At 40.1% G+C, this 49,617-nt stretch carries 47 protein-coding genes, 1 other RNA gene and 5 pseudogenes (1 of these 53 cut by a window edge); 19 read left to right on the top strand and 34 right to left on the bottom strand.

The window, feature by feature from the left end; all coding sequences use genetic code 11:
• Both ACKWB9_RS13040 and ACKWB9_RS13035 read left to right on the top strand, forming a co-directional pair.
• Window positions 1-105, top strand: a pseudogene (locus ACKWB9_RS13040) (IS982 family transposase); the annotation flags it as partial.
• A gap of 303 nt (window positions 106-408) precedes the next feature.
• Window positions 409-966: a hypothetical protein gene (locus tag ACKWB9_RS13035; protein WP_414003460.1), complete on the top strand. Its 558-nt coding sequence runs from the start codon at window positions 409-411 to the stop codon at window positions 964-966.
• A 71-nt stretch (window positions 967-1,037) separates the two neighbouring features.
• Here ACKWB9_RS13035 and ACKWB9_RS13030 read toward each other — a convergent pair.
• The 3 genes and pseudogenes from ACKWB9_RS13030 to ACKWB9_RS13020 all read right to left on the bottom strand — a co-directional run.
• Window positions 1,038-1,244 (bottom strand): annotated as a pseudogene (locus ACKWB9_RS13030) (IS982 family transposase); the annotation flags it as partial.
• A gap of 48 nt (window positions 1,245-1,292) precedes the next feature.
• Window positions 1,293-1,922, bottom strand: a pseudogene (locus ACKWB9_RS13025) (IS3 family transposase); the annotation flags it as partial.
• Between the two features lie 17 nt (window positions 1,923-1,939).
• A complete protein-coding gene (locus ACKWB9_RS13020) occupies window positions 1,940-2,215 on the bottom strand; it encodes a transposase (RefSeq protein WP_414003459.1) in 276 nt (91 codons plus the stop codon).
• Between the two features lie 64 nt (window positions 2,216-2,279).
• On the opposite strand from ACKWB9_RS13020, the pseudogene ACKWB9_RS13015 reads away from it, so the two are divergent.
• Window positions 2,280-2,600 (top strand): annotated as a pseudogene (locus tag ACKWB9_RS13015) (integrase core domain-containing protein); the annotation flags it as partial.
• 144 nt (window positions 2,601-2,744) lie between these two features.
• Here the strand turns inward: ACKWB9_RS13015 and ACKWB9_RS13010 are convergent.
• The 8 genes and pseudogenes from ACKWB9_RS13010 to clpB all read right to left on the bottom strand — a co-directional run bounded on the left by ACKWB9_RS13010 (window position 2,745) and on the right by clpB (window position 9,053).
• Complete coding sequence (locus tag ACKWB9_RS13010) at window positions 2,745-2,915, bottom strand: DUF2158 domain-containing protein (RefSeq protein ID WP_414003458.1); 171 nt, start codon at window positions 2,913-2,915, stop codon at window positions 2,745-2,747.
• Between the two features lie 15 nt (window positions 2,916-2,930).
• Window positions 2,931-3,173 (bottom strand): hypothetical protein, encoded by a 243-nt coding sequence (locus ACKWB9_RS13005; protein WP_414003457.1) that lies wholly within the window; start codon window positions 3,171-3,173, stop codon window positions 2,931-2,933.
• Between the two features lie 51 nt (window positions 3,174-3,224).
• Window positions 3,225-3,854, bottom strand: a complete 630-nt coding sequence (locus tag ACKWB9_RS13000) for a hypothetical protein (protein WP_414003456.1) — start codon at window positions 3,852-3,854, stop codon at window positions 3,225-3,227.
• Between the two features lie 20 nt (window positions 3,855-3,874).
• Window positions 3,875-4,228 (bottom strand): type II toxin-antitoxin system HicB family antitoxin, encoded by a 354-nt coding sequence (locus tag ACKWB9_RS12995; RefSeq protein WP_414003455.1) that lies wholly within the window; start codon window positions 4,226-4,228, stop codon window positions 3,875-3,877.
• The gene (locus ACKWB9_RS12990; RefSeq protein ID WP_414003454.1) at window positions 4,213-4,470 is read right to left on the bottom strand and encodes a type II toxin-antitoxin system HicA family toxin; all 258 of its coding nucleotides are present in this window, start codon (window positions 4,468-4,470) and stop codon (window positions 4,213-4,215) included. Before ACKWB9_RS12990 ends, ACKWB9_RS12995 begins: the two co-directional genes overlap by 16 nt.
• Before the next feature lie 169 nt (window positions 4,471-4,639).
• A pseudogene (locus ACKWB9_RS12985) lies at window positions 4,640-5,588 on the bottom strand (IS3 family transposase).
• A gap of 156 nt (window positions 5,589-5,744) precedes the next feature.
• A complete protein-coding gene (locus tag ACKWB9_RS12980) occupies window positions 5,745-6,341 on the bottom strand; it encodes a TetR family transcriptional regulator C-terminal domain-containing protein (RefSeq protein ID WP_414003453.1) in 597 nt (198 codons plus the stop codon).
• Between the two features lie 111 nt (window positions 6,342-6,452).
• Complete coding sequence (clpB, locus tag ACKWB9_RS12975) at window positions 6,453-9,053, bottom strand: ATP-dependent chaperone ClpB (RefSeq protein WP_414003452.1); 2,601 nt, start codon at window positions 9,051-9,053, stop codon at window positions 6,453-6,455.
• Window positions 9,054-9,214: 161 nt separating this feature from the next.
• On the opposite strand from clpB, the gene ytxJ reads away from it, so the two are divergent.
• Window positions 9,215-9,610 carry a bacillithiol system redox-active protein YtxJ gene (ytxJ, locus tag ACKWB9_RS12970; RefSeq protein WP_414003451.1) on the top strand — a complete coding sequence of 132 codons (396 nt, stop codon included), beginning with the start codon at window positions 9,215-9,217 and terminating at the stop codon, window positions 9,608-9,610.
• Window positions 9,611-9,663: 53 nt separating this feature from the next.
• Here the strand turns inward: ytxJ and ACKWB9_RS12965 are convergent, their stop codons facing one another.
• The gene (locus ACKWB9_RS12965; RefSeq protein ID WP_414003450.1) at window positions 9,664-10,848 is read right to left on the bottom strand and encodes a hypothetical protein; all 1,185 of its coding nucleotides are present in this window, start codon (window positions 10,846-10,848) and stop codon (window positions 9,664-9,666) included.
• 261 nt (window positions 10,849-11,109) lie between these two features.
• On the opposite strand from ACKWB9_RS12965, the gene glyA reads away from it, so the two are divergent.
• A complete protein-coding gene (gene glyA, locus ACKWB9_RS12960; protein WP_414003449.1) occupies window positions 11,110-12,399 on the top strand; it encodes a serine hydroxymethyltransferase in 1,290 nt (429 codons plus the stop codon).
• Here glyA and ACKWB9_RS12955 read toward each other — a convergent pair.
• The 8 genes from ACKWB9_RS12955 to ACKWB9_RS12920 all read right to left on the bottom strand — a co-directional run bounded on the left by ACKWB9_RS12955 (window position 12,396) and on the right by ACKWB9_RS12920 (window position 20,860).
• Window positions 12,396-13,058 (bottom strand): hypothetical protein, encoded by a 663-nt coding sequence (locus tag ACKWB9_RS12955; protein WP_414003448.1) that lies wholly within the window; start codon window positions 13,056-13,058, stop codon window positions 12,396-12,398. The genes glyA and ACKWB9_RS12955 overlap by 4 nt on opposite strands.
• Window positions 13,059-13,434: 376 nt before the next feature.
• On the bottom strand, window positions 13,435-14,103 hold the full coding sequence (locus ACKWB9_RS12950) for a response regulator (RefSeq protein WP_414003447.1): 669 nt from the start codon (window positions 14,101-14,103) through the stop codon (window positions 13,435-13,437).
• A gap of 193 nt (window positions 14,104-14,296) precedes the next feature.
• Complete coding sequence (locus ACKWB9_RS12945; RefSeq protein ID WP_414003446.1) at window positions 14,297-16,375, bottom strand: tetratricopeptide repeat-containing sensor histidine kinase; 2,079 nt, start codon at window positions 16,373-16,375, stop codon at window positions 14,297-14,299.
• 107 nt (window positions 16,376-16,482) lie between these two features.
• Window positions 16,483-16,653 (bottom strand): hypothetical protein, encoded by a 171-nt coding sequence (locus tag ACKWB9_RS12940; RefSeq protein WP_414003445.1) that lies wholly within the window; start codon window positions 16,651-16,653, stop codon window positions 16,483-16,485.
• A 135-nt stretch (window positions 16,654-16,788) separates the two neighbouring features.
• The gene (locus ACKWB9_RS12935) at window positions 16,789-17,520 is read right to left on the bottom strand and encodes a LytR/AlgR family response regulator transcription factor (protein ID WP_414003444.1); all 732 of its coding nucleotides are present in this window, start codon (window positions 17,518-17,520) and stop codon (window positions 16,789-16,791) included.
• Window positions 17,521-17,829: 309 nt separating this feature from the next.
• Window positions 17,830-19,395, bottom strand: a complete 1,566-nt coding sequence (locus ACKWB9_RS12930; RefSeq protein ID WP_414003443.1) for a hypothetical protein — start codon at window positions 19,393-19,395, stop codon at window positions 17,830-17,832.
• 23 nt (window positions 19,396-19,418) lie between these two features.
• Entirely contained in the window at window positions 19,419-19,808 is a 390-nt protein-coding gene (locus ACKWB9_RS12925; RefSeq protein WP_414003442.1) for an acyl-CoA thioesterase, read from the bottom strand.
• A 2-nt stretch (window positions 19,809-19,810) separates the two neighbouring features.
• Window positions 19,811-20,860, bottom strand: a complete 1,050-nt coding sequence (locus ACKWB9_RS12920) for a glutaminyl-peptide cyclotransferase (protein WP_414003441.1) — start codon at window positions 20,858-20,860, stop codon at window positions 19,811-19,813.
• A gap of 137 nt (window positions 20,861-20,997) precedes the next feature.
• Here ACKWB9_RS12920 and ffs point away from each other — a divergent pair.
• An RNA gene (gene ffs / locus ACKWB9_RS12915) (signal recognition particle sRNA small type) lies at window positions 20,998-21,096 on the top strand.
• 111 nt (window positions 21,097-21,207) lie between these two features.
• Window positions 21,208-22,017: an SDR family oxidoreductase gene (locus ACKWB9_RS12910; RefSeq protein ID WP_414003440.1), complete on the top strand. Its 810-nt coding sequence runs from the start codon at window positions 21,208-21,210 to the stop codon at window positions 22,015-22,017.
• Between the two features lie 32 nt (window positions 22,018-22,049).
• Here ACKWB9_RS12910 and ACKWB9_RS12905 read toward each other — a convergent pair whose 3' ends face one another.
• Window positions 22,050-23,438 carry a TlpA family protein disulfide reductase gene (locus ACKWB9_RS12905; protein WP_414003439.1) on the bottom strand — a complete coding sequence of 463 codons (1,389 nt, stop codon included), beginning with the start codon at window positions 23,436-23,438 and terminating at the stop codon, window positions 22,050-22,052.
• 178 nt (window positions 23,439-23,616) lie between these two features.
• Here ACKWB9_RS12905 and ACKWB9_RS12900 point away from each other — a divergent pair, with 178 nt between their 5' ends.
• The 3 genes from ACKWB9_RS12900 to ACKWB9_RS12890 all read left to right on the top strand — a co-directional run bounded on the left by ACKWB9_RS12900 (window position 23,617) and on the right by ACKWB9_RS12890 (window position 27,322).
• A complete protein-coding gene (locus tag ACKWB9_RS12900) occupies window positions 23,617-25,245 on the top strand; it encodes an ABC-F family ATP-binding cassette domain-containing protein (RefSeq protein WP_414003438.1) in 1,629 nt (542 codons plus the stop codon).
• A gap of 26 nt (window positions 25,246-25,271) precedes the next feature.
• Window positions 25,272-26,396 (top strand): hypothetical protein, encoded by a 1,125-nt coding sequence (locus tag ACKWB9_RS12895; protein WP_414003437.1) that lies wholly within the window; start codon window positions 25,272-25,274, stop codon window positions 26,394-26,396.
• Window positions 26,397-26,749: 353 nt separating this feature from the next.
• Entirely contained in the window at window positions 26,750-27,322 is a 573-nt protein-coding gene (locus tag ACKWB9_RS12890; RefSeq protein WP_414003436.1) for a fasciclin domain-containing protein, read from the top strand.
• Between the two features lie 50 nt (window positions 27,323-27,372).
• Here ACKWB9_RS12890 and pheT read toward each other — a convergent pair whose 3' ends face one another.
• From pheT to ACKWB9_RS12875, 3 genes are all read right to left on the bottom strand, one after another.
• Window positions 27,373-29,802, bottom strand: coding sequence for a phenylalanine--tRNA ligase subunit beta (pheT, locus tag ACKWB9_RS12885; RefSeq protein ID WP_414003435.1), 2,430 nt, complete (start codon window positions 29,800-29,802; stop codon window positions 27,373-27,375).
• A gap of 246 nt (window positions 29,803-30,048) precedes the next feature.
• A complete protein-coding gene (gene leuB, locus ACKWB9_RS12880; protein ID WP_414003434.1) occupies window positions 30,049-31,164 on the bottom strand; it encodes a 3-isopropylmalate dehydrogenase in 1,116 nt (371 codons plus the stop codon).
• Window positions 31,165-31,166: 2 nt separating this feature from the next.
• Window positions 31,167-32,339, bottom strand: a complete 1,173-nt coding sequence (locus ACKWB9_RS12875) for a 2-isopropylmalate synthase (protein WP_414003433.1) — start codon at window positions 32,337-32,339, stop codon at window positions 31,167-31,169.
• Window positions 32,340-32,484: 145 nt separating this feature from the next.
• On the opposite strand from ACKWB9_RS12875, the gene ACKWB9_RS12870 reads away from it, so the two are divergent.
• Together ACKWB9_RS12870 and ACKWB9_RS12865 are read left to right on the top strand one after the other, a co-directional pair.
• Window positions 32,485-34,029, top strand: coding sequence for a hypothetical protein (locus tag ACKWB9_RS12870; protein ID WP_414003432.1), 1,545 nt, complete (start codon window positions 32,485-32,487; stop codon window positions 34,027-34,029).
• Window positions 34,030-34,043: 14 nt separating this feature from the next.
• Window positions 34,044-34,925 carry a DMT family transporter gene (locus ACKWB9_RS12865; RefSeq protein ID WP_414003431.1) on the top strand — a complete coding sequence of 294 codons (882 nt, stop codon included), beginning with the start codon at window positions 34,044-34,046 and terminating at the stop codon, window positions 34,923-34,925.
• Between the two features lie 82 nt (window positions 34,926-35,007).
• Here the strand turns inward: ACKWB9_RS12865 and ACKWB9_RS12860 are convergent, their stop codons facing one another.
• From ACKWB9_RS12860 to panB, 3 genes are read right to left on the bottom strand one after another with little or no spacing between them, the layout of a single operon-like run.
• The gene (locus tag ACKWB9_RS12860) at window positions 35,008-35,715 is read right to left on the bottom strand and encodes an RluA family pseudouridine synthase (protein ID WP_414003430.1); all 708 of its coding nucleotides are present in this window, start codon (window positions 35,713-35,715) and stop codon (window positions 35,008-35,010) included.
• Window positions 35,716-35,724: 9 nt separating this feature from the next.
• Window positions 35,725-36,222, bottom strand: coding sequence for a signal peptidase II (lspA, locus tag ACKWB9_RS12855; protein ID WP_414003429.1), 498 nt, complete (start codon window positions 36,220-36,222; stop codon window positions 35,725-35,727).
• Window positions 36,223-36,228: 6 nt separating this feature from the next.
• On the bottom strand, window positions 36,229-37,047 hold the full coding sequence (gene panB, locus ACKWB9_RS12850; RefSeq protein ID WP_414003428.1) for a 3-methyl-2-oxobutanoate hydroxymethyltransferase: 819 nt from the start codon (window positions 37,045-37,047) through the stop codon (window positions 36,229-36,231).
• 127 nt (window positions 37,048-37,174) lie between these two features.
• Here panB and ACKWB9_RS12845 point away from each other — a divergent pair, with 127 nt between their 5' ends.
• Together ACKWB9_RS12845 and ACKWB9_RS12840 are read left to right on the top strand one after the other, a co-directional pair.
• The gene (locus ACKWB9_RS12845; protein ID WP_414003427.1) at window positions 37,175-37,636 is read left to right on the top strand and encodes a nuclear transport factor 2 family protein; all 462 of its coding nucleotides are present in this window, start codon (window positions 37,175-37,177) and stop codon (window positions 37,634-37,636) included.
• Window positions 37,637-37,716: 80 nt separating this feature from the next.
• Window positions 37,717-38,241: a hypothetical protein gene (locus tag ACKWB9_RS12840; protein WP_414003426.1), complete on the top strand. Its 525-nt coding sequence runs from the start codon at window positions 37,717-37,719 to the stop codon at window positions 38,239-38,241.
• A 70-nt stretch (window positions 38,242-38,311) separates the two neighbouring features.
• Here ACKWB9_RS12840 and ACKWB9_RS12835 read toward each other — a convergent pair whose 3' ends face one another.
• On the bottom strand, window positions 38,312-39,088 hold the full coding sequence (locus ACKWB9_RS12835; RefSeq protein WP_414003425.1) for a TIGR03915 family putative DNA repair protein: 777 nt from the start codon (window positions 39,086-39,088) through the stop codon (window positions 38,312-38,314).
• A gap of 186 nt (window positions 39,089-39,274) precedes the next feature.
• On the opposite strand from ACKWB9_RS12835, the gene ACKWB9_RS12830 reads away from it, so the two are divergent.
• A complete protein-coding gene (locus tag ACKWB9_RS12830; RefSeq protein ID WP_414003424.1) occupies window positions 39,275-40,039 on the top strand; it encodes an XRE family transcriptional regulator in 765 nt (254 codons plus the stop codon).
• 2 nt (window positions 40,040-40,041) lie between these two features.
• Here the strand turns inward: ACKWB9_RS12830 and ACKWB9_RS12825 are convergent, their stop codons facing one another.
• Window positions 40,042-40,473, bottom strand: coding sequence for a GNAT family N-acetyltransferase (locus ACKWB9_RS12825; protein ID WP_414003423.1), 432 nt, complete (start codon window positions 40,471-40,473; stop codon window positions 40,042-40,044).
• A gap of 95 nt (window positions 40,474-40,568) precedes the next feature.
• Window positions 40,569-41,165 carry an acyl carrier protein phosphodiesterase gene (locus tag ACKWB9_RS12820; protein ID WP_414003422.1) on the bottom strand — a complete coding sequence of 199 codons (597 nt, stop codon included), beginning with the start codon at window positions 41,163-41,165 and terminating at the stop codon, window positions 40,569-40,571.
• 93 nt (window positions 41,166-41,258) lie between these two features.
• Between ACKWB9_RS12820 and glmM the strand changes: the two genes are divergently transcribed.
• A complete protein-coding gene (gene glmM, locus ACKWB9_RS12815; RefSeq protein ID WP_414003421.1) occupies window positions 41,259-42,647 on the top strand; it encodes a phosphoglucosamine mutase in 1,389 nt (462 codons plus the stop codon).
• A gap of 50 nt (window positions 42,648-42,697) precedes the next feature.
• Here glmM and ACKWB9_RS12810 read toward each other — a convergent pair whose 3' ends face one another.
• Together ACKWB9_RS12810 and ACKWB9_RS12805 are read right to left on the bottom strand one after the other, a co-directional pair.
• Window positions 42,698-43,168: an MORN repeat-containing protein gene (locus tag ACKWB9_RS12810; protein WP_414003420.1), complete on the bottom strand. Its 471-nt coding sequence runs from the start codon at window positions 43,166-43,168 to the stop codon at window positions 42,698-42,700.
• A gap of 156 nt (window positions 43,169-43,324) precedes the next feature.
• A complete protein-coding gene (locus ACKWB9_RS12805) occupies window positions 43,325-44,227 on the bottom strand; it encodes a lysophospholipid acyltransferase family protein (RefSeq protein ID WP_414003419.1) in 903 nt (300 codons plus the stop codon).
• A 59-nt stretch (window positions 44,228-44,286) separates the two neighbouring features.
• Here ACKWB9_RS12805 and ACKWB9_RS12800 point away from each other — a divergent pair, with 59 nt between their 5' ends.
• Complete coding sequence (locus ACKWB9_RS12800) at window positions 44,287-44,937, top strand: rhomboid family intramembrane serine protease (protein WP_414003418.1); 651 nt, start codon at window positions 44,287-44,289, stop codon at window positions 44,935-44,937.
• Between the two features lie 128 nt (window positions 44,938-45,065).
• Window positions 45,066-46,706: an LVIVD repeat-containing protein gene (locus tag ACKWB9_RS12795; protein WP_414003417.1), complete on the top strand. Its 1,641-nt coding sequence runs from the start codon at window positions 45,066-45,068 to the stop codon at window positions 46,704-46,706.
• An 82-nt stretch (window positions 46,707-46,788) separates the two neighbouring features.
• Here ACKWB9_RS12795 and ACKWB9_RS12790 read toward each other — a convergent pair whose 3' ends face one another.
• On the bottom strand, window positions 46,789-47,913 hold the full coding sequence (locus tag ACKWB9_RS12790; RefSeq protein WP_414003416.1) for a redoxin domain-containing protein: 1,125 nt from the start codon (window positions 47,911-47,913) through the stop codon (window positions 46,789-46,791).
• 287 nt (window positions 47,914-48,200) lie between these two features.
• The gene (locus ACKWB9_RS12785) at window positions 48,201-48,689 is read right to left on the bottom strand and encodes a hypothetical protein (RefSeq protein WP_414003415.1); all 489 of its coding nucleotides are present in this window, start codon (window positions 48,687-48,689) and stop codon (window positions 48,201-48,203) included.
• A 90-nt stretch (window positions 48,690-48,779) separates the two neighbouring features.
• Between ACKWB9_RS12785 and ACKWB9_RS12780 the strand changes: the two genes are divergently transcribed.
• A protein-coding gene (locus ACKWB9_RS12780) for an FAD-binding and (Fe-S)-binding domain-containing protein (protein WP_414003414.1) crosses the window boundary here: on the top strand, window positions 48,780-49,617 show its 5' end (the start). It continues 2,078 nt past the right edge of the window; only the first 838 of its 2,916 coding nucleotides appear in the window; its start codon is at window positions 48,780-48,782; the stop codon falls past the right edge of the window.

Below are 49,617 nucleotides of genomic sequence, written 5' to 3'. Positions count from 1 at the left end.
AAGACAAGGGTGCTGTCCAAAATCACTGCCTTGACAATGGTTCAGTTCGTTAACAGGTTCGTCTTTGATAGAAATATAAACAACATTAAAATCAGCATTGTTTAAAATGCACAATGGGTTTTAGAAAATAATTCTGGAATAACGAGCACAGAAAGTTTTTCAAAAATTAAGTTTATAGGAGGAAGTTTAGAGCTAGTTAACAATGGAATACAAGACCTAAATGGATTTCTAAATTTAATAACTGTCGGTTCCGATTTAACCATTAGAAATAATGCACTTGAAAACATCGATGGCCTTCAAAACTTAAGTTCCATTGGAGGAAACTTTAATATAAATCAGTCTCAAATAATTAGTTTAGAAGCTTTCAATAACGTTACTTCTACTCTTAGCGGATTTATTTGGTTGGAAATGGAAAATCTTGAAAGTTTAAATGGACTACCTAGTATTGGATTAACAACAGAGTCTATAAAGATTTCACAAACAAAAGTTCAAAGCTTAGAAGCATTTTCTAATGTGCAGAATGTTGTCGGTTCATTAGAAGTAATCAATAATGACGATTTAGAAAGCTTAAATGGTTTTCAAAATATAAATTCTATACAAGGAATGTTAAGTATTAGAGGAAATGATTCTTTGCTGAATTTAGATAATATAAATAGTCTATCTATTTTAAATGGAGAATTAGACATTTTTGGAAACATCAATTTAGAAAACATCAATGGTTTGAATAACTTAAATTCAATTGGAGGAAATTTGAACATTAGTTTTAATGATGTTTTAACAAATTTAGATGGTCTTTCAAATATTGGTTCTACCGGAGGTCGTATAGAAATTGAAGGGAACACAAGTCTTATGGATTTTTGTGGATTGAATTCCCTATTTACTAATGGTGGAACATTTTTCGACATAAGCATAAATGCCTACAATCCAACCAAACAAAATTTCGCAGATGGAAATTGTAGTATATAAAATAAAAACTTTTGCTAACAATATGTATAGTTAATTGCTATGGTAAATATTTGTTTAACCCGTTGTGCATTTTAAATAATGCTGATTTTTATATTGTTGATATTTCTGTTGAATACCGTCTTATTGATGTATTGCACAATAGTCAGTGCCGATATTTTGGAAAGTACCCTTGTTTTAAACCTTTCGAAGGATTTGGCATAGTTTCTTCTTATCATGAATTGGTCACATAGTTGTGAGAACAAGGTCTGTATCCTTTTTCTCGATTTTTTATAAATATAGGGTTGGGCCTTGTAGCCTTCCCTTAAAATGTAGCCTTCACTTTCTATGAAAACATTGTCGATTGCCCTTCCCTTACCATCCATACTCAATCTGATATCGTTGGATAACACCAGAAATTGGCTCCCTTGATCGGTATTGACAATCTCTGGTCTCCCATGTATGGCGATAGCTTCTTCCAAAGTCTCTTTGCACCATTGGGCATCCATTGTATTGGAAACCGACCAATTCAATACGAATCTGCTATGCAGATCAATAATGGTGGCCAAATACATGAAGCCTTTGCGCATCGGTATATAGGTGATATCCATTGCCCATACTTGATTGGGCCTTTCCACTTTTAGATTACGCAAGAGATACGGATATATTTTATGTGCCTTGTTACGCCTTGAAGTATGCTTGCCGGGCATTATGGCATTGAGCCCCATAACTCTGTAATACAAGCGGTCTATCCTCTTTTGATTCACTTTGTAACCCTTGTCCATGGTCAGCCAAGTGTGCATGCGTTTGGCTCCTTTGAAATAGTGGTCGGCGTAATGCTCGTCCATCAAGCGCATCAGTTCTAGATTTAGCTCGCTCTCGCCCTTGGGCCTGTAATAAAAACCTGAACGGTGCAATTGTAAGAGCTTACTCTGCTTTACGATACTTAGGTCGGTATGATCCTTGCTTATCATCGGTCTTCTTTCTTTGAGTGATCTTAGCGCAAGGCGTTCTTTAAAAAATCAAGCTCCACTTTTTGTTTACCGATAACTTTAAGTAAACGGTCTTCTTTTTGTGCTGCTTCGCTCTTGGGGGATTTTGAACCCTTGGAGAACACCGTTTCCGCCTGTGATAGAAACTCGCGTTTCCATAGATTCACCTGTTGCGGCGATATCTCGAATCTTTGCGCTAGATCTTTAGCCGTTTCACGCTCTTTGAGTGCCTCCAAAACCACCTTGGTCTTGAATTTTGAAGTGAATTTTCTTCGTGTCATATCAGTAAATTTAAGTTTCTTTTTGTGAACTTAACTTACTGTCCCATTTTCAGGGGAATGCTCATTCATCGCTAAAATAACGGAAGCTTGGAGCCAAATGCACGATATAGAATTCAAATATATCCAACCGGGAAAACCAACACAAAATGCATTTATTGAAAGGTTCAATGGAAGTTACAGGCGGGGCGTACTGGACAAATACATTTTTGACGACCTGAACCAGGTCAGGGAGCAGACACACATCTGGATGCATGATTACAACCATTTCAGGCCACATGACGCATTGGGCAAAATGCCCCCTGTAAAGTACGCCGAAATTAATTCCATCGGGGCTAGCCCCGATGGAATTAAAAACAATATTTTTAAGGAAGTTTTAGAAAATTAGGCAGTTCTAATCAAGGGAAGCTTACAGGTAGCTGTTATAGAGCCATTGGAGTTATTAATCTGCACTGGACAATACTTGACCTAACAATTGTGTTTTAGTTTCTTTCCTACTATAATTTCTTTTTCAGCCATACCATGATTCAATTTAGAGCTTAATTTTATTTAGAAGATGTTTAGGAAAGCTGCCAAACATTTCATCATTTCTATTGTTGACCCATGAACAGTTAACATATTCATCTGATTCGATTGCGGTTACTTTCATTTTAGGACCTCCGGTAGTTAATCTTACAGTGTCACTAATATCGATAGCTTTCATCGTTTATTTAGACTTTTAAATAGGTTTGGTTTTAAAAAAAATGGTTCTAACATAATCATTAGCTATTAAATCATAACCATTCTTTTCTAACAACTCAGCTGCATTTGGTTTTGTTACCTCACATGTATTACTACAAATAAAACACACACCTGTATCTTGATAAGCAGAATTAATTTCATTGTGATTATTTTCTTTTAAGCAAGAATTACAAACAAGAAACTCATCCATCATAATAGCATCAAAAACAAATTTTTCCATCCTTTTTTTGAACTTAGAATGATTCTAATGGAAATGGTCATATTTAAGAATTCATTCAATATGGATTTCGGATAACAACTGTTCACCAAAGTAGACTTTTCCTTTTTTAAAATCTTTTTCAACATTAAAAGACAAACCTACTCTTCTAGAACTTAATTTTTTGTATCCATAGTAATATGTGATAGTTTTCGGTTTTTGCTTTTTGAATATAGTGGAATTTGGAGCAATGGAAATTTTTGCTTCACAATCCTTGTATCCTGATATGCTATAATCCTTGAAGGTATCTCTTATTTCCGGTTTGTATTTAAGTAGGTAAATTTGGTAATCTTTATCTATTAAGGACTCATGGAGAAGACGGGGAAATCCTTGGTACTCGGATAAATTCAAAAGCCTTATATCAATAGGTCTAAGCCTTTCTCTACGTTTTTCATCAAGCAAATAAAATTTATTTGGGTCAAGCCGTACTCTTTTCCGGGAGTTCGAATTTACTTTGAAAACCAGCCTTACTTTTTTTTGGTTGCTGTTAGCATATACACTGTAGTTCGTGGAATTAGTTGTTATTTTTGGTTCTTTTTTTGCCTTTATCAATTCAAAGCTGAAGTCATCACCGTAAACAACATTTGATTTTTGGCCAAAAGTTGTTTGCCCTAAAACAAGTACCATACAAACAAGAAATTTCATTATCATCGTTTATTTAGACATTAATTCAATACTTTATCCTCATTCTTGACCAAGAAATCAAAAGCCTTATTGACCAATTCGTTTAACTTCATCTTCTTTTTTTCCGCAATCATTGACAATTCTCTATGAATTTCATTTGAGGTACGAACGTTAAAGACCCCTTTAAAGAATTTATTGGGTTCCTTATCTATTTCTTTACATGTGGCCAGATAATCTTCAACCGAATCAATAAAGGCCTTATTCAATTCTTCAACAGATGTGCCTTCATATGTAACTAAATCGTTGACCCCGATAACTTTTCCGTACAGAACGCCGTCCTCTGAGCTGAAATCCACCGACCCTAAATAATCCTTGTGTTTTAAATAATCCGCCATAACTTCAATTTTTCTATAATCTGTTTTATTACATATTGCTTTACTATATTGCTCGGATGGGGCTTGTGCAAATTGATAATGTCTTTGTTGTCATTACAAAACTTTACCCTAGAGCCTCCTGTTTTCCCTTTTTTTGATATTTCAACAAATCCATAATGATTCAAAATTTTCACCAATTCGTTCCAAGTCAAATCCTTTGGATTACAACGGAACTTTAAAAGCAATTTTTCTATTTTGCTCATATTCAAAGATACAAAAACTGGATGTAACTAAAAAATAGTGGCATTTTTATTTTACTGTTTTTTAGGTATTTATATTTTTTTTTAGTTTAGTGCAACGTTTCCTATTGTCCCAATATCTTACCAGCAGACTTTTGGACTTGCAACAAAAAATTGGACTATTGGTTAAGAGCTATACCGCTGTTTTTTGGTTATACATTTCCGTTTCAAATTCCTCTATTGTTCTATAGTCCAAAGTAGAGTGTATCCTCTTTCTATTGTACCATGTCTCTATCCATTGGAATATGGACAGTTCCGCCTCGGACCTTAGCCTATAATCTTGATGGTACACCCATTCGACCTTTAAACTCTTGAAAAAAGATTCCGCCACTGCATTGTCCCGGCAATTTCCTTTCCTGCCCATGGACCGTACCACCGAGCCGTTATGGTCTTTAAGGATATTGGCAAAATCATGACCGGCATATTGTGAACCCCTGTCGGAATGGAATATCAATTCCTTTGTGATATTGTTCGACCTTATTGCCATTTTCCAAGCAGGGATTATGGTATCCGCCGTTTCCAAGGTCCTGCCCATTGACCACCCGACCACCTTGCGGTGGAACAGGTCCACGATGACCGTCGGGTACATCCAGAGCCCTCACCGGTCTCGATATAGGTGATGTCCGACACCCGGACCCGGTTCTGCGCCGATACCGTAAAGCCCCTGTCCAATATATTGGGGACCAATGGATAATCGTGCCTGCTGTCCGTTGTCACCTTGAATATTTTGCACATCTTCCCAACAGGAAATTTAAACCTGTGGTGTTTTATGAACCTATATTTTTCCTGTCGCCCTAGGAGAAGATGCTGATCGCCTTTTTTAAGATGTCCCGTTCAATCTCCATATCCCTTGACCTTTTCTTCAACTCGGCTATTTCCCGTTGCCCATCGGTCAGCTTTGGGTTCCCCTTGCTAGGGAAACTGTTCGGACCATACTTCTTGGCCTCCCGGCGCCATCGGCCAAGCACCGAAGGGTTCAGCCCCGGTTCCCTACAGACTTCGGCGGCATTGCCCCTTACACAACTCGGTTCAACTGCTTTTTGTTTGAATTCCGCAGTATACTCTCTTTTTGGTTTTGACATGTTTCTGATTTAATCTGAACAACAAACATGCTCTTTTCTAACTGTCCGGTCAAATGTAGTAAGTCCAATCGCAGAATAACAGCGGACACAGACCTATTAAACAATACTACCTTGGACTTTTCCCAAAGGTCTATCCATTATTAAAAATACTTACGATCAGTTTTTAAGTTCCCTTTTAACGAGCATTTCCAAATAGACAATGGTATTCAATAAATATTTGCGATCCATGGTAATGGTCGCCATGGTTATGGCACCCTGGATCATGGTAAAAAGTTGTTTTGAAAACTGAAGGGGGGTCACCGCAATTTTGAGTTCCCCAGTACTCACGCCAGTTTCAAGGACCAACGCGATCTTACCTTCGATCTCTTTAATGGTCTCTTTTACCGCAGCGGCCAATAAAACATTATTATGCTGCGCATCTACGCCCACATTTAAAATGGGGCACCCTCCCATACTTTGGGTAAACGTATCGTACCCTTTGTAAAATGCCAAAAGATCAAAGATTTTATCAAGGGCGGTTCCTCCGGTATGCAAGGTTTCGTCAATAGCGTGTAGCAAATGCCTGCTGTTGTGTTCAAAAGCGGACAGTGCCAGGGCTTCCTTGTTTTCAAAATTCCCGTATAATGCACCTTTGGTAAGCCCCGTTGCATCGGTCAAATCACTCATGCTAGTACCTATATAGCCGTGTTTGTTAAATACGGGGGCAACGGTTTCAATAATATAGGCAGTAGTTCTTTCAGCTTTGGTAGACATGCATGGCGGTTTTATGCGAATATAAAAAATCTATACTGTATGGTATATACTGTTACTAAAAAAAGCGTGCTTCATAGATTACGAAGCACGCTTTTTTAGGACCGCACTCATTTAAACCACTAGATCATTTTGGTTTCGGAACACCAAATTGTCATCAAATGCATCTAGCAGTACAATGCTATCTGCCTTGATTTCACCACTTAAAAGGGCTTTGGACATGGCATTCAGTACCTCTTTTTGAATGGTACGCTTTACGGGCCTGGCACCAAATTGTGGATCGTAACCTCTGTCTGCCAGATAGGAAATGGCTTCTTCTGTCGCATCCAGGGTAATTTGCCGTTTGCCCAACCTCCTTTTTAGGGCTTCCAGTTGTAATTTCACGATTTCCCTGATATCCTTTTTCTCCAGTGGGGTGAACATTACAATGTCATCAATCCTATTCAAGAATTCCGGTCGGATCATTTTCCTTAACAATCCCAACACCTCAATTTTGGCCGTTTCCATTGCACTGAAGGGGTCATTTGTGTTTTCAAATTGCTCCTGAATGATCTGGCTGCCCATATTACTGGTCATAATGATGATGGTATTCTTAAAATCAGCGACCCGCCCTTTATTGTCCGTCAGCCGGCCTTCGTCCAATACTTGTAAAAGAATATTGAACGTGTCTGGATGTGCTTTCTCGATCTCGTCCAAAAGCACGACCGAATAAGGTCGCCTTCTCACAGCCTCTGTCAATTGCCCTCCTTCATCATAACCTACGTATCCGGGAGGTGCCCCTACCAGCCTGCTTACGGAATGGCGTTCCTGATATTCGCTCATATCGATTCTGGTCATGGCATTTTCATCATCAAATAGGTATGCGGCCAGGGTTTTGGCCAATTCTGTCTTTCCCACTCCCGTGGTTCCCAGAAATAGAAAGGAACCAATGGGTTTTTTTATGTCCTGCAAACCGGCCCTGCTTCTCCGAATGGCATCGGAGACCGCCTGTATGGCTTCTTCTTGGCCTATCACTCTTTTGTGCAATACCGTTTCCAACTGTAATAATTTTTCACGTTCGCTCTGTAGCATTTTGGTAACGGGTATCCCTGTCCATTTGGCGACCACTTCGGCAATATCATCATTGGTCACTTCCTCTTTGATCAATGTTTCGTTGTGCTGTTGTTCCTGGAGTTTTTCCTGTAATTCGATCAGTTTTTCCTGGGCATCTTTTATTTTGCCGTACCGTAGTTCCGCTACTTTTCCATAATCCCCGTTTCGTTCAGCACGTTCGGCCTCGATCTTATAATTTTCAATATCTGTTTTCGTTTTTTGAATGTGGTCCACTACGGATTTCTCACGTTCCCATTGCGCATAAATCTCATTGCGTTCCTCTTTGATATTGGCCAGATCCATGTTCAGGACCTGAAGCTTTGCCTTGTCATTCTCCCGTTTTATGGCCTCGATCTCTATTTCCAACTGCATGATCTTACGATCCAGAACATCCAGTTCCTCGGGTTTGGAATTGATTTCCATTCTAAGTTTAGCGGCGGCTTCGTCCATTAAATCAATGGCTTTGTCCGGTAGAAACCTATTGGTTATATAGCGTTGTGATAATTCCACGGCCGCAATTACGGCCTCGTCCTTAATACGGACTTTATGATGTGTTTCATATTTTTCCTTGATTCCCCTCAAGATAGAAATGGCACTTTCCGTATCCGGTTGATCTACGACCACTTTCTGAAAACGCCTTTCCAGGGCTTTGTCCTTTTCAAAGTATTTTTGATATTCATCAAGGGTAGTGGCACCAATGGCCCTGAGTTCACCGCGCGCCAAAGCGGGTTTTAAGATGTTCGCCGCATCCATGGCCCCTTGACCGCCACCGGCCCCGACCAGGGTGTGTATCTCATCGATGAAAAGAACAATATCGCCATCTGAACCGGTTACTTCTTTAATGACCGATTTTAACCGTTCTTCAAATTCTCCCTTATATTTGGCTCCGGCTATAAGTGCCCCCATATCCAGGGAATAAATGGTCTTATCCTTTAGATTTTCCGGAATGTCCCCTTGAACGATACGATGTGCCAACCCTTCCGCAATAGCTGTTTTACCCACCCCGGGTTCCCCCACGAGCATGGGATTGTTTTTGGTCCTTCTGGATAAGATCTGTAATATCCGTCTTATTTCCTCGTCTCTTCCGATTACCGGATCCAATTTTCCGTTATCCGCCAGTTCGTTTAGGTTTTTGGCATATTTGTCCAAGGAATTATAGGTTTCTTCCGCACTTTGGGAGGTTACCTTACTTCCCTTTCTAAGCTCTTCGATTGCGGATTTCAAATCTTTTTCGGAAACTCCCTGATCCTTTAAAACCTGCGCAATCTTGCTTTTGGATTTGAAAATAGAAAGGAACAGATGTTCAATGGAAACATATTCATCGCCCATTTTTTTTGTCAAGACACTGGCTTCTGTAAGTGTTTTGCCCGCTTCTCTTGAAAGCATGATATCCGCACCTTCTACTTTTGGAAAAGAATTCATTTCCTTATCCAGAATCTGTACAATTAAATCGGCGTTAAGCCCTAATTTTTTTAAGATAAAAGGAACCACGTTTTCTTCCACGATGGTTATGGCCTTGAACAAATGTTCGTTCTCTATTTGCTGGTGGCCCATGGATTGGGCCATGACCTGAGCCTGTTGAACGGCTTCCTGTGATTTTATGGTAAAATTATTGAAGTTCATTTCTTATATATTTAATTTTTGCAACTATTTTTACCCAAGAATCACAACAACCCTACCAAGTGGATACAAACGACAAAATGGCGGAAAACCTGCTGTTTTTAGGGACAATACGTCAGTTTTGTAAGTTTTAATAGGGAAGTTGACCAACTACAAAAAATTGTATGGGATTATTTGATGGTATTTTTGGGGACAAGAACAAAAAAGAGCATAAAACGGAGTCTAAAATTCCCTGGATCGGTTTAACCGCTCGGGAACAATTGGATGAAATAACGGACAAGTCCAAAGAAAGGCCCCAATTGATATTTAAACATTCAACGACCTGTGGTATCAGCCGAATGGTCCTGAACATGTTTACATCCGGTTACGATTTGCAGGAGGGGCTCATGGACCTTTATTTTTTAGATCTTCATGCATACCGGGAAATATCCAACGCAATAGCTTCTAAATTCCAGGTAATGCACCAATCCCCGCAATTACTGATCATTAAGAACGGGGTAGTGGTCGCCCATGATTCGCATGGGGGTATTTCAGAAATGGAATTGGAAAAGTATATATAAAGTAAAAGCCCCATACTAATGGGGCTTTTACTATGAACTTGTTTGGACGAACGCTAATTGAAACGTTGTCTTCTCAAGATATTCTTCAGGTTGTTCTTAAGATCTTCACCGGCATCGTAGACCATTTGTTCATTACTGGGAAACGGGACCCTTGCAAGTTGCAATAAGGAAAGCAGGTCATTGTCCAATGCTCTTTTGTCCCCGTCATAATTGGCATAGCGGTGTTCAAATATAAACTCGCTGGCCAATGGGTACTGATTAATTTGCTGTTTCTTTTTTAAATCGGTAAAGTTTACCATACCACTTACCTGTGCGCTTTTAAACTGGGTAAATTGATAAAAATCACATCTCACGGTCTTGAACCGATCCACCTTTATCTTATTTCCCAGACTGTCCTTTATCATGTTCCCTTCCCGGTCCTTTACATATTTGTAACCGTCCTTGATCTGTTTTTCCTTACTGATCTGCTTTTCTTGGATTTGCTCGGGTGAAATATTGATATCCTCAAAAGAAACTTCCATCAAATAATCATAGCGTAGCTCTTTTATTTTGTTCGTATGGTATTCTGTCCACAAGTTGTTCAATCCGTAGGTATTCATGTTTAGCAGCTCTTCTTCCAATCTTGCGGGAACGATCTTATCCGTATTGTTCGTCATTTCAATGATTACAAAGTCAAGTCCTTTTTGGTAGGCTTCTTCCATTTTTTGAACCGCATCCTTATAATTCGGGTTTATTTCTTCCAGATATTTCAGGTCGTTATAGGCCTTGCGATAATCAGATTTGTAATTCGCTCTTTCGATTTGTGCCAGGGCATTGTTGTACAGATGGTCCGAGAGCTTGATTTTTGCACCGATCAGTGCTTCGTCATAATTTTTAAAACTAAATTGTGCCTGCCTGTTTTCTTCATAAATAGTAAGCGGTAATAAGGGCCTTATCTGGTTTTGAACGGACTTTAACCGCCCATAGGTCTCATATATTTCCTCATAATTGGCAGGATTCCCTTCTTTTTTTAAAAATTTGATGTGCTGCAACTCGCGCTCCGTATTTTTCCTAAAGGCTTCTTCCAACAATAGAATATAGGGCTGATTGCTTTTCTTGCCCTTATTTTCGGCAATCGTATTGATGGATTTTTGAATGGCGGCACCGTAATTACCGGAATTCAATGCTTCCTGTGTCTTCTTTACCCCGCTACATGAGCAGATGATAGCGAGTAGGCTTAAAAGTGAAATTTTTTTCATGGCTCAATGGTTTTATGGTTTCTAGGACTTTTTCAATAGCCGTGCCACATTTTGTTTTTCTATAACGTCCAAGGTCTTAAAATAGTGTAAGTACCTTCTAAAATGGTGGTTTACCAATTCGTTTATTTTATGGCATTGCGGGTGAACGGGTTTAAGATCGTTAACTTTTGTTTGATAAATAATTTAAGGATACCGCCAATTTTTAATCGATATCCAAGAGCTATATCGTATTTTTGCAGTTCACGAAATCATCATAAACTAATGCAAAGGGACCAGCGGATTTTTGAACTAATTGAAGAAGAAAGACAACGTCAGATCAACGGTATTGAATTAATTGCCTCGGAGAACTTTACCAGTCCACAGGTAATGGAGGCCGCAGGCTCCGTTTTGACCAATAAATATGCCGAAGGATACCCTGGCAAACGTTATTATGGTGGTTGTGAAGTTGTGGATCAGGTAGAACAGCTGGCCATAGATCGGGCCAAGGAATTATTTGGTGCCGAATATGCCAATGTTCAGCCACATTCCGGGTCGCAGGCCAATGCCTCGGTCTATCATGCCTGTCTTAAACCGGGAGACACCATCCTGGGCTTTGACCTGTCCCACGGGGGGCATCTTACCCATGGATCACCGGTCAATTTTTCGGGAAGATTGTACAATCCCGTGTTCTATGGTGTCGATGAGGCTACGGGAAGGTTAAATTATGACAAGATTCAGGAAATAGCGACCAAGGAACGCCCAAAATTGATTATAGCAGGTGCATCCGCTTATTCAAGGGATATGGATTTTAAACGTTTTCGTGAGATTGCCGATAGCGTAGATGCCCTGTTGGTGGCCGATATTTCGCATCCGGCCGGTTTGATCGCCAAAGGGTTGCTGAGCGACCCCGTTCCCCATTGTCATATAGTTACCACCACTACCCACAAAACATTAAGGGGACCCAGGGGCGGATTGATCTTAATGGGCAAGGACTTTGAAAACCCGTTCGGGATACGACTTAAGAACGGGAATTTAAGAAAGATGTCCGCTTTGTTGGATCTGGCCGTTTTTCCCGGAAACCAGGGAGGTCCTTTGGAACATATTATTGCGGCAAAGGCCGTCGCTTTTGGGGAAGCGCTTACAGAAGAGTTTTCGCATTATATGCTACAGGTGAAGAAAAATGCCGATGCCATGGCCAACGCCTTTGTAGCGTTGGATTATCATATTATTTCCGGAGGAACGGACAATCACATGATGTTGATCGATCTAAGGAACAAGGGTATTTCTGGAAAAGATGCAGAAAAAGCGTTGGTAAAGGCAGATATTACGGCCAATAAAAATATGGTGCCTTTTGATGACAAATCACCCTTTGTTACTTCGGGAATCCGGTTTGGTACGGCGGCGATCACTACAAGGGGCCTTGTTGAAGCGGATATGAAAACCATTGTATCCCTTATAGATAAGGTTATTAACGGACCAGAGGACGATGATATGATAGCGGACGTAAAACGGCAGGTGAACGAAATGATGGGACAACGGCCTATTTTTAACGACCTGATGTTAAGGGTCTAATAATCGTACAACATACATAAATCTAAATTCCCGGATAAGTAAACGTTTTTTTGAACGTCATAAATAAGAGCATCTTCCTGCGATTCCAAATATATTCCCCAATATTGAAAGTAACTGTCGGGAGAATTATAGATGCAGGGGTTCTTTGCATGTACTATATCATCTTCAATTGGATAATCTTCATATACCGGTAAGAAAATCTCATAGGGTTTTTCCGTAAGCCCTTTGGTGAGAAAGACATAGTGGTTTCCTATCTCGTTTAAAATAGCGTCTATCTGTTCCACAATACTTCTATTATATAACCTTTTGATGATGATATTGGTGTCATTTAAAGAGAGGGTAAGTTCCTCAATATCAAGAATTGGCCCGTTCTTTTCCTGTAAACTGTCAAAAGCGGATTTTAAAGGAGATGACCTGGTGCCATTGTACCCCCATCTTTCTTTGTTGAAATGGCCGAGCACTCCCAAAAGACCGATAGGACATTTCATATCCAGGGCGAAACTTATGGTTCCTTGCTTATTTACACAATTGCTAACGGTAACCTCGGAAATATAATACTGCTCAAGATACCTTAGAAAAACATCTAAATCTACAACATTTGAATTCTCCTTTACTCTTAATGAAGGGCGTTGTCTGAAATTACTACGATTGGTGTTCATACGTATGGGAAATTTTTACATTCCATACTTAAAGGTAGGACTAAACGATAATTTTAAGACTTAGGAAAACCTTAGAATTTCCGAGGATATTCTTATATTCTGCATATTAAAAATATAACCTCCTGTTTTACAGGTAGTTGTAATTTGATAAAATTAGGCTTAATCTGGGAATTATTCGATTTTTGTGCAAAGGTTTCTTGTTTATCCCTTTTTTAGAACGGTTTGGGCCGTCTTTTTGGACAGGCAGTTCAAGGTGAGGTAGATAAAAGTTCGGTTTGGGACCCGAGGCCAAAATAAATCCCGATAACTCCGGAGCACAACACCCTTATGGCCTACATTGGACCGTAGTCGGTTTCAGGAAATTTTTTATTTGCCCTTATAAGAATCCTCTTCTCTTGGCTTCTTCTATTAAAGCTATATCATTGCCGTTTTTTATACCAAAAATAGATTTAAGATGTCTTTTTCTGGTTTCCACGGTAGTATGGGCAACCGATACCAATGGGCCTATATCCCTTGTTTTTGTCCCTTTTGAGAGATAATACAGTATTTTTTCGTCCTGTTCGTCAATACTAACATCACTGGCCATCCTGCGTCTAATGGCTACCAGGGCATCTGCCGTATAATAGGGCGGTTTTTCCATGACCGTTTCTACCATGGCCTTTAATGAAAGTTCATCGATCTCGGATTTGACCATGTACCCCTCTGGATTTACTTTTTTGAAAATATTGTTGATCCTGTAATTATCACTATAAGAGGACATGAATACGATTTTGGTACCCGGCACTATCTTACGGGCCAAGATTGCCAGATCTACACCGCTTCTGGGATCTTTGGCATGGGCCGGGAATAATTGAATATCCAAAAGAATAATGGAATAGGGCAATGATTTGGAAGAAAATTCAATTTTCTCCTTTGCAATATCAAAATTCTTGGCTATTTCGACCCTGACATTAAAATTTTCGAATTCAGCGCCTTCAAGTATGTATTTATACCCTAGTGTGGTCATTTCATGGTCATCTACCGCCAATATCCTTACCGTTTTCATCCGTTCTCTTATTATCTGTTCAAAAATTAAAACCCTGCTCCCGATAACCATCGGGGTTCATTACGGTTACTTTAGCTTCCGTATATTCTCCCGGCTATCCAAATGATAAGGCTTTTTGGGTTGAATTAATACGGAACAACCGATTATCGTTTCATTACATTTTAAATTCAAAGCCTACTATGGGTTCTTGCATTTAAACGTTCTGTAATTCTTCTTTTGCGTCCATATCCCCGGAAACAGTATCCAGTTGTATAGGTATCCCCAATGTTATTTTTGTGCCTTTGCCCGGAGTACTGACCACCGACCAAGTCCCGTTAAGTTTTGAAACCCTGGAACTTATGTTCCGCATACCTATTCCTTTCTTTCCCTTGTTCGATTTAAACCCTTTACCGTCATCGTTCATGGTTACCAGAAAAATATCATCGTTCCTTTCAAAGTTAATAAAGAAATTCTCACATTCCGAATGTTTTATCGCATTTTGTATACTTTCTTGGATCATTCGGTACACATTTATCTTAATATCACCTTTTAAACTGTCCCAATCTTCCTCATCATCATACGTAAATATGGCATTTATCCGATTATTGGCTTCCGTAGTGTTCAATAAGGATTCAATGGAATGTATAAAGTTATTGATTTTTTGATATGCATTATGGCTTAGTTCATGTGAAATGGAACGCACTTCTCCCTCTACATTTTTTAAGGCCGCTATGGCCTCCAAACGTTCTTTTACGGAATCTTCGTCCGATCTTTTGTTCAACCCGGTCAACACCATACGTGCGCCCAACATCTTGCCCAGGACCCCGTCATGCAATTCTTCAGAAATTCTCTTTTGTTCCGAACGTTTTACCTCGTCCACTTTTTGTTTTTGGGACAACATTAAATTGAATATCTCCTGATTGTTGGCCTGTTGCTGCTGCTGATAAACCAATTTTTGATTTTTGGACCGTTGGCTAATGATTATATAAAGGGAAATACCCAAAAGCAAAAAAACCAGGGCAATGATCGTCCACATTTGTTTTTGTCTGGATAATAGAACCCTTTGTTGCTCCAATTGCACATTTTCGGCTATAAACTCGTCCGTTTCAAACCGGATACGGGCAAATTTGTTCCTGGCCTGTCGTTCCTCTTTTTGCAGGCTATCGTTTAATCGGATATATCTTTGGGCATATGAGGAAGCATGGGTATCGTCTATTTTTGATAAAAAAGCTAAGGTTTCTAGCATTTGCTCATTGTTACTGCTTTCCCGGGCAAGGGCTATAGCATTTTTGGAAGCAACTATACTTGCAACAGTGTCTTTTCTTAACAATTGGTATTCGGCCAGGTTTGCGTAGGACGATGCTAAACTTCTGGCATCGTTTAAACTGTCTTTCATCTGGATAGACCTTATGATAAGGGCATAGGTACCTATGGTGTCCATTAATTTTACCTTACACAAAGCCAAACTATTTAATGCCTTTGCATATAAAATGGGGTCTTTTTGTTTAAGACTGTCCCGTTTTAATACCTCCTTAAACTTTTGGATCGCCCGGGTATAATCTTTTTTATCCCTGTACACAATGCCCACATTATTGATGTTGCCCGCCAGTAACAGTTTGGGGTTGTCCATTTTGCTCAGATAAAAAAGAGCTTCCTCATAATATTGGAGTGCCAGCTCGTGCTCTCCCAAAGCGTTGGAACTAATACCTAAGTTATTATAGCAATTGTACAGTTGTCTGTATTTTTTTAAGGGCTTTAACCGTTCGATCGCGGAGATGGTGGTGGTTTCACTACCAATATAGTCCTTAACATCGGCTTGCTGCTTGGCCATATTGTACAGCATTCTCCCGGAATAGTACATATTGTCCTGATCTTCATATATTTTTTGGGATTCCGAAAAACTATAATAGGCACTGTCCTTTATCATTTTTCTACTAAAAAAAGAACCCAGGTCCCAATAGGCTTCGGCAGTTTTAAGGGAATCCCCCAATTTTAGGGAATTCGCTATGGCCGCCTTGTTTACCCTGCGGAACAAAACGGAATCTTCCATGCTCAACAGCGCGTAGGAGAGTATGGAAAGGTATCTTGTGCGCAATGAGTCGTTATCGATACCATGGAGCTTACCGTAGGCCCTGCGCAAGAACTGTAGTTCTTTGGTTTTGGTAATGGACTTGCTCTTGCTCTTTCTTATAAAAAAGAGGACACTATCCGTTTTTACCTGTGCTGTATTGCCCTGGATAGCATAAACTTTTGGGGTACCCAAAACCAGGTATAAAACCGCTATTAAGGGCATGAAATTTTTAAACATGGGGAATTGGAAGGTCATTATGTACCACAAGATATAAAAAAAGCCCTGAACAACAGTTCAGGGCCTTTTAGAAACTATATATTTTGTATGGATCAACCCCAGGGATCTTCTCTTTCATCAACTTTGGAATCGCAATCGCCACAGGCTATCATATTACTCAATTCATTTAAATCATCAAATTCATGGGCGGTATTTTCAATTACATACGTTGTTAAACCCAATGCCATTAGTGCTACTGCGAAAATACTTGCTACTTTTTTCATTTTATTTGAATTTTTAGTTAGAACATTATTATACTACCAAGGTAATAAGGTTCTTAGGGGGCATAAAGGAATTACAGGCAACCTTAGTAAAAGGCAGGCTTCTGTGAGTAAACGGTCCGTTTTTGAGAGGATTCTTTAATTTAGGGCGGATACGCTGTTCCTGGACAGTGCCTTTTTAAGGCAGTCCATATTTTCGCGGTAGGATTTTGAGAAGGGAAGTTGCTTGTTCATCATTTTGAGGGCGCAAATAGATTTCCCGAAATTGATCCTGGAAATGTAATCCGTATTTACAATGTAACTTTGATGGATACGTACAAAATTGTACGGCAATTGGTTTTCGAATGTTTTTAATGTTTTGTAGGCATTGGTGATCGAACCGTCCTTTAGGTAAAATTCCGTGGAGTTATTATCGGCCTGGAGGTAGAGTATGTCCCGGGTATCTATATAATGGAAATCTTTATAGGATTTTAGGCAAATGGTACTGGGAATCAAATCTTTAGGTTCCATTTTCCTTATTTTTAATAAGGATTTTCGAATATCGAATTCATTGTAGGGTTGTAACCAATAATCGAAAAAATTATTTTTAATGGCATCATAGGCATATTCCCTGGTCTTTGAAACACCTATGATCAGCGGGATATTGTCTAGATATTGATGCAGCTCAACCACCATATGAAATAGGGAAGGTGCCTGTTCGTTAAGGTTTACAAAAACAATGTTCGGACAAAGTTTTAGGATACTGTTGAGACCATCGGAAGGTTTTTTTGTGAGACCTAGGCATTTAAAGTCCTCATACTCTTCCATAAAGGAACGTAATTGCAGATTGGAAACGGCATCTGAATCTATGATGGTATAGGAGTATTCCAAAATTCTAGTGTTCTAGTGGCAAGTTACTAAGAGCAAGGGAAAACGGGACTTAGGAAAACCTTATAAAAAAAGAGGATGTTATTATAAAATGCTCAAAATCAATAGTTTTGAAGGTTTTTTCCTTCAAAATAGCATAGCAGTTATTCAATTAAAGATCAAATCCTTATCATTTTGATGGAGTTGCCATTGATCTTAATGCCTTTTTGATTTTCTAAATTATCGGATCATTGATCGGATAGGTCATTGTGATACGCGACCAAACGATGTCGATAATTTGTGGTTTTGGGATTCTTTACGGTTGGCCGGATTTTAATCCATGCCGTTTTGGTCCTTTGCCCGGGCCTGAAAGGCTCCTAGGTCCGGTGTTTCGCTCCGATCCTTTCCCAGAATATCCAACGGGGCCTCTGCCGCAATTTCCGGATCTCCGGCATGGACCGCTGCGGATTCCAACGAAATGCCAAAATCATTTTGATCGGGATCAAAAAAATCCGCTTCGCCATTGCGTATAATATCGCTATATGCTGCATTCGTTTCAAAATCATACAGGGAATCTTCGGAAAACCTGTCTTGGGTATCGTTGAACTTGATCATGCAATTGGAAAAATTAAAATGGAACGCATTTTCCTCATTTGCCCGTAACAGGAGTTCCAATGCATTATTGCCATCGATTATACAGTTCTTAAAATCCGCTTTAATAAGGTCAAAGGAATTTTCGGTGGCCCCGGCGGTCTCCTTAAAATTATCGATCACCAAAGCTGGCACGTTCCTAAAACCCTTGTTCCAATAATTGGCGATCGTAGTATGGACAAAGGAATAGTTTCCTCCCCAATTGCAGTATAGCGAAGCACTTCCGGCAGATCCGAGTACAATATTCTTTGCCGTTATAAAGGCATTCCGCCCCCAGATATTGTAATGTAGGCTATTGTGAACCTGACTGTTCGTTATGGTCAATGTAGGGACCGTAAGGGTGTTATCGCCTTCTACATAAAGTCCCATGCTTGCATTTTTAATGGTCAGGTAATTTATGGTGTTCCCGGTACTGCCTCCCTGTATGTATATGGAACTCCATTGCCCTGGAAGATCGGAGAAGGCCGGTTCCAAACGGTCTCCCTCAAAGATGACTTCCCGTTCCAAAAGTTTCGGGTCTTCGCTCAATGCCCCGTTCACGGACAAGGTTGCCCCATTTTTGACCAGAATTCCGGAATCTTTATGAAAATGTACCCTGGCCCCGGCATCTATAATCAGTTCCTTACCTTCTGGTACCACGCCATAACCATAGATGACATACGGTTTTTCATTGGAAAAACGAAGCTGGTCATCCGCAAATCCGAATCCTTGTACCTCTATTTCGTTTCCATCTTCGTCCGTTGTCAAGACCACGGTTTCCCTGGCACCGTCAGGATTTGTGGAAGGGTACATAAAAATGGCATCCCGTACCAGGGTCACCAACTCCACTTCTTGTCGATTTTCTCCCGAATCGAACAATATGGCATCCGTATATAGAATGGAAACCTCATTATTGGTCGGATCCAGATCAACGGTCGTCTCTATAAAGATAAAAAGGCTATCCTCTGCATAAACGGGTATATTTTGAAAGGATTTCCCGGCGGCACCATCCACATTTAATCGGTACCCGCTGGCCACACCGTTTCGCAATTGTACGGAGGGGATAAGGATGTCCTCCTGCGATCTATTATATACTTTTAGGGAATAGGTACTGCTGCCGATGGAACTGAAAATGGTATCCAGGTAAACCGTGTCCTTTGAGAAGAAAAGATTTCCGGCACTTGGTGCATATTCAAAGTCTTTTCTACAGGAGCCCGCCCAAAGCACGGAAAGTATAAGAAATAAAAAAATTGGAACTCTCAAAGCCATATTTTTTATTGTACGGGCAAGAATTAGGTGAATATTTTCTGTATATCCTCCGAAATACGCATGGGTTTATGTGTATCCTTATTTAACAGGCACCATTCTGTACTTGAACGCACAATTAAGGTATTTGTTATACCGTGCCACATTTCTACGATCCTTACGGATCTGGCGCCTTTTGCACTTTTTATATAGGTTTTTATTAGTATGGGGTCATTTAAAACGGCGGCCGATTTATATTCTATATAATGGGTCATTACCACCCAGACCACTTGATCCTGAATACTTTTTGGGGCTTTATGCCGCCAATGTTCCTTTGATATGTCCTGGATCCATTGCACATACCTTACATTGTTCACATGGTCCAGATCATCCAGGTCCTCTTGTGTTACCGTAATCTCTTTTTGATAAAAGGACATTGTTATTTTTTATGGATTTCTACCTCAAAAAGTTTGTCCCAGTCCTTTCCGGTCACGAAAAATGTTTTTCTTTTAGGGTGATAGGCAATACCGTTCAGAACATTATCGGTCTTCGCCCATTTTTCGGTCTTGGTCACTTTATCGCTCAGCCCTCCAAAATTCACTACTCCCTCAATGGCACCGCTTTTGGCATCTATGATCATAACACTGGGCTTTTGGTACACATTGGCGTATAATTTTCCCGCTACATATTCCAGCTCGTTGGCCTGATTGAAGATTGATTTATTGGTTACCGTTTCTATATAACTTTCTTCCGTTAGCGTTTTGGGGTTCAACAGCCATATCTTTTCCGTTCCATCGCTTTTGTACAGTTTCTTGCCGTCATTGGTCAACCCCCAACCTTCCTTACTTTTCCCATATTGAAAATTGTCCAACTTGGCCATGTTCCCCAAATCGTAAATAAAGCCTATACCGCTTCTCCAGGTAAGTTGATAGATCTTGTTGTTCAAAATGGTAATGCCCTCACCAAAATAGGTGTCGTCCAAATCTATCTGTTGAAATACCTTGCCCGTTTTAAAATCGAGCTTTCTTAAAAAGGATCTTCCTTTTTTTCCGGTTCCCTCATATAGGGTGTCGTTATGGAATTCCAGCCCCTGTGTGTAGGCATTGGTGTCGTGTGGATATTCATTTAAAATGGTATAGGTATAGATATCCGGGGCCTGTGTTGAAAGCACCTTGATCTTTTTGGTAATCGTTGCGGTATGTTCCCCATAGGTGATGGTCGCCTTTAATGTTTTGTTACCTAATTTGGAAACGGCGAACGTAAGCCGGTCGTTTTCGTTTTTAAGTGCATGACCATCTATACTGTACGCAACTTTTTCAATGGGCTTGTTCTTCTTGTTCGTAATGGAAACTCCTACAACATTATTTTGGTTGACCTGGTCAATATTTCCTTCCAACACTATATCGAACAGGGAAGTGGCTTTTTGATTGCCGCTCCCGCACGCCATGGCCATCAGGAGCATTAAGCCCGGACCAAGTATTTTTATCATACTCATAGGATTACCGTATTTTTAGATCGATCGTTTAAATAGATCAAGAGATATTTCTTTGGATCGGGAAAGTTAGTCCATTAATTTAGAATGTGAAAAAGGATTGGGAAAGTTTTAAAAGGTTGTATATTTGCATCTGGCAAGTCCTACACGACCAGCTCCTGTAGAATCCCCCAGGGTGGGAACGCAGCAAGGGTATATGGTTGTAGCGGTGCGATGTAGGTAGCTTGCCTTTTTTTATGCGCTACACTGAAATACAATAAGGTTTCCGGAACTGTGTTACTACTTATTTTTCCGCTCGATATTATGGTTTCTATCGCCTTTATTTATTTGTTAATTTGCAAACGATGAAAAATAAAGTTGTTCTTATCACGGGAGGATCTTCGGGAATCGGCAAGGCTATAGGTATGTACCTTGCTAAAAATGGGTATGCTGTTTATGGTACTACACGGAATAAATTAAAATATTCGGATTTTGATCATTTTCCATTGATCGAGATGGACGTTTGCAATCCAGAAAGTGTGCAGGCCGCAGTTTTGGAACTGTTGCAAAAGGAAACTCGGCTGGACGTTCTTGTGAACAATGCCGGAATTGGAATTACCGGCCCCCTGGAGGAAACTCCCAATGAAGAAATACTAAAAACCTTCGATACCAATTTTAACGGCCCCTTGCATGTCATTAAGGCCGTTTTGCCCCAGATGCGCGATCAAAAAAAAGGGTTGGTCATTAATATAACGTCCATTGCAGGTTATATGGGCTTGCCTTTTAGGGGGATTTATTCCGCTTCTAAGGGAGCACTTGAAATTGTTACCGAGACCCTGCGTTTGGAGACCAAAGGGTTCGGGGTACATTTTACGACCTTGGCCCCAGGGGATTTTGCCACGAATATAGCCGCTGGCAGATACCATGCACCGGTACTTGACAATTCTGCCTATAAATTGGCGTATGATAGGATATTAAAGGCAATAGACGAGGATGTGGACAGTGGCGGGAACCCTATTCAGGTGGCTAAAAAAGTACATTATATTATAGGGAGAAAGAACCCAAAGGTACATTATACGGTAGGTTCGCTTTTGCAAAGGTTCTCCGTTATCTTAAAGAGGATATTGCCCGGGAGTTGGTTTGAAAGCCTTTTGCAAAGGCACATTGCCGAGTAGCTATAATACTTGGCCTGATATACTACAATAGCCTATAGCTGTTTAGCATAAATATTTGAAAAGGCATCCACTATTTTGGCATCTTCCGTAATGATGCATTTGTTCATGGGGTAAAGGACCAGTTTTTCCGAAAGTTCTTCAAAATTATCCGCACGATATTGTTTGGCCGGATCCAACTCAAAACTTTGGATCAATCCTTTCCAATTTTCGGGCCTTGTCTTTATATTGATACCCACAAACTCATAGCCCGAATTTTCTTTTTGCAATTGCTTTATCCGTTTAAAAATATTTTCATGATGTCTTTTATAGGCAGCGGACCAGAAATAGAAGATGACTTTTCTATTTTTGGTAATTTCCGATAAAGAAATATTCTGATCATCAACGGAAACTACCTTTATATCCGGTACGGGCTTCCTGGGTTGAATGTTTTGGATACCGCGATATAAATTTTCAATCTCCTCTTTGTGCATATTATTTTCGGATACCTTCCGAAAGGCAGCAATAAAAATTTCATGGTTTTCCGGCACATCATGTTCTTTTAGAAGGTAATTAAAGGCTACGTTCCGGAATAAGTTGTCCCGTAGTTCCTTCTCATTTATAAGGCTGTCTATAACCTTTAACTTGTGTTTGTTAAAGTGCAATTGGTTATTCACTATCTTACCCTTAATACCGCATTTACGGGAACAGGTCATGTAGGAAAGATTTCCAAAATGGGCTTTCATAAAATCATAATACGGTCTTAAATAAATCAAGGATTTATTATTATAGTCCACATTGTTTCTGTAGCTATAAAAATCGTCCATTAATTCGGGCAATTTATTTTTCCTTAATTTTCTTTTATGCTTAAACGGATATACTTCCATATATCCGTAATATGCGTAATTAATGCTGGCTTTGGCAAGGGTATATGCCGCATCCGATAGTTTGGATTCCAACTTTAAGGAATTGAGTGCATTTAACTTTTCAGTTTTTAAGGTATTTATTTGGTTTGAGAATTCCCCGGGTTCCAGGTCAAAATACTTTTGATGTATCATCCGTTCTTCCTTTTCATTGGCCAGGAAAAGTTCCAACAGAAAATTATTCACGTCCTCGTTCGTTCCGGAGAACACCAAAGACTCATCAAAATCCGTATAATTAAGGCGTGCCAAAAGACTATCCCCTTTTTCAAAATATACATACTGGTATTCGAGGTCGTGTTTAAAATGATAGAGTCCGTCCTCTATGCTGTCCAATTGGAACGAAAACCTATTGTTTCCGTCCAATCGGGTGGAATCTATAATTTTCGTGCCTTTATAAAGTACAACGTAATCACCGATAGGATTCACGATTTCACCGTCAAAAAAAACCGTATCCGTTTCTTTTTCAACGGTGTTGCAACTTAGGAAAAGTGAAATTAGTGCTAGAAGTAAAAATTTATCCATACACGATCGGGAAACATTTTAAACCAAAAATAGCGAACCCTTTGTACGGATTTTGTTAATACGGAGTTAAATATTGGTTCAATACGTCCTAAGGTATTTTAAATTTGATAGGTGCCCAAGTTTGTTGGTTTAAGGCTATTATTTTCAGTATTTTTGCACGGATTTTAAAAAATTTGAAATGCTTTCAGTATCCAATTTATCCGTTCAGTTTGGTAAAAGAGTCCTTTTTGATGAAGTAAACGTTTCCTTTACCCAGGGCAATTGTTATGGGGTCATAGGGGCGAACGGAGCCGGTAAATCCACTTTTCTGAAGATTCTTTCCGGTCAGGTAGAGCCTACTTCGGGCCATGTTCACCTTGAGCCGGGAAAAAGGATGTCCATACTGGAACAGGACCATAATGCTTCGGACGATTTTACGGTATTGGAATCCGTTGTAATGGGAAATAGGCCACTTTACAAGATAAAAAAGGAAATAGATGCGTTATATGCGGATTATAACGATGAGAATGCGGATAGGATAGGGGAGCTACAGGTTCAATTCGAGGAAATGAACGGTTGGAACGCGGACAGTGATGCCGCTGCCCTGCTTTCAAATTTAGGTATTAGCGAAGACCTGCATTATACATTGATGTCCGAGGTGGATTCAAAATTAAAGGTAAGGGTGCTATTGGCCCAGGCCCTGTTCGGAAATCCCGATGTCCTGATCATGGACGAACCTACCAACGATTTGGATTATGAGACCATAAATTGGCTGGAAAACTTTTTGGCGGATTATGAGAATACGGTTATTGTAGTATCTCATGACCGGCACTTTTTAGATACCGTTTGTACCCATATAGGCGATATAGATTTTGGGAAAATAAACCTGTATTCGGGCAACTATACCTTTTGGTACGAGAGTAGCCAGCTTGCGGCGAGACAAAGGGCACAGCAAAATAAAAAGGCAGAGGAAAAAGCGAAGGAATTGCAGGAGTTTATTGCCCGTTTTAGTGCCAATGTGGCCAAGAGCAAACAGGCCACTTCCAGAAAGAAAATGCTCTCCAAACTTAAGGTGGACGATATAAAACCCTCTAGCAGAAGATATCCGGCACTTATCTTTGAAAGGGAAAGAGAGGCAGGCGATCAAATCTTAAATATAGATGGGCTTTCGGCATCGACCGAAGATAACGAACTTCTTTTTGAAAACATCAATATCAACCTGGCCAAAGGGGACAAGGTTGCCATAATTTCCAGGGACTCCAGGGCTACATCCGCTTTTTATGAAATTATAAACGGAAATAAAAAAGCGGATAAAGGCGAGTTTCAATGGGGCGTAACCACAACGCAATCCTATCTACCGGCCGATAATTCGGATTTTTTTACACAAAATATCAATTTGGTGGATTGGCTGCGCCAATGGGCAAAAACGGAGGAAGAAAGGGAAGAGGTCTATATCCGTGGGTTTTTAGGCAAAATGTTGTTCAGTGGGGAGGAGGCCCTGAAAAAATGTACGGTACTTTCCGGTGGTGAAAAGGTACGATGCATGTTGAGCAGGATGATGATGATACGGGCTAATGTACTTATGTTGGACGAGCCTACCAATCACTTGGACCTGGAAAGTATCACGGCATTTAACAATTCGCTCAAAAATTTTAAGGGAACGGTACTTTTTACCACACATGACCATGAGTTTGCACAAACAGTGGCCAATAGGATCATAGAATTGACCCCTAAAGGCAACATTGACCGTTATTCTACGTTTGATGAGTATATGTCCGACAAGACATTAAAGGAGCAGAGGGGCAAGATGTATGCTGTTCCGGTGTAGTTGCGTTTAACTCAAATACGTACATCATGAAAACCTACGCCCATATGGTCGGTATTTTGCTGACCCTAGTAATAGTGGCCTGTAGTGATTTGGCCGATTCCCATACGGATAATCAAAATCCGATTCCATTAGATTTTACAGTCGTACTAAAAAGCAGTTCCGGTCTAACCGCGACAATGCTCGAAAATGAGGGAGAAAACCTGAAAATTAGCGAAACCAAAAGTATGTTTCCGGGTTTTGCCCTACCTGATGTTATGTACAGAACCGCCAATACCTTAAGCCTTTATCATAAAATAGATGCATGTACCGGTGAATTCCTCCTATACGATTTTCAAAACGATTCCGAGTTGCTATTGGAGGCTTTTCCCAATTTGGAAACATGCAATATAACGGTCACGGCCATTACCCATACCAATGATCGGTTTTTCATATCCTATGTTCTTGAACTACCTGCCAAGGAAAGGAAGTTTTTTGTAAGAACCATTAACACAAGCTCGGAAAACAAGGAATTTGAAGATTTGGAAATTTCCAAGAAACCTGTAGCGATCGTTCCGGCAAATAATCGTCTTTTCATCTTGACATTGGATGAGGAGATTACCGATGAGAACGGTATGGTAGTCGTGGAGCTCCTGACTGGTGAAACAATCCATGAAATGAACCTGGGCTATAACGTAGGTAAGATTTTCGCTGATTCCAATACCGATATTATCATTAGCTATCCGGAATTGCATACCACATTGAATAGCCAAACATTGAAAGTGGTCCATACGCAATATGAGGCGGGAACCGAACCCGGTTTTACGGACTCCGAATCCATTTTTTTTGACCGCTCGGGCAAAATGTACTATCAGATGGGGACGAATGACGGGACGACAGAGACCATTCCCGCCGTATATGATTTTTCTACCAATACCGGGATATTATATTTCTTTGAAAACTTTTTAACGGAAAACCAATTGAACGCAACCTTCAATATTGCCGCAACTACGGCCATTGCCTTTGATGGGAAGAATGATCACATTTTGATCGGATACAGGAAAAATGGTGCGGAAGGGAAAGGGGGTATCCTAAGGATTACACCATCTCCCGACCTTACATTTGTGGATAACCTGAACCTCTCAAAAATTCCTTTCGGGTTTTATACAAAGTAAAAACGGGCCTGCATCCAAATTACCCAGTTTAAGTATTGAAATCTAGCCTGATTTGAAACCATAAAATAAGGCTATGGATGAGGATATTTGAGCATAAGGAAGAAAATAATCTAAAATTTGGCAGTTAGCAACCAACCATAAGTATTATCAAATAACTACGAAACAATACTTGTGCGCTAAGATTAAATAGTGATATCCTTTGAAATAGTAGCAGTTAATCCAATTGTTAATTTTTTGTTAAATGTATTGAACGACCTGCTTCATTTTGGTGTTTTAAGGTCTAGATTGTATATTGTCGGTGAAAGTATACCTTTCAACGATTACACTAATTTTGGCCCCAATATTATGATGAAATGAAAAAATGGACATCCCCCGTGTCTTTTTGCTTGGTCTTTTTTACTCTGATCTGTACCGCTCAGGAAAGCACTTACGATTTAAAATTTAAGGAAGTATCTACCTATTTAATGGATCCCGAAAAATCCATTATCAAAAATACCGAACAATCACAAAGGCACAATACATTGCTTACAGTGCTACGGGCCTCGGATTTAGACGATGTTCTTGATTATGATGGTGAGTTTACCGTATTCGCACCGTCTGATATGGCTTTTGCCAAACTTCCCGAAATAACCATAGCGCGATTACTGGATCCCAAGAACAAGGAAGTCTTAAAGGCGATTATGTCCTATCATATCGTAGCGGGGAAGTTATCCGCATCCAAAATTCTAAGGGCCATGTGCAGGGGGAATGGAAAGGCGACTTTTACTACGGTTCAAGGTAATAAGATAACGGCCTCTATGAACGGTATTGATATCATATTGACGGATGGCCATGGAAATAAGGCCAAAATTATAATTGCCGATGCCGACCAGTGCAACGGCGTAATCCATGAGATAGATACGGTATTTTTTCCTGTAGAAATTTAAGGATATCTATATTCTTTTTGTAATATGCACCTGTCGTGCACCTGTGCAAATTATCGCAGTTCCGCATTCAACTCACGTTCATAATTGCTTTGAAGTTTGTTCATTACCTTATCTATCTGCTTATCCGTAAGTGTACTTTTGGTGTCTTGCAGTGTAAAACTTACAGCATAAGACTTTTTTCCTTCTGGTAAGTTTTCTCCTTGATAGACATCAAAAAGATCTACATTGATCAGAAACTTCCGTTCCGTTTTAAAGGCAAGTTCATGCACCTGTTGAAAACTCACCTTTTCATTTAAAAGAAGTGCAAAATCCCTTTTGACCTCCGGGTATTTAGGAATTTCCTGAAAAGCAATATTGTTTTTTGGCAGGAACTCCAATATAGCGTCCCAGTTAAAATGGGCATATAAAACCTCTTGCTTGATATCAAAATGTTTTAAAATGGTCTTTTTTATCACGCCCAGTTGTACGAGTTCTTTTTGACGATAGGTTAAGCTTAACCCTTCGGAAAATAACTGGGAAGTATTGGGCAGACTATTTATATGGGGAATTCCGAGCCTTGAAAGTACGGTTTGAACGTTGGATTTTAACTGAAAGAAATTGGTGCGTTGCGTAATGCCCGTCCAACTGGCCCCTGTAGCATCACCACTTAACAAAAGGCTCAAATAGTTATGTTCCGTCCTTTTACCGTTTGTACGTTCGTACGTTTTCCCGAATTCGAATAGCTTTAGGTTTTGTCGCTTTCTATTGATATTATGGCTTGCGGCCTGCAATGCGGAAAATAAGGATGTCTTGCGCAATATGGATAGGTCACCGCTTAATGGATTGATAATATTCACTAAATTATCTTCGTCGGATTCAGTGCCGATCAATTTTTCATAATCCGGCGATGTAAGGCTGTTGGTCAATATTTCATAATATCCTTTTGATGCTAATAAATCCCCAACGACCTGCTGTACCTTATGATCTTCAAAAGGACTTGTGGGAGCAATGGAAGCATTGAGTTTTTCACCAAACGATATATTGTTATAACCGTATACCCTTAGAATTTCCTCAATAACATCCACTTGTCTTTGTACATCAACACGATAGGAAGGTACGACGAGTCCCATACCGGCCTCTGTAACATTTTTTACTTTGATTTCCAAGGAGGCCAGAATGGATTTTATGGTGTCCTGTGGAATGTCCTGACCAATAAGCCTGTGAATTTTTTTAAATGCCAGAAAGACTTCGAAATCCTCTTTTTTATTGGGATAAAGATCGATTATGTCCGACGTAATATCGCCCCCAGTAATTTCTTTGATCAATAAGGCCGCACGTTTAAGGGCATATTCAACGTTTTCAATATCTATACCGCGTTCAAACCGAAACGAGGCATCCGTATTGAGACCGTGCCTTTTTGCCGATTTACGGATAGCTACCGGATCAAAATAAGCACTTTCCAGAAATATGGAAGTGGTATCTTCTGTGACCCCGGAATGAAATCCACCAAAAATACCTGCGATACACATGGGTTTTTCCGCGTCACATATCATTAGATCTTCCTCATGGAGTTTACGCTCCACACCGTCCAAGGTGGTAAATACGGTGCCTTTGGGCATTGTTTTTACAATGATCTTTCCTCCTTTGATTTTATTGGCATCAAAAGCATGTAGGGGCTGCCCCAATTCATGTAAAACATAATTAGTGGCGTCCACTACATTATTTTTTGGGGTTATCCCAATAGCGGTCAAACGGTTTTTTAACCAATCGGGAGAAGGTTGTACAATAAGATTGCTCAATGTTACGCCGCAGTACCTGGGGGCAAGTTCATTGTTAAGTACATCCACGTCTATCTTTAAAGACCTGTTGTCCACATTAAAGTGGCTTGTGGAAGGCGTAATAAGTTCTTTGGTCAATTCCTTCTGCTGGAGCCCTGCCTTTAAATCACGGGCTACACCAAAATGGCTCATGGCATCTGCTCTATTGGGGGTAAGGCCGATTTCAAAAATAACATCGTTCTCTATTTGAAAAACTTCTGAACACGGGGTTCCGGGTTTAAGGGTATCCTCCAATACCATAATACCTTCATGGCTTTCCCCAAGACCCAATTCGTCCTCGGCACAGATCATACCGTGGCTTTCTTCGCCCCTGATCTTTCCTTTTTTTATGACCCATGTCTCATCTTCTTTGGTGTACAAGGTAGTGCCTATGGTCGCGACCGCTACTTTTTGCCCCTTGGCCACATTGGGTGCCCCGCAGACTATCTGAACGGGTTGGGGCAAGCCAATATCCACCATGGTTCGTTTTAACCTGTCGGCATTGGGATGTTGCTCGCACTCCAGCACATGACCTATGACCACACCGTCCAAACCTCCTTTGACGGATTGAAATGGTGTTGTCCCTTCTACTTCGAGACCCAAATCGGTTAATAATTCAGCTGTTTTTTGGGGATCCCAATCAATATTGATAAACTGTTTTAACCAGTTGTAAGATATGTTCATTAGTGCATTTTAAAGCCTGTAAAGATAAAACAATGGCCCAAGACATTCAATATGGACATGTGCCTTTTCTTTTTAATTTTTAAATCCATCAATTTTGATCGTTACTGCCTTGTATGTACTATGCTATTGCCCAGGAAGTGATGATAATTTCCCTTGAACCCGGAATGTAATCGGTTAGATTTTGGATATTGCATAGAAAGAAATTTATGATATCCCTGTTTTTTTAGTAGGGTAGCCGTTCAAGGATTAAATTATGGTAGATTTACCCAATCCTATATTCTCATCGTTAATACTAAAACTGCCGTCCAACTCCATAATATTATCGGCAATAAAATCACCAACATAGTCCGTTCCATATTTGCTACTCCCCATAATATCCGGGGTCACTATTTTTTTCGAGAACGATTTTAATACCGCCGCCACTACCGCATTGGATTCTTCCTTCATTTTAAAATGTTCCAAAAGCATGGCCACGCTTAGAATCGAGGCGACGGGATTGGCTATGTTTTTATCTTTTGCTTCGGGGTAAGAGCCATGGATAGGTTCGAACATGGCATGTTCCGACCCTATGGAAGCAGAAGGCAAAAGCCCTATGGAACCCGCTATGACGCTTCCCTGATCGGAAAGAATATCACCGAACATATTGTCCGTGAGTATAACATCGAACTGTTTGGGGTCTAAAATCATTTGAACGGCTGCATTATCAACGAACATGCAGTCCAATGAAACCTCGGGATAACTTTGGGAAATTGTGGTCACAACACTACGCCATAATCGGGAGGTTTCCAGAACGTTGGCCTTATCCACCAAGGTCAATTTTTTTCTTCTCCCTTTGGCCGCTTTGAACGCCAAATGGGCGATCCTACTTATCTCCTTTTCCGTATAGGTACAAATATCCGTTGCGGAATGATCTTCATCTCGTTTTTTTTCACCATAATAAATCCCTCCGGAAAGCTCCCGGTATATAACTAAATCCGTGTTCTGCACGGTAGTTTTGGGTAATGGGGATTGTTTTAGGAGCGTAGGGAAGATTTTGACGGGCCTGATGTTGGCAAAAAGTTCCAATTCTTTGCGCAGCTTGAGCAAACCTTGTTCCGGCCATATTTTTGCATCGGGATTTTGATCATATTCCGGGGCTCCCAGTGCTCCAAAAAGGATGGCATCCGAAGATTTGCATATTTCAAGCGTTTCATCAGGTAACGGATTGCCTTTTTCCTTTAGTGCCGTTGCGCCCACAAAGGCTTTGTTAAAGGTAAAGCTATGTCCGAAAGTTTCTTCTACCGAGCGTAGGCATTTTAAGGACTGTTCAATTACTTCAGGTCCAATTCCATCACCCCTTAAGACTGCAATGTTCAAATGCATGGTCAACCAACACTTTGTGGGTTTACTTTACTCGCTTCAATAATCTCATGAATATCATCATCCTTTATTTCCTTTCTGATATCCGCAAATTTGAGGAATTCCTGATATACCTGATCCAATTGTATTTTGGTAAGTTCGTAACCCACTATTTTTGCCCGATATGCTAAAGCGGCCCTCCCGCTCCTGGCGGTAAGGACAATGGAGGATTCGGTAACACCAACATCGGCAGGATCTATGATTTCATAGGTTTCCCTGTTTTTTATAACCCCGTCCTGATGAATACCTGAACTGTGCGCAAAGGCATTGGCACCAACGATAGCCTTATTGGGTTGGACGACCATTCCCATCTTGTTCGAGACCATTTGGCTCGTATCATATAACAATCTGCTGTTGATCGTTGTATCCAAATTCAGGGTCGGGTGTTGGCGCATGATCATAACGACTTCCTCTAAAGAAGTATTTCCGGCTCGCTCCCCAATTCCGTTAATAGTACATTCTATTTGTCTTGCCCCCTGGATCGCTCCCGCAATTGAATTTGCGGTAGCCAGGCCCAGATCATTATGGCAATGACAGGAAAGCACGGCATGCTCAATGCCTTTTACATTTTCCTTGAGGTATTTCATTTTGGCCCCGTATTCCTCCGGAAGGCAATAACCCGTAGTATCCGGTATATTCAACACCGTTGCTCCCGCTTTTATAACGGCTTCGCAAACCTGTGCAAGAAATTCATTATCCGTTCTTCCCGCATCCTCTGCATAAAACTCAACGTCCTCAACAAAGGTTTTGGCATAACGAACGGCTTCGGTGGCACGCTCTATTATGGCTTCCTTGTTTGAATTGAATTTAAACTTAATATGTGAGTCCGAAGTGCCTATGCCTGTATGGATTCTTGGTTTTCGGGCATGTTTTAATGCTTCGGCCGCTACTTCAATATCTTTTTTTACCGCTCTTGTTAGACCGCATACCGTAGCATTCTTGACCAATTTGGAGATGCTTTCCACGGATTTAAAATCTCCCGGACTGGATATCGGAAAACCGGCCTCGATAATATTAACGCCCAGAACATCTAATCTTTCCGCAATGACCAGTTTTTGTTCCATGTCCAGTTTACAGCCTGGAACCTGTTCTCCATCCCTTAATGTAGTATCAAAAATCTGAACTATATCTTTGCTCATTATATTTACTTAGTTTAGCTCGTTTAACGAATATAGCACCAATAACACAAAATATTCGAATTTTGTTATGACATTTACAATGTTAAGACACTTTTTTGGGTATTCAATATATTGAAAAACAATTATTTAAACTCTTTTTTTTACGATGACAAATGCGCATAAAGATGCTTTGTTCGTTTTGGTGAAATCACTCTCCAAGTCGGAGAAACGCCAATTTAAATTATATGTAGGCCGGTTAGGGGTGAATACGGATGCCAAATTCTTAGCACTTTTTAACCTGTTGGATAAAATTAAACGCTATGATGAAAAGATTATATTGGAAAGTGGGATCGTAAAAAAAGCACAGCTTTCCAATCTGAAGGCCCATTTGTACAAGCAGATCTTAATAAGTCTACGCTTAAACCCCGTAAATCAGAACATTCGCGTACAGATACGGGAACAACTGGATTTTGCCACTATTCTATATCAGAAAGGCCTGTACAAGCAAAGCCTTAAAATTTTGGACAAGGTGAAGTCTACCGCCATTGAAAATGAAGAAAAGAATATTGCCTATGAGATCGTAGAACTTGAGAAAATCATAGAGACCCAGTATATTACCAGGAGTATTCCGGACAGGGCCAATGAACTGGCACTGCAGGCCAAGGAATTATCCGATCAAAATGTAATGACGAGTAAATTGTCCAACCTATCCCTACAATTGTATGGAATGATGCTAAAGGTGGGTTATGTTAGAAGTGATGAGGATTATCAGCGTATCAAAACCTATTTTAAGGAGCAATTGCCAAAATATAAAATGGAAGATTTGGGCTTCCGGGAAAAATTATGGCTGTATAAGGCATATTTATGGTACAGTTTTTTAACACAGGATTTTCTTTCCTGTTATAAATATGCAAGCAAATGGGTGGATCTTTTTTACGAGAACAAGGAGATGATCTATTTGAATCCTGTTTTCTTTTTAAAAGGAAATCATTATTTGTTAGAATCTTTATTTTATGTAAAATACAGTTCTCAATTTAAAGAAACACTTGAACGATTAGAGGGGATTCTGAAAGATAAAAGTTTCCCCAGCAACGATAATATAACCTCATTGGCATTCATTTATTTGAATGCCAATAAATTAAACCTTCATTTTCTGGAAGGTACATTTGAAAAAGGGCGTTATCTGGTACGGATTATAGAATATGGCGTCAATAAACACAAAGACCGCATAGATGAGCATCATGTTATGGTGCTTTATTATAAAATTGCCTGTTTGTATTTTGGGATCGGTGATAACAAATCCTGCATTTCATACCTTAAAAAGATCATTGACAACAAGAATTTAAAAATGCGCGAAGATTTAATGTGCTTTGCCCGGGTATTGAGTTTGGTAGCACATTACGAGGCAGGTATGGATTATCATTTGGAGGTTCAACTTAAGAGCACCTATAAATTCCTGTTGAAAATGAACGACATGCACGAGGTTCAGAAAGAAATGATGAAGTTCTTGCGAAACCTTGGAGGTATCTATCCCGGCCAATTAAATGCGGAGTTCCAAAAACTTTATGACCAACTCAAAAAATACGAAGACCACCCTTATGAGAAAAGAGCTTTTCTGTATTTGGATATTATTTCTTGGTTGGAGAGTCATTTACAGAATAAGCCCGTTTCGCAAATTATTCGTGAAAAAGCGATGACCCTTACCCGATAATGTCAGTTTAAAATATGAAAAGTAAACATTTGTCCCATTTGCTAGAAATTAATCTGGCCATGATTTTTATGAGTACGAGCGGTGCATTGGGCAGGTATGTGGACTTGCCCGTTCCCGTGACCATAGGGAGCCGATCGCTCATCGCTTTTTTATTGCTCTTGGTTTACTGTAAATGGAAGGGTATTTCCTTGAAGGTCGCCCGCAGGGACGTTCCCATAGTTTTGCTGAGCGGTCTTTTGATGGGGATACATTGGGTCACTTATTTTTATGCCCTGCAATGGTCCAATGTGGCCATTGGAATGCTCTCGTTGTTTACCTATCCGGTTATTACCGCATTTATGGAACCATTGATTTTAAGGACAAGATTACAGCGTGTACACCTTTTATTGGGAGGGTTGGTTATGGTCGGGATCTATCTTTTGAGTCCGGAGCTTAATTTTTCCAATTCATATACATTGGCTATTTCTATCGGGGTTTTTTCCGCTGTTTTTTACTCGCTTCGCAATATCCTATTAAAGGCCAAAGCAGCGCAATATCATGGTTCTATGCTCATGGTCCATCAAACGGGAATCGTAAGTGTTCTGTTAGCCCCCGCTTTTATAACAGCAGAAATTGATTTAGTACTTGGACAATGGCAAGGTATCCTGGCCCTGGCAATTTTAACGACGGCCATTGGGCATACGCTTTTTCTAATGACCTTTAAGCATTTTAGTATTACAACAGTAAGTATTTTGAGCAGTATACAGCCAGTTTACGGTATTGTTATAGGTGCTTTGTTCTTATCCGAAATTCCTGAACCGACCACTATTTTAGGCGGAATGCTCATTTTGGGATCTGTGGTGATAGAGAGTATTCGTTCAAAAGAAAGGAAACAACGGGTCATTACCCGAGAATAGTTTTTAGCATACCGCATCCAAACCGGATTATGAATTGTTGTCCAGTAGTTTAAACCACGGTGGTTAAATTAAAAAAATAAAATCAAGAACATGCATCCCAAATAATATCTTGAGGTAGGGGGGCATGGATTTCCAGAACTTCTTTTTTGACCGGGTGTATAAAACTGAGTTTACGGGCATGAAGATGAATACTGCCATTTGGATTGCTTCGGTCGGAACCATATTTTAAATCGCCTTTAATAGGAGATCCAAGGGAGGATAATTGTGAACGTATTTGATGGTGTCTCCCCGTTTTTAAATCGATTTCCAATAAAAAATAGCGATTTAACTTTTTCAAAAGCCTATAATCCAGCACGGCCTTTTTACTATCAGGGACCTCTTTTTTATAGGCGTAGGATTTATTTTGTTTGGAATTGCGTTTTAGCCAGTGCACAAGAGTTCCAACGTCTTTGTTCGGTTTATTCTTTACAACGGCCCAATAGGTTTTTTTTGCTTCTTTTTCTGCAAAAAGGGCATTGAGCCTAGGTAGGGCCTTAGAAGTTTTTGCAAAAAGCACGATGCCGGAAGTGGGCCGGTCCAATCGGTGTACGACCCCCAAATATACATTGCCCGGCTTATTGTATTTTTTTTTGAGATACACTTTGGTTACCTCACTTAACGGTAAATCCCCTGTTTTGTCTCCTTGTACAATGTCCCCAGGCCTTTTGTTCACCACGATAATATGGTTGTCCTCATGTAATACTTGAAGATTTTCTGGTGTGGAACGCTGGTTTTTTTGGCCTTTGGACAAAATGGAGTTTTATATTGAATTTTTTTTTCTGAATAGACTTAATAATAATATCAGCATGATCCCTATAGTGACCGCTACATCCGCCATATTAAAAATACCGGTTTTGAAAAAACCCAGACGGATCTGAAAAAAATCGGTCACAGATCCATACAGAATACGATCGATTAAATTTCCGATACCTCCGCCAATAACAAAAGTAAAAGCCAGTAGGAGTATAGAATCCATATGGGATTTTGTGAGGGTCCTGTACAATAATATTAAGAGCAGTGCCAGCGGAAGGCCCTGTAGTAAAAGGATTTTCAGGATAGGAGGGAAGTCCTGGCCAAAGCCGAGCATAGCACCGGTATTTTCAACATTGGTCAAAATAAAATGATGGTCGATAATCTGAATATAATCCTGTTCTGCTACATTTTGGCGTACCGCTTCTTTGGTTATCTGGTCACAGCCAATATTTAAAAACACCAGTAAAACAGTATAGATCCTGTACCGGACCAATCCTTTTTTCATAAATATTTAATACTGTTCCTCATCGTTTGGAAAATCCTGATTTTTCACATCACTAACATAATCGGAAATGGCAGTTCCCATTTCTTCGTACAAGTTCATGTATCTTCTTAGGAAGCGTGGGTTGAACTCATGTGTCATGCCCAATAAATCGTGGATCACCAATACTTGTCCGTCCGCATGTTTCCCACCACCGATTCCAATAGTAGGGATCGTAAGTTTTTCGGAGACCTTTTTGGTGAGTTGCGCCGGGATTTTTTCCAGGACGATACCAAAACACCCCAGTTTTTCCAATAATAAGGCATCTTGCATTAGTTTTTCAGCTTCCTCCTCCTCTTTTGCCCGCACGGTGTACGTGCCAAATTTATAGATGGACTGTGGGGTAAGCCCCAAATGCCCCATAACCGGTATTCCGGCGGCCAGGATACGTTTCACGGATTCCTTTATTTCTGCGCCTCCTTCTACTTTAACGGCATGGGCCCCACTTTCTTTCATGATCCGAATAGCGGAACGCAAGGCCTCTTTGGGGTCGCTCTGGTAACTGCCAAAAGGAATGTCCACTACCACCAATGCCCGATCAATGGCCCTAATGACCGAAGTGGCATGATAGATCATCTGATCCAAGGTAATGGGCAATGTAGTTTCATGCCCGGCCATAACATTACTGGCGGAATCGCCCACAAGAATGACATCCACGTTTGCGGCATCCACAATTTTGGCCATAGAATAATCATAGGCCGTAAGCATGGAAATTTTTTCACCGTTCCTTTTCATGTCCACAAGGGACTTTACGGTAACTCTTTTATATTCTTTTTTTGCGGTGGACATAAGGACTTGGTTTAATGAGGCTAAAATAAGGAGTTTTACCGAGATTTTAATTTAATCCGTGTGCTGGAATTAGACCGGGAACAGGATAATATTTCTATTTTTAGGAAATGGACCAAAAAACGATAAAATGAAATGTGTACTATCTATTTGCCTGTTGTTTATATTGAATACAATGATGGCCCAGACCAGTGATCAAGCCGCCGTTCAAAAGACCATTGAATCTTTTTTTAATGCATTTCACGCACAGGATTCCCTCGCCATGAAATCTTCCGTGAGCCCGAACGTTATTTTGCAGACCATAGGAAAGACCAAAGAAGGAAAACAATACCTACGCACCGAAAATTTTGATGATTTGGTGCATTCCATTACCCGTATCCCGGATTCCATCAGTTTTCAGGAACGCATTACGGATTATAATATCCAGATCGATGGTGCCATGGCCAATGCCTGGACATCGTATGAGTTTTGGTTGAACGATAAATTTCATCATTGTGGGGCGAACTCCTTTCAGCTCTTTAAAGAAGAAAACGATTGGAAAATCATTTATTTGATCGATACCCGTAGGAGGGAAGGTTGTAAACAGCAATAGTTGTTTTTTGTTGTTTTCGTTCTTTTAAATTATAATACGGAGCTTTAATTTTGTCCCGTACAATCTTAATTTTTTTGAATATGCAATTGTTGGGAATAGGATCTAGAATTGATCATTTGGAATACGGAAAGGGTGTGGTTACCAATGTATCCTCTAAACATTATTGGGTAACTTTTATGGAAAGAGGTCTGGAAACCATTGCCATCGATTCGGAATTTGAGGTAATCGAAAGTTTGGAAGACGATGTGGACACGGTCAGCTTTTTTGATATTGAAAGTTCCCTGACCCAAATTTTGGAAAAATGGAGCGATACGCATGAAAAAGTGGCCCTGGCCGATAAATGGCGTGGGGGAAAACTCATTTTGGAACCTGGTAACGCTCTTGCGAACAAAGAAATACCTATTGATACTTTTTTTCATAAAATAGTGATGGTACGTGATCGTATCCGTGTGATGGAACAAAAAATCAATAGCAGTAAAAATTTGGACGATCAAGAAAAGATAGATTTACAACAATATATTACCCGTATTTATGGGAGCCTGACCAGTTTTAATATATTGTTCAAAAATAAAAGCGACCAGTTTATTGGGGAACGGAGTAAATAATAATAAGAGATATTAGGCTCTTGCCGTTATCTTTACATTACGATATTTGGTTATTTTCACATAACTATATCTATACCGCTTCTTTGCTTTCGCTCAAATGTTTTCCGTATTGTTTAGGTGTGTGTTGCCTATGTAATTTTCTGGTAATACAAGATTTAATAGCGGCATTTTGAAAATAATACCCCCATAGATTCTGATGCCCGTATTCTCTTGGGACATTGGTTTTATTATTTTGGGTACGGTTCTCATGGGTTTCACTTAAATCCAAGGAAATGATTTCTATATATTCCAAATTGTAAAAGATGCCGTATTGGCGCTTTGTATCATAAATGAGCCATTGCTGGTTCTTATAACGGTTACGAAAGTGCTTGGAAATTAAGGGCAATACATCAAAATCGGGTGCTATATTCGCAAAATAAACATCGTCCTTAGTCGATCGAAAACGTATAGATGCTTCCATGTGGCGCTTTTCCCGACTTACTTTTCGCATCAGTTTGGAAATATACAAAACAGTATCATCCGCGGGATTCGCCAAGTTTTTATCGTTACCTGACATCAATTTCTGAATGTAACCAAAGAGCATGGGTTCAATACCCCTGGTCTCGCTCAAAAAAGCAAAATAAATAGCAGTTATGGCAGGATAACTTTTGTTGCGGATAGCGTTCCACACACATTTCGCTTTTTCTATATGGGTGAAAATAGTTTCTGTTTCCGAAAAAAGTCCATTTTGGTTTTGGCTATTCTTTTGTATATCCACTACATCTATTTTCTCGTCAAAAGCGATGAAGACCGCAGTGAGAAAACCATTGAAACTTCCATCATAGATAAGGGTTTTAGTGTTTTTCATACTACCTGTTTTTTTATGGACAATCAATTTTTTTAAACATCTTAACTACCTGTATTTTTTTGTGCATTAGATATAATCCTGAAAAATGCAATACAGTAATTATTCCAAAAATATGGAATTATTCCTAATTATGGAAATAATCCAAATATAATTTTGGATATAATCCATATTTCCTATATTTGAATTATGGAAAATGAACTTACGTTAAAAAGATTTACAGATGTCCGTCGGGAGCTGGGATACACCCAAACGGAATTTGCGACCCTTTTGGGAGTGTCCAATACGACTGCGGACATAGAGCGCGGGCGCACCAAACTCTCCGGGAAAGTAGTTTCGGAATTATTGAAGCAATTCAAGATAAATCCATTATGGTTGTTCGGGGAAAGCGATGCACGGTATTTGGAAACTTCCAATACCAGTGTCATTCCCAAAGTGGTCACTGTAGATGCTGCGGATAATGATAATATGGTCTTGGTAAATGCCAAAGCGGCCGCAGGGTATCCGCAAAATATTGCGGATACCAGTTGGTATGAGCAATTACCGGCATTTGATCTGCCTATTCCCGAGTTTAGAAACGCTACCTATCGCGGTTTTCAGGTAGAAGGGGATAGCATGTTGCCCAATCTGCATCCCGGGGAATGGGTCTTGGCACGTGCCATTGAACATATAGACCATGTAAGTGCCAATAAAATGTACGTAGTGGTCTTACAGGATTCTGTGATGGTAAAAAAAATAGAGAAACGACCTAACTCCAATAATGTAACATTGGTTTCCCTGAACGAAACCTACCCCCCTTATGATATTAAACCATTCCAAATACAGGAAATCTGGGAAGTGAGCAGTAAGATTACGTTTAATGTAGATGCTACTACTGATCGTGGGCTATTAAAACAGTTGCAAGAATCCATGCAAGAATTGAAAAGTCAATTAAAACATGTGAAAAAGGTGTGATTTCAAATCATTTTCTTTACATATAATCCGCTGTTCTTTAGTTGAAACCCTAAACTTTTGTAGAGACCGATCGCCGGTGTCCTATGGTGTCCGCTAAAAAGGAGTACATCGTTCAGTTTACATTTTTTGGCACGTTCCAAGAGCAGTTCCATAAGTTTGCGGCCAATACCCTGACCCCTGTAGTTTTTCGAGACCACAACATCCTCTATCATTCCCTTATATCCTGAAATTACATTATATTTAGCCATCATGGCGATACCGATAAGCCGTGTGCCATCAAAAGCACAAACCACTTCGGCAGGATTAAGTGTTATTAGCACCTCCTTTAGCGTAAGTTGCTCTATCTCGGAATTCAGTTCCTTATAGAGTGTTTCAAGTTGTTCCTGAAGCCCCGTTGGAATATCTTCTTTTTGGATTCGTTTTATTGCTATCATTTTAATGATCGTATCAATGTTTTATCAATAATATTATATTTAAACTAAAACTTTATAATATGTATTTTAACTAACTTGCATATAATTAATTATTACTATTTAATTACCTGCATAGAATTGAATTTCTGTCGGGAAAAAACGATCAACTCCTCAAAAAAAGCGGTAAATTCCATTTCAAAAGCTTCATAATGCTCCTCCAGGTCCAAGATGGCAAAATTCATTTTCGAGCGGTTTTGGGTTCTTCTGTTCATACCATTGAGAATACTGGCTATTCCTTCTATTTTGGAGTAGTTGTAAATCCAGTTATCCGTAATCATATAAGGCATCATGCGCTTGGTTCCATCCGGAAGTATAGCATAATGATCTTCTAGGAGGTCATAGAAATTTTCTACAAAAACGGCAAGGGGTTCCTCGGAATAAACCGACCAGTTTTTGGCCAAAAAGTGGTCATAAAAAATATCTACGATCACTCTACTATAATGGCTGTAATTCTTGTGAAGGCGTTTACTGCTTTGTTTTGGAATTTTATGGGAATCGGTATAGGTATCTATATACCGGTGCAATTCAATACCTTTCTGGACCCTGGGCGGAAGATGTTTAAACTTGTTGCCTCGGATACTGTCTGCAATAAAATTTCCAATGGTAATTTCCTTGTCCCCAAAAGAGAGGTATATATGTGCCAGAAAGTTCATTGATCAATTTCCGTTTTCTGGATCTAATTTACAAATTGCCCCACTTTCTTTTCCCATGAGACCGCTATATTTGCAAAAACTTTTAGACAACCTATGACACTTATCAAATCTATTTCAGGAATCAGGGGAACCATTGGTGGTAAGCCCGGAGATAATTTAACCCCAATAGATGCCGTGAAATTTGCGGCTTCATATGGAATTTGGCTGAAGGATTATTCCCAAAAGGATAAGTTAAAAGTAGTTATTGGACGAGATGCGCGACTTTCTGGGGAAATGATCCAGAATTTAGTAGTTTCCACATTAACCGGATTGGGTATTGACGTAATCGATTTGGATTTATCCACTACGCCGACCGTTGAAATTGCCGTACCTCTGGAAAATGCCGATGGCGGGATCATTCTAACTGCCAGTCATAACCCAAAACAGTGGAACGCCCTTAAATTGTTAAATGAGAAGGGAGAGTTTTTAGATGCTGCCCAAGGAGCTAAAATTCTGGCTATTGCCGAAAAAGAGGATTTTGATTTTTGTGAGGTGGATGATTTGGGCAATATCACAAGAAATGACAGTTATATCGATGTTCATATTGATGAAGTACTCAAACTATCCCTGGTAGATGCCGATACCATACGAAAAGCCAAATTCAAGGTAGTGGTAGATGGTGTCAACTCGACCGGAGGAATTGCCATACCCAGACTTTTAAAAGAATTGGGTGTTGAAGTTGTGGAATTGTACTGTGATCCGACCGGACATTTTCCACATAATCCCGAACCATTAAAACAACATCTTACCGATATTTGTAAATTGGTAGTGTCCGAAAAGGCCGATTTTGGTATAGTGGTAGATCCCGATGTGGACCGATTGGCTTTTATTAGCAATGACGGTGAAATGTTCGGAGAGGAATATACCTTGGTAGCCTGTGCCGATTATGTTTTGGGAAAAACAAAGGGAAATACGGTCTCCAACCTCTCCTCCTCCCGGGCGTTACGGGATATTACCCAAAAACATGGCGGAACATACGAAGCCGCGGCCGTAGGCGAAGTAAATGTGGTCGCCAAGATGAAAGCTAAAAATGCCATTATAGGTGGTGAGGGGAACGGAGGAATAATATACCCTGAAAGTCATTATGGCCGTGACTCCTTAGTAGGAACAGCTTTGTTTTTAATGCTGATGTCCGAAAGAGGCGGTACCGTAGCCGAACTTAGGGCGGGTTATCCAAGTTATTTTATGAGCAAAAAGAAAATTGAATTAACGCCCGGATTGGATGTTGATGGCATCCTGACCGCTATGGCCCATAAATACGGGGATGAAGAAATTTCTACCATTGATGGGGTCAAGATCGATTTTCCAGAAAACTGGGTACACCTAAGAAAATCGAACACAGAACCTATTATCCGTATTTATACCGAAGCTAAAAGTCAGACCGAAGCGGACGATTTGGCCGACAAAATTATTGCGGAGATAAAAGAAGTGGCAGGCATCTAAAACTTTTAAATCGATATAAAATAAAATGTCGGCCTTTTGAGGCCGACATTTTATTTTTTTGTTTCCGTCAATAGTTCGTTCGAAGCCCAAACACCCACTTGTGTAACCTCACCGGAGGCATTAAAAACTTTACCTTTGCCCTGTTTTTGGTTGTTTACCCATTTACCGCTCCATTTGCTCCCGTCTTTATTGATCAAAGAACCTTTTCCATGTCTTTTATGGTTCTTGAACTTACCCTCATACCTGCTTCCATCTGACCAAATGTAGGTTCCCTTGCCCGATATTCCTGTGCCTGAGAGATCTCCGGAATATGAAGAACCGTCCGCCCATTTAATTATTCCCTTAACCAGCCTTCCTGTCTTGAATTCCACATCAAAATATGTGTTCTGAAAATCAAATTTATACCAACCATCCTGTAGCGAATCAAAATCCGAACTGACTGGAATCGTATTGAATTCTTGGCCTTTTGCCAAATTGATCATTGTAAAAACCATAATAAATAGTAAGATTCTTTTTTTCATACCCGTTATTTTTATTCGTAGGTCGGTAACCACCTCCTAAAACTTACAGGAATAATGATTTCTGGGGTAAAAAAATTAAGTAAATGATCTTTGAGGATAAAATCAAGTAAACATAAAAAAAGGGGGGGGGTAGATCTTTTTTATCAATAAAAGAATTCAGACCTTTAAAACTTTGGCAAAAGACGCCGGTTCCTTGTCCCTGTGTTTCCATCTTTTGTGCGTCCACAGATAATGTTCCGGTTTTTCCCTTATTTGTTGTTCCGTTAAACGTAAAAAGGTTTCTGTAATCTCACCTTCTTCCGTTTCTTTTCCGTTTTTGGTAATAGGGATGAATTCCGCTTTGTAATACCCTCTTTTTACTTTGCTTACTTTTAAAAATACAACGGCGAGTTCCAATTTACGGGCCATGGTTTCGGCTCCATTAAAAACGGGGACTTTTATCCCCATGAAATTGGACCAATATTGCGCACGGTGTGCCTGTGGGGATTGGTCACTCACCATGCCTATTGCCGCTTTTTGCCCATTTTGCCTATTCCTGACCACGGTCTTTACCGTTTGTTGTTGCGTGATGAGGGCAGTGTTCCATTTTGAACGTACTTCTCGTATAAAGGCATCAAAATAGCTGTTGCTGATTTTTTGATAGACCGCATAGCCCTTACAACTTAAAAGGCTATTGACACTTATGATCCATTCCCAGTTCGCATAATGGGAACATAGGACCAAAACACTGCGTTCCCGTTCCAAGTTTTGAATAATTTCCGGATTTATGATTTTAAATTTTATCCTCATCTTTTCCTCAGAAAGCCCCATGGTTTTGATCGTTTCCAGAAAGACGTCGCACATATGCTTAAAAAAGGCCCTTTCGATCAGTTTTAGTTCGGTATTATCCTTTTCGGGAAAAACAAGCTTCAGATTGTTGCGGACTACTTTTCTTCTATAGCCGATAATATGATATATCACAAAGAATACAAAATTGGAAAATCCATAAAATAGTGTGTGCGGTAAAATAGAGATCAACCATAAAAAAGGATAGGCCAATAGGAAGATTAGAAGTTGCATGCGCCAAGAGTATAATGGGCAAATATAGCTATATTTGACTCCAAAGATAGAGGTTAGGAATGAATGACTTGCATATTGCCACCATTGCCATAATTGCGGCCAATGTACTGGTTTCCCTAAAAGGGTTTGATGATACTTATTTTTTTGACCGTTATAAATTCGGTATCGGGGCCATAAGGGCAGGGCAGAAAGAACGCATGTTCACCTCCGGTTTTTTGCACGTAGATATTGCACACCTGTTTTTCAATATGTTCACCCTGTATTTTTTTGCAGATGTGGTCATTGCTTGGTTTGGCCCGGTTAAATTTAGCATCATTTATGGTATCAGTTTGTTTGCGGGAAGCTTATTGGCACTTTTTTTTCATAAGGATGAACCGTATTACAGTGCCGTTGGTGCGAGTGGCGCGGTAACAGGTGTTTTATATGCCGCCATTTTATTACAACCCGACGACTCTTTGTTCATTATGTTTATTCCTGTTCCCATACCGGCCTATATATTGGGGATAGGGTATCTTTTATATTCCATCTACGGTATGAAGAGTAGATTGGGGAATATTGGCCATACCGCACATTTTGGAGGGGCTATTGGGGGTTATATAACTACTTTGTTTTTTATACCAGACCTATTGCGGACAGACACTCTTACGGTATTGCTTTTGGCCGTTCCCATCATATTGCTCTTTATTCTTGAAAAAATGGGGAAAATATAAAAAGTAAGAAAAAGCTTATATTGAATATAGTTTCTGCAATTAATTTGTGCATTTCATCGAAAAAGACATCTTTTTTATAAGAGGATCGTTTTGGGTACGTTCTTGAAAAAATTAAAATACCAACCCCGATGAAAAGAATATTTCTTTTACCTATCACACTATTTGTTTTTCTATTTTCATGTAGCGATGAAACCAAAGTTTATGATGAACCCGAAGATGATCTGAGGTTAGAGACCAATAACAATGTACTGGAGAATAGTATCGTATATGATAAAGCCGGTGTGCTGGACATCTACGAAGAAGCTGCCTTGACCGGTAAATCCGATCTGACCGGTAAAAATGAGGTTGCGGGCGATTACCCTTTAACCTTGATCACACAAGTAGCCGTACCCTCTTTTAGCGGAGGTGAAAACTTGACGGCCTCACATGTTGATGTTGAGGGGGACTATGCCTATGTTTCCTATAATACGGTTGAAGACGGATATGCTGGCGGTGTAGACATTATTAATATTAGCGACCCTCACAATCCGTACGTTTCATCAAGGTTGTATTATTCAAATGCGGATGTTAATGCGATAAAATACAGCAATGGTTATATCTATTTAGTAGGCGGTGTGGATGCGGAAAAATCCGTTAGGGCCACGGCCAATTCTTTTGTTGCCAAGATACAGGTTTCAAATGGCCTTATGAATTTTAGTGCCGGCGTTATTTATGCGTTTCAAGAAGGATTTAATGGTACAGGTATAGCGGTTAATGGAAATCGCGTTTTGGCGACAAGCGGTCAAGATGGGTTTGTTACGGTTTATAATACATCGGATCTTGCCGTTGTTGACGAAGCTCCCTTTTTGGATTTACGTTCCGTAGCGGTAAAAGATAATTCCATTGCCGTATTGGATGCCAGCAAAGGTGTTAGTATCCTGGACAATAGTTTGGGAATTATCAGGGAGATTCCCATAGATTCCGACTTTGGAAACAATACCAAGCGTACCTTGGATTTCTCGGGAGAAAATATAGTAGTGGCAGAGGGTGCCAAGGGCGCCGGTGTTTACAATGCCACGACGGGTTCTTTTATAGAATACGTCCCCATTCTTTTAAACCCGGATAATGTAGATGGTGCGGATGTAGTGACCAATGCCGTAGCTACAAATCAAGATGTTTTGTTAATGGCCAATGGCGGGGCCGGCCTTTGCTTGTCCGAAGAGCAACAGGACAATACGGAACTGGTGGGCATCATTCAGCTGGAAGGCTCCATAAACTATGTTGCCTCCAAAGGAGATTATATTTTTGCGGCTTCGGGTAAAGAAGGATTGCAAATTATAAAACTGAACAGGCCAAATGAGAGTTTGGTGGAGCGTTGTGCCGATTTGGACAGCTATAGGGGCAACTCTAATCTTAGGGTGAACGAAGGTCAGGAATTGGCCTATAGGGGTGCAAAACGATTTAATAACTTTGATGTAAACGGTGCTTTGCTGTTATGTGGTTCCTGGACGGTAAGAAACAATGTCATTGTTAATCGAAATGGACTTTTTGAAATGAACGGTACGCTGGTGGTGGGCCGAAACAATAGAAGGAGGGAAGTCAATATAAACGAGAATGCCACTATGCGGGTAGAAGGAAATCTAACAATATATGGCGACCTGATATTGAACGATGGTGCAACGATCGAGTTTATTGGTGAAGACTCCGTGGTAAATATTTTTGGAAACGTTCAAAGGAGCGGAAATGCTTCCGTGATAGGAACTTTTAGGGATGTGAGAAACAAGTTTTAAACATTATTTATAGCTATAAAACCAAAGCGAGGGGCAATTAATTTTATTGCCCCTCGCTTTTTCTATTCCTATATTTCTTCCCTTAATTCAAAAGTTCAGCAATTTTAGCTTCAAGTTCCGGTCCCCTAAGGTTTTTGGCAACGATTACCCCGTTCTCATCCAATAAGAACGCAGCAGGAATGGCATCTATATTATACATTTGGGCAATTTCATCATTAAAATAGGCAATATTCGAAACCTGGTTCCAGGCCAATCCATCATCGGCAATGGCTTTTTTCCATGCATCTGCCGTTCTGTCCAAAGAAACACCTATAATATTTAAGCCCTTATCGTGGTATTTGTTATAAACGTTAACGATATTAGGATTTTCGGCACGGCAGGGTTTACACCACGCGGCCCAAAAATCGATTAAAGTAACTTTTCCCAGTACATCGTTTAAAGCAATAACCGTTCCTTCCGGGTCGGGACCGGAAAAGTTAGGTGCCTTTGCCCCTATAGCTGTCTTCTTGGCTGCTTCCTCTGCTTTTTTAAGTTTTTCCAATCCTTCTGAAATGCGTTTTCCCGGCTTTGAATTTCGAATTTCCAGGGTCAATGCATCATAAATTCCCCCGGCTTCTTCACTTTCTATGGCCTTTGTGGCCATGGCCCTGTCCAGTAACAATGCCGAAATCAGGCCATTTGGATGATCTTTTATGTACTTTAATTCAAACCCTTTGTATTCTTCCTGCAGTTCCTGCAGTTCATCCCTAAGTGCAGTTTGTGAGGCCGCATCCGTGGTATTTCTCATATCGTTTTGAATAGATTTTGCCTGTAGGGAAAATTCACGTGATTTTTCCAGGTAATCACCAAAAATATCATTTTGAACGGTTCCTGTAATTTTTGCGAACCCCAAACTGTCTTTTTGCGCGCTAAGGTTAATTTTTCCATTCTCAACAACCAATGCCGTATAGGCCTGTGTCTTGTCTAAAAAAATATAATGTAGTTCCGGTGATGCTGTTGCCGTTCCGGTAAATTCAAAATTTCCTTGTGCCAACAAAGCGGTATCTACCTCGACGGGTTGATTGTTTTCGCCAATTTTTTTCAAGAAGACCATTGTGCCATCTTCAATTTCTCCCCGTAAATTTCCTTTTATCACAAAACCTTCCGGATTTGTATTACAGCCTAACAACGCCAAAACTGCCATAACCGGCATTAAAATCTTTTTCATCGAATACTTTTTATTTGTTTTTAAGGTGAGACCGAACATTTGGTCATAGATTTTTATCGAAAACAAATGTACTTATATAATAGGATATAAAAAAAGACCCTGAATACATGTCAGGGCCTTGAATTTGAACTTTAAATATTAACGGTTCGTGGAAACTCTTCATTTAGGGGTTCCCACATTCCCATAATTCCTCGGGGAAAGCTTAGCGGTTACATACGGGCTATGCATCAATAACAGCTGAAATATCCCGGAATAATAGGTTTTAATGGATTTTTTTATATCAGTATTTAAAATTGGTAGCGTATGCCCAATCCAATATCAAAATCAAAACTATCCGTAAATCCATCATAGCCCAATATACCCAACTCGGGCCTAAAATCCAGGGAAAGTAATAAAGGGATGTCGAAATTGTATTCTATTCCGATATCGCCTGCCGCAAAAACGAACAGACCGTCATCCCGATCGGGGTCGGAACCAAAATCCACACTTCCCAAACCTCCACCAACGCCGTAATACCATTGAAAACCACCTTCAATAGGCCGTATCCATTGATAAAGGGCCGTTAGCTTAAAAGCATCAAAATTCCGACTGTCCCGCCAGCCCAGGGCAAACTCCGCCCTATTATAACGCCCAATGGATTTTTGATAAGATACTTCTGCACCAAAGCCATCACTATCCCCAAGACGGAGACCTATGGCATGGTCGGATATCTCCTGGGCACTTAATGCAGTAATCCCAAAAAAAAGAACGATTGTAAGACAATTTAAAAATTTCATAGGTTCTTGTTTTAATTAAATTGAAAAAGAAACGATTTGGTATGTAGCTCAAACAATAAAACTTAATTTAGTGACCAAAATTGTGCCAAATTGAATAATAATTTACTGTCAGATCTTGCCCCGAAATTAGAAGGGGAGCTTCAAATAGATAACCTTTCCAAAGCTTTGTATGCTACCGACGCATCGGTGTATCGTAAAATTCCTTTGGGCGTTGTCTTTCCCAAAACGATTGAGGATATTAGGGAAATCATCACTTTTGTGAACGAGCATCAAATCGGGATTGTTCCTAGAACGGCAGGGACCTCATTGGCTGGGCAGTGTGTGGGGGATGGTTTGGTGGTGGATGTCTCCAGACATTTCACCAAAATCCTTCATTTGGATGAGCATAAAAAGCAGGTCACCGTTCAGCCGGGAGTTATACGGGATGAACTGAACCGATATCTAAAACCGTTCGGTCTTTTCTTTGGACCCAATACCTCTACGTCCAACAGGTGCATGATAGGGGGAATGGTAGGGAACAACTCTTCCGGAACGACTTCCATTCAATATGGCGTTACCCGCGACAAGGTCGTATCGCTTAAAACGATTCTTTCAGATGGTAGCGAAGTAGATTTCAGACAACTGTCACAACAAGAATTTCAATCCAAATTAACTTCTGAGTCCTTTGAATCTTCACTATATAAAAATATACATAAAGAGCTGTCCGATAAATCAATAGCGGATGAAATAACCGATAACTTTCCAAAACCCGAAATTCATAGAAGAAATACGGGGTATGCCGTTGATGAATTACTCCATTCAGAAATTTTCCATGGCCGGGAAGCAGGGTTCAATATGGCTAAATTGTTGTGCGGAAGCGAAGGCACCCTGGCCTTTACGACGGAAATTACGTTGCAGTTGGACGATTTGCCGCCCCCATTGTCCGCAA

The sequence above is a fragment of the Maribacter spongiae genome, assembly GCF_047345125.1.
Taxonomy (GTDB): Bacteria; Bacteroidota; Bacteroidia; order Flavobacteriales; family Flavobacteriaceae; genus Maribacter.
This window is presented reverse-complemented; position numbering and strand designations above follow the sequence as displayed.

Excerpts from the sequence above, each read along its gene's own strand:
- clpB (WP_414003452.1), bottom strand. The coding sequence starts at position 9,053 with ATGAACTTCAATAATTTTACCATAAAATCACAGGAAGCCGTTCAACAG.
- ACKWB9_RS12950 (WP_414003447.1), bottom strand. The coding sequence starts at position 14,103 with ATGAAAACGGTAAGGATATTGGCGGTAGATGACCATGAAATGACCACA.
- ACKWB9_RS12790 (WP_414003416.1), bottom strand. The coding sequence starts at position 47,913 with ATGAAAAAGATTTTAATGCCGGTTATGGCAGTTTTGGCGTTGTTAGGC.
- ACKWB9_RS12825 (WP_414003423.1), bottom strand. The coding sequence starts at position 40,473 with ATGATAGCAATAAAACGAATCCAAAAAGAAGATATTCCAACGGGGCTT.
- ACKWB9_RS12980 (WP_414003453.1), bottom strand. The coding sequence starts at position 6,341 with ATGTCTACCAAAGCTGAAAGAACTACTGCCTATATTATTGAAACCGTT.
- pheT (WP_414003435.1), bottom strand. The coding sequence starts at position 29,802 with ATGAACATATCTTACAACTGGTTAAAACAGTTTATCAATATTGATTGG.
- ACKWB9_RS12865 (WP_414003431.1), top strand. The coding sequence starts at position 34,044 with ATGAAAAGTAAACATTTGTCCCATTTGCTAGAAATTAATCTGGCCATG.
- ACKWB9_RS12840 (WP_414003426.1), top strand. The coding sequence starts at position 37,717 with ATGCAATTGTTGGGAATAGGATCTAGAATTGATCATTTGGAATACGGA.
- ACKWB9_RS12805 (WP_414003419.1), bottom strand. The coding sequence starts at position 44,227 with ATGCAACTTCTAATCTTCCTATTGGCCTATCCTTTTTTATGGTTGATC.
- ACKWB9_RS12945 (WP_414003446.1), bottom strand. The coding sequence starts at position 16,375 with ATGCCCTTAATAGCGGTTTTATACCTGGTTTTGGGTACCCCAAAAGTT.
- leuB (WP_414003434.1), bottom strand. The coding sequence starts at position 31,164 with ATGCATTTGAACATTGCAGTCTTAAGGGGTGATGGAATTGGACCTGAA.
- glmM (WP_414003421.1), top strand. The coding sequence starts at position 41,259 with ATGACACTTATCAAATCTATTTCAGGAATCAGGGGAACCATTGGTGGT.
- ACKWB9_RS12810 (WP_414003420.1), bottom strand. The coding sequence starts at position 43,168 with ATGAAAAAAAGAATCTTACTATTTATTATGGTTTTTACAATGATCAAT.
- ACKWB9_RS12835 (WP_414003425.1), bottom strand. The coding sequence starts at position 39,088 with ATGAAAAACACTAAAACCCTTATCTATGATGGAAGTTTCAATGGTTTT.
- ACKWB9_RS12800 (WP_414003418.1), top strand. The coding sequence starts at position 44,287 with ATGAATGACTTGCATATTGCCACCATTGCCATAATTGCGGCCAATGTA.
- ACKWB9_RS12820 (WP_414003422.1), bottom strand. The coding sequence starts at position 41,165 with ATGAACTTTCTGGCACATATATACCTCTCTTTTGGGGACAAGGAAATT.
- ACKWB9_RS12830 (WP_414003424.1), top strand. The coding sequence starts at position 39,275 with ATGGAAAATGAACTTACGTTAAAAAGATTTACAGATGTCCGTCGGGAG.
- ACKWB9_RS12905 (WP_414003439.1), bottom strand. The coding sequence starts at position 23,438 with ATGGATAAATTTTTACTTCTAGCACTAATTTCACTTTTCCTAAGTTGC.
- ACKWB9_RS12990 (WP_414003454.1), bottom strand. The coding sequence starts at position 4,470 with ATGAGCAAAATAGAAAAATTGCTTTTAAAGTTCCGTTGTAATCCAAAG.
- lspA (WP_414003429.1), bottom strand. The coding sequence starts at position 36,222 with ATGAAAAAAGGATTGGTCCGGTACAGGATCTATACTGTTTTACTGGTG.
- ACKWB9_RS12895 (WP_414003437.1), top strand. The coding sequence starts at position 25,272 with ATGAAAACCTACGCCCATATGGTCGGTATTTTGCTGACCCTAGTAATA.
- ACKWB9_RS12795 (WP_414003417.1), top strand. The coding sequence starts at position 45,066 with ATGAAAAGAATATTTCTTTTACCTATCACACTATTTGTTTTTCTATTT.
- ytxJ (WP_414003451.1), top strand. The coding sequence starts at position 9,215 with ATGGGATTATTTGATGGTATTTTTGGGGACAAGAACAAAAAAGAGCAT.
- ACKWB9_RS13005 (WP_414003457.1), bottom strand. The coding sequence starts at position 3,173 with ATGGAAAAATTTGTTTTTGATGCTATTATGATGGATGAGTTTCTTGTT.
- ACKWB9_RS12925 (WP_414003442.1), bottom strand. The coding sequence starts at position 19,808 with ATGTCCTTTTATCAAAAAGAGATTACGGTAACACAAGAGGACCTGGAT.
- ACKWB9_RS13000 (WP_414003456.1), bottom strand. The coding sequence starts at position 3,854 with ATGAAATTTCTTGTTTGTATGGTACTTGTTTTAGGGCAAACAACTTTT.
- ACKWB9_RS12900 (WP_414003438.1), top strand. The coding sequence starts at position 23,617 with ATGCTTTCAGTATCCAATTTATCCGTTCAGTTTGGTAAAAGAGTCCTT.
- ACKWB9_RS12920 (WP_414003441.1), bottom strand. The coding sequence starts at position 20,860 with ATGATAAAAATACTTGGTCCGGGCTTAATGCTCCTGATGGCCATGGCG.
- ACKWB9_RS12890 (WP_414003436.1), top strand. The coding sequence starts at position 26,750 with ATGAAAAAATGGACATCCCCCGTGTCTTTTTGCTTGGTCTTTTTTACT.
- ACKWB9_RS12930 (WP_414003443.1), bottom strand. The coding sequence starts at position 19,395 with ATGGCTTTGAGAGTTCCAATTTTTTTATTTCTTATACTTTCCGTGCTT.
- ACKWB9_RS12940 (WP_414003445.1), bottom strand. The coding sequence starts at position 16,653 with ATGAAAAAAGTAGCAAGTATTTTCGCAGTAGCACTAATGGCATTGGGT.
- ACKWB9_RS13010 (WP_414003458.1), bottom strand. The coding sequence starts at position 2,915 with ATGAAAGCTATCGATATTAGTGACACTGTAAGATTAACTACCGGAGGT.
- ACKWB9_RS12845 (WP_414003427.1), top strand. The coding sequence starts at position 37,175 with ATGAAATGTGTACTATCTATTTGCCTGTTGTTTATATTGAATACAATG.
- ACKWB9_RS13020 (WP_414003459.1), bottom strand. The coding sequence starts at position 2,215 with ATGACACGAAGAAAATTCACTTCAAAATTCAAGACCAAGGTGGTTTTG.
- ACKWB9_RS12875 (WP_414003433.1), bottom strand. The coding sequence starts at position 32,339 with ATGAGCAAAGATATAGTTCAGATTTTTGATACTACATTAAGGGATGGA.
- ACKWB9_RS12785 (WP_414003415.1), bottom strand. The coding sequence starts at position 48,689 with ATGAAATTTTTAAATTGTCTTACAATCGTTCTTTTTTTTGGGATTACT.
- glyA (WP_414003449.1), top strand. The coding sequence starts at position 11,110 with ATGCAAAGGGACCAGCGGATTTTTGAACTAATTGAAGAAGAAAGACAA.
- ACKWB9_RS12995 (WP_414003455.1), bottom strand. The coding sequence starts at position 4,228 with ATGGCGGATTATTTAAAACACAAGGATTATTTAGGGTCGGTGGATTTC.
- ACKWB9_RS12910 (WP_414003440.1), top strand. The coding sequence starts at position 21,208 with ATGAAAAATAAAGTTGTTCTTATCACGGGAGGATCTTCGGGAATCGGC.
- ACKWB9_RS13035 (WP_414003460.1), top strand. The coding sequence starts at position 409 with ATGGAAAATCTTGAAAGTTTAAATGGACTACCTAGTATTGGATTAACA.
- panB (WP_414003428.1), bottom strand. The coding sequence starts at position 37,047 with ATGTCCACCGCAAAAAAAGAATATAAAAGAGTTACCGTAAAGTCCCTT.
- ACKWB9_RS12870 (WP_414003432.1), top strand. The coding sequence starts at position 32,485 with ATGACAAATGCGCATAAAGATGCTTTGTTCGTTTTGGTGAAATCACTC.
- ACKWB9_RS12965 (WP_414003450.1), bottom strand. The coding sequence starts at position 10,848 with ATGAAAAAAATTTCACTTTTAAGCCTACTCGCTATCATCTGCTCATGT.
- ACKWB9_RS12955 (WP_414003448.1), bottom strand. The coding sequence starts at position 13,058 with ATGAACACCAATCGTAGTAATTTCAGACAACGCCCTTCATTAAGAGTA.